We start from the raw sequence: 55672 nt of genomic DNA on the forward strand, positions 1-55672 counted from the left end.
CTTCGCCGCGGTCTCGTCGACGTACTCCATCATCGTTAGTTATCGGTATCGCATCTAACGGTATTAGTCTTGTCCCCTGTATTCCCTATAGAGTTATCTCTATACAGATATACTATTCTTAGCTCCGGTAGTCCGATCCGGCTCAGCATTCGAGCGGAGATGAATTAACCAACAGAGGATACGATGGATCGCTATTCGTTGGTTAAGTTTTTCAGCGCCCGCCGAAGGGCGGAGGCGCACTCCTGTCTCCACCGACCTATGACCGACCGATATCTAACGACCGTTCTCGACGAGGCAGAGCGAGTCGCAGAGCACCATGAGCAGGTCGCCCAATCTTCGGACCATCCGGAACACGAGTATCTCAGGTACGCCGTCCTTCGGCTGCTCGAAGGAGAGGCTGACGACACATCGGTGGAAGTACCGCAGGTTGACGGCGTGACTGTCGGCTACGGAGAGGACGACGCGATGTGCAACAGTTGGGACGACGACGTCGAGTGGTGGGAGACGGTTCCGCCGCAGGAGGAGTGTACTCGGTTCCGGGTGTTCTACCCCGACGAGTACGACGCTGTTCCGCGAGTCATCGTCGACGTGATGGCAGCACTCGGGGCGTGGCGTGTCTGGACTGGGAGCGCTGCCGCCTGTGGCTCCTACGACCATCGCGAGCGGCGGGAAGTCCACTATCTGTGGCCGGAGGGCCATCCAGTTGAGGCCCTGCTTGCGGATCGTCTCCAGGATCCCAAGGTTGCGGTTGCTCCAGACGGCGGCCGCACCGGCGACGTACGCGATCGGATGGTCGTCACGGAGCACTCAACCCAGCACGACGACCTCGAGCCGCGAACCAGACGTGCCGTCGACGAATCGATGGCCGTCTCGCTGCTCGAAAAGGGTGGCCGCTATGAGGTCCGATCGGCGTCCGGAAACTGGTATGAAGTCGACGTGATCAGCGAGTCGTGTACGTGTCCAGACTGGCGGAAGCGTACGCCCGAGGGCGGCTGTAAACACCTCCGGCGAGTCGATCAGGAGATCAAGCAGGGGCGGGTCCCACGACCTGATGGGCGTCTCCCCTCGAACTCGTAGGATCGCCCAGCGTTCGAGATCTCCCGAGGCTACTGTAACATCAGACGAAACTCCTTGATGGAGAGTTTCGAGTATTGATACAGCTGCTGGAGAACCGGTGAGAGCCGTTGGTAGCGGCTTAACCAACAAAACTATGCGGTTTGCGCCTTTGTTGGTTAACACAGATCGGCCCATGTCCTACGAGCCACCGACGCCCCCAGCGGACCTCCCCACCGACGTCATCGACACACTCAACGACTATTCACCCGAGCTGCTCCGAGACGTTGCCCACTATGCCGAGGACCTCGCCGAGCATCGCGAGCGCCAGGCCCGCCTTGCCGAAGCGGAGGAGGAAGACGAGATCGACGAGCGACCCGATGACCTCCCCGATGATGTCCCGACGAAGGCGACGATCACGATCAAGGAGATCAACGATAACCGCTACTACTACTGGCAGTGGCGGGAAGGAGATCGCGTCAAATCAAAGTACAAATCCCCAGTAAATCCGGACGAGTAGACGGACTAGTACCTCAGTCGGATGGCCAGTTGTTCGGGGAGACACCCCGTCTGCGAAGTGAAAGACGCAGGGTACGAGAGAAGTCCCGAGTTGATGAGTGAGGATCCGGTCACTGTCGACGAACTCGTCGAGAAAGCCGACGAGTATCTGCACGAAGCCTCACCCACACCGGAAGAATACGAAGCGCTGAAACAGAGTGTTGCGGAGCTCACGCCGATCTTCTCAGCTGAGAATTCGTACTTTGTCCTCGGCAGCTACGGGAAACCCGAAATCCGTCCTCTCCAGCTCGTAAAAGATCGCCTCAACCGACAGCCCGGTGCGTACGCGTTCCTGATGATCGACATTCGAAGCGAGTGGACGAATACCTACCTCAAGTTCCGGCTGCTCGCCGATCATACAGACGTCATCCTGGGCGTCACCGAACACGCCCAGGGCTGCTTCCTCGTCGAGCAGGGCTACTTCACAGCCCTTGAGGAGTACTTCGCGAAGACGCACGTGTTCAAACACGACGTACAATACGATAGATGTGGACGCGATCGACACAAACGTAGCCGTCGAGAGTCCCTACAGTGGAATGCAGACCGCGATCTTCGAGATGCTCAACGATGCTAGGCGTCTCTGCCGGTGGACGACTGAGGACGACCTCGTCGAGTGTACCGAGGCTCTCGTGAGTGATCAGGAATACCCGTAGACAGAGACGAATCGGTTACTCCCACCCCCGACGTTTCTGTCGTTTCTCCACGAAATCCTGTTCACCGATGGCCCAGACAACGAATGAACTCGAACAGGAAGACATCCCCCGTTTTCGAGTAGTAAGTGCGGGGTGAATCCGTGCAAGATTGGGTCTTCGAACCACGAACCCTTACGCGATAAGTAGCCCACTGAAGAGCGATTGCAAATGCTCGTAAATGAAATTTCGTTTAAATGCTGTCAGACACTCCACTATTGCCAGTAAAATCGGAGGACAAGACGCTATTTGATGAAATTGGCAACGGTGGTCCTGATAGTAACTAGTCGGATTGATTAGAACAAGGAAGTTACTGGCAACACCGGAGAGGGTACTGGAGAAACTGGCACTGACGGTTGCGCGGTTACTGGCAAAAGTGGAGAGGGTATTGGCAGTACTGGTGTTGGCGGTTGAGAAGTCACTCCAGAACCCGATGCCGCTTGGCAGTTTCACGAATGTCGTTGAGCTCACCTAGTTCGCTCTCGAGTGCGTCGAGGGCCGACGACAGAGAGACATCAAGCTCGTATTCGTTGTAGTTCCCGCGTCCACTCGACGAGTCGACCAACCGTAAGATCCCGTGGAGGCTCAAATCCGACAGGTGGTCGTGTACTCGCCTGCGTTTCAGTGGTTCACTGCCGTGATTACGAAGAACCTCTCGATAGCGCTCATAGATCAGTTTCGTCCGTTCGGGTGTTTCTCCCTCTGCCGCTAGCTGACAGACAGTCAGCAATACATATTGCCCCTGCCGGGTCAACGAATGCATCCCTTCGACAACCTGTTGTCGTTGGATCTGATGCTCGGCCTCCCGAACGTGGTCTTCGGTGATTTTCGCCTCTCCACCCGCCATCGCGTCGTTCTCGGCGATATCAGCTGCTTTCCGGAGTAACCGTAATGCCTGCCGAGCAGATCCCGAGTCCTGTGCAGAGAATGCTGCGCACAATGGGATTACATCTGATTCGAGGACATCGTCGTAGAGCGCGATATCGGCTCGGTGCTTGAGAATATTCTGCAGTTCAGTCGCGTCGTACGGAGGGAACAAGATTTCCTCTTCGCAGAGAGTGTCCTTGACTTTCGGAGAGAGGTTTTCTCGGAACTTGAAGTCGTTCGAGATGCCGACCACACCGATTTTCACATCGAGATCCAATTGCGAGCGTGCTCGTGGAAGCTCGTACAGAATATCGTCATCCGAGCCGATGTTATCGATCTCGTCCAGAACCACGAGAATAGTCCCACCGATCGACTCAAGGTCGTTGTAGAGTTCGTTGAAGATGCGTTTTTGTTGATACCCGGTTTCGCTCATCGGTTCGCGCGAAGACGAGACTGTGGTGAGAGGGTGAGAAGGAGAGCGAATCTCGTTCACGAGATTGACCGCTACCTGATAGGATGTGGTGCAGCCAGTACAGTTGAGTTCAATAACGTTGAGATCGACGTCGTCGTACTCTCCGGCGGATTCTTGCAGCTCCTCAAGAAGATCGTGCGTAGCAGCTGTCTTCCCGACGCCGGTAACGCCATAGAGAAAGACGTTGTTCGGTTGCCAGCCCTGAATGACGGGACGGAGAGCGGCCGCATATTCGTCGAGTTCTTCGTCCCGCTCCTCGAGTGTCTCTGGCTGGTAATCATCCCGGAGGACGTCTTTGTCTTGGATGATGAACGATTCTCGATTGAATCGGCCCATAGGCGGACTCAAGACGAAGAACCATCATAAAACCATGGGTTCCAGTATCACCACTAACCCACCACTCGAACCAATTATGCCAGTGTCGCATCCACTTATAAAACACACACACTCCACTATTGCCAGTAAACCTTTGCAACAACTGGAGGGGGTCAACGACCCCCTCTCTAATTAGCGATACTCTTAATACATTGTACGTTAAACCATACCCGCACTAACGAAAACTCCACTAGTTGTAGTAGGTTTAGATAACAGTAACTAGACTAGAGACGTGACAGTTTCTGCCCTCCCGTCCATTCTCCCCTCGTTACTGGCAATGGTGGAGTGAGAGAGGTACTTAAACGACGGTATTATTGGCAATACTGGCAACTCTGGTCGCCCTCTCCCTGCTACCATCGTTGCCTGGCCGATATTCCAGTCGAAATCTACCCTTCCCGACACCAGTCGATGATGACCGTGGACCTCTTTCGGTTAACCAACAAATCGTATGTATTAACCGTCTGTTGGTTAACTGCTCATGGCCTATGCTCGATTCGCAGTCGGCACTCAGTACTAGTATCCCGTGATTTCGGCGTTTCGCGATTCCGCAAGGGTTCGCTTGATTGCCGCTCGATCTCACCCAATCGGAGACAGGATATTACTGCATCGGCGACGCAGCTTCCGAACCGACGAGTGAGTACTCCCGGTCCCGGCTCGTGCCTTCCGCATCGACGAGGTTGTACTGGACCATCTTGGAGAGATACGTCCGCACTGTCCGTTTCGTCCGAGGATCGTCGACCTTCTCGGTATAGCGGTCGTGAATCTCGCTCGGCCCGAGTGGCTCGTGATCGCGAACAATGTTGTAAACGACGCGCTGGTGTGGCGTGAGTGAATCGATGCTCTTCTGCTTAATCTGGGCCCGGGCATCCTCGGCGGCGTCCAGGAGGATGTCGTTGGTGATCCGCTCCTGGTTCTCGCGGTCAGCCTTGCTAGCCGCTGTTCGAAGGATGCCGATAGCGAGGCGGGCATCGCCGGCGGCTGCATCGGCGATGCGGTAGAGTTGGTCGTCGGTGATGACATCCTCGTCGAGCCCCCATTTCGCGCGAGCGCTCAGGATGTCGTACAGCTGGTCGTCGTGGTACTTGTCCATCCGGACGTGCTCGCTGGACCGCAGGCGACTCACGAGGCGATCGTCGACGCGGCCGAACAGCTCTTCTTCCTTGTTCGCGATACAGATGATCGCGAACTGCGGGAGGCTGTGGAGGTCGTAGATGACGCTGGGGTCCTCGAGTTGGTCGACTTCGTCCAGGATGACGACGGTTCGCGGGCCGTCGTGTTGCTGGAGGCGGTCGACGAGTTCGTCGTGCGGTGTCGACTGTCGGTGGATGTCGATGGTGGCGCCGAGGTCGTCGAGGATCTGGTAGAGCGTGCGGAACCGCGTGTAGTTGCGCCAGCAGTTGACGTAGGTCGTCTCGACGTCGAGGACCTCTTCCCGGAGTCGTTCGGTGACGAACTTCGAGATGCAGGTCTTGCCGGTTCCGCTGGGTCCGGTGACGATAGCGGTGTCGGCGGGTTCTCCGTTCGTGATGGGCTCGAGAACGCTGGAAAGGTGGTTGACTTCGGCGTCGCGATGCTCAACTTCCCGAGGGACGAACCCGGCGCGGAGAACGCGAGCATCGCGGATCATCGTTGCTTGATAGACTGGTTTTCTGGCTAGTAATAAAAACGTGACCGGGTCGTTTCCGGAAACGATTCAATTTGTCCCATTCTGCCTGTAGCCATACATACGCTGTGACGCGATTCGCTTTGTGGAAAACCAAGTCTTCCGGGAATTTCCGGAATCGGTTCACGGGTGGGAGCGTGTGACGACTAGGTTCTGCCAGCCATCGCTGTCGTGCTCTTCCCATGGAATGAGGTACACGCCCTTGTCAGGACGACTTTGGCAGTCCAATTCGTCCATTAAGCTGTTCCAGCGCTTTTCAATTGTGTCCCCGGGCTGCTCACGGAGGGACTTATCGAGGTCATTGATTAGTCCCTTCTGGACTTGTTCGTGGCGCTCGGTCCCGTACTCACGGAACACATCTTCATATCCTTCTCGCACGAGGCTGACTACTCTCTTGCCCCTGTTGGCCCCACTTCTTTCTCGGCTGCTTCGATGATTGCTTCATAGTCCTCTTGGGAGATCTCATGTATGCTATGCTGGGGAACCCCGGTCAACCCGGGTTTGTCCTTGAGGAAGGAGATTTTGTCTTTCACCGCGCTCTCATTGACGCCCTTCAACCGAATTGGGGGCTCAAACGATCGGTAGTCTGTGATATGTGCGAAAAAGTCCTCTGTGACTCCAGAGTCGGAATCCAGATCTTGTTCTACTCGTTCAATGTGATCTATTTCACCAGCACCGAATAGAATGTAATCTCCGGGGCGGTAATAGACGAACCTATCTCCCTCGGAAAGCTGGTTTGTTCCTGGTGTATTCCCTCTATAGTGGTAGATCTCTCCGACCTCGTCGTGGTAGTTGCTTCCGTCCGCTCCTTTCTGGTTCAGCCAAAAATACGCCATAGTTATTGACCCTCAGATTTGGTAGACTGATAGTACTGGCAGGTGGCGCTAATAGGGCACGATTCACAATCCGGGCTGTTAGGAGTGCATACGAGGGCCCCGAGATCGAGGATAGCTAAATTGAAACTCCGTGCAACATCTGGATCTGTTGGTGTGAGTGCATCCAGTAAGGCATACACATCATCACTCTTGTGAGGCTGCTGTGGCATCTCGTAGCCGAGAACCCTGCCGATTACTCTGGCGAAGTTGGAATCGACCAAGGACATAGGTTTTCCTCTTGCGAACAGTTGGGTCGCCCTCGCAGAGTAGTCGCCGACACGCCATGGTTTCTTCAAATCTTCGATGAAGTCTGGGATTTCTCCATCGAACTCTTGGATAAAAATCCTCCCAACCTCTTCTAGCGTCCTCTGTCTATGGTTTACGAAGCCGAGAGAGTGAACCGCTTCCCTGATCTCCTCTTCTGAGGCCTGATTGAGCGCTTTTGGATCCGGAAACCGTTGAACCACGTCTGAGTATATTTTCTCAACCGCATCGCCTTGTGTCCGCTGGAGCAGGATCTCAGCAAGGTAGACTTTCCACGGATCGTTCGTTTCCCTCCAAGAATAACTTCGCCCGTGTTCTTCTAACCAGTTCAGAAGATTCGGAATATAGGTAATGAAATCTTCAATCTGGTTTTTCGCATCGTTCACTCCTCCCTTTTCCGCCTGTGTGGCGGCTTCTTCTGTATCGACTAGCTGTTCGAGTTCTTCGACTGTAATGTCAGTTCTTCCAAACGGGAGTGAGGTTTGCTGAGTCACTTTTTCAGATCCTCAATTATCTCCTCGCCCTTTTCAGTTGCCTGCCATAGACGGCCCTTCTTCCGGTCTGGCGTTATGCATTCTGCGAGCCCATGGTCATCCAAGTCGGAGAGAACATTGCTGACGTGACTCAAATAGTAGTCTGTCATCTCTGAGAGTTCTTTCGGTGTTCGAGGCTTGTCTTCAAGAGATAGCAGTAGGTTCTCACGGTACTCGCTGGCTTTCACCCACGAATATTCCTCGACGTCCATTCAGTATGGGGATTGACCGAGGCGAAGTATTTAAGTTGATTACAATATACACACGAGATAGATACATGGCCCGAATAGGAACTTTAAACGACCGCCGCTACATCCGTCTGAACAGATGACTGAGGAACGTCTCACAGCTATCGACCTTTTCTGCGGGGCAGGAGGCCTATCACAAGGCCTCCACGATGCCGGATTCAAAGTTCTATGGGGAATTGATCACGAGGAAAATACGAAGCCCACCTACGATGCGAACCACGAATGTGAAATGACGGTGGGGGACATCCGCGAGGAAGAGCCACCGGACCTAGGCCTTGATGAAGGAGAACTGGATCTTGTCGCAGGAGGTCCACCATGTCCCACATTCTCCCTAGTCGGCCGAAGCAAAATCAACTCAATTGAGGGGCGTGACAACCAGAGCGACGAACGCCACCTTCTATACGAAGAGTTTCTTCGCTTCGTCGACCACTATCAACCCAAGGCCTTCCTGATGGAAAACGTGGAGGGAATGCTCTCCGCAGAAAACGAGGACGGCAAACCTGTCGTCGATACTATCAAGGAGCAAATGCGCGGGGAGCGGCAGGTTGCAGATCTGGATCTTGATCTCGATTATAGTGTCAAGGTCCAGCTTCTGGACTCGGCGAACTACGGTGTTCCGCAGCACCGGAGTCGACTATTCTTCATCGGCAACCGTGTAGGCGCGGAAAACCCGGATATGGAACAGTGGGAGACACACAGGTCTCCGAAGAACGAGGAAGAGAAGAAGATCAAGTACAAGAAAGATCCATCCAAGCGTTCCGAAGAAGATCAGCACACGCTTGATGGGTTCGTTGACGAACGTGAAGACGAGGAGTTCCCTACTTTCCGAAAGGACAAGCGGAACAAAGAGCCGTGGAATACCGTGGCCGATGGTATCCTCGATCTTCCTCCTGTGTCCCCGAAAGGTGAGACCCCGCCCACCAAAGCAGAGGAATACGAGATAGGCCCTGTTTCAGAGTATCAGTATTGGGCAAGAGATCTCGGCGAGGATCAGGATTGGGAGGAACAAGATCTTCTGAATCATGAATGCCGTGGCCACAATATGCGTGACCTGACTCTCTACAAGCTTCTCGGAGAGGGGACCTCGTACATTATCGGAGATATCCCTGAGGAGCACCAGCCCTATCGGACGGATATCTTCCCGGACAAGTTGAAGAAGCAGAATCCGAAAGAGCCTGCTACCACGATTGTGGCTCATCTCTATAAGGACGGCCACATGTTCATCCACCCGAATGAGGCCCGTTCAATCACGGTTCGGGAGGCTGCACGGCTTCAATCATTCAAGGATACTTTTGAGTTCCCAGTCTCACGCACTCACGCATTCAAACAGGTTGGTAACGCTGTTCCTCCGCTACTGGCTCAGGCTCTTGCCACTGCTATTCGCACAGAAATCTTCAATCAGCCTGTTCAGGAAGAAGAAGCTCAGAAAGCGGATTGAATACCTTATTACTTAGAGATGACTACGATACAGAATAGCCCTAACGTACTAGTTGCCTGCGAATTTTCAGGTGTTGTAAGAAACGCTTTCAGAGACGAAGGTTTTGACGCTGTAAGCTGTGACCTTCGGGAAACAGAAAGGAACCCGGAATATCATATCAAGGGAGATATCTTGGAGGTATTGGAGGAAAGGGGCGAAGAATTTGATTTGATGATCGCACATCCGCCGTGTACATATCTCAGTAATTCAGGGGTGAGATGGCTGTACGAAAAAGAGAAAAGATGGCAGGACATGGTTGAAGGCGGAGTATTCTTCAGAAAGCTTCTGAACTGTGAGAAAATACCGCATATAGCTGTAGAAAACCCTGTAATGCATAAATGGGGAAAGAAGGTAGCTGGAATAGAAAACTATCCTGATGAGCTACAGCAGACTGTTCAGCCTTGGCAGTTTGGAGAGCCTGAGAAAAAAGGGATATGTCTATGGTTGAAGGATCTTCCAAAACTCGAGCCAACAGATGTAATCGAGGATGAAGACGAGAGGGAGGCAAGGGTGCACGAGATGCCTCCCAGCGAAGAAAGGAGTAAGGAAAGAAGCAGGTTCTTCCCTGGTGTCGCAGAAGCGATGGCAAAGCAGTGGGGCGCAGTTATCTAAAGCTGCTCCATTCATTTTCAATGTGGTCTATCAGTCGTTCCATTGGATATGCTACTCCAGAAACTCCTTCATCTACTGTAGGCGCATAGCCGAAGTCGAATAGTTCTACAATATCTTTGGATTCGACGTCGTCGTAGAAATCAACCGTGCCGAATCCCATGTAGATGTCGCGTTCGAACTCGCCCGAGAAGGAATAGTTGTGTGTAGGGCAGTCGGGATCAGAACAGGAGTGTGTAGCAACCTCAAACATCAGTTTCCACATGCCGCTTTGAGCCATTCTTTCCCGGAAGCTGGTTTTACAGGAGATGATGAAGATAGGTCCGCCCTTTGGATCGTAGTAGACTATGTCAGAGTCCGGTGATAGGATAGTCTCATCTTCTCCACCGATTACAGGAACTGCATCCGCTAGTTCTGTTGACTCAAGCTTCTTGCTATGGAGGAGTCTTAGACCGTTTTCAGCTGCAACGTCTGCCGTAGCGTAGGAGACCAGTGCTTGGAAGTAATTTCCTGCGACGTTGGATCGGACCTGTGAGACATCTTTTCCATTTTCTTCTGCCCGTGCTGTGACTTCGTCGACCACATTTGTCATCAAGCCCTCTATATCGGTGAGGATTTCACGGTCGGTTCTCCGGTTAACGTCTTCCTCAAAGATGTCCCAGTAGGTATATTGCTCAATTCGTGATTTCACATCCTGATTCATAGATCGGCGGAAACCCCTGTGAACTCGACCACGTCCTCGATAAACCGGTCTGCAGGACGAAGCGTGTAGGAAAGGTCGTCGTCGTTGTTGTATCGATTCCAGACGAAGGAATCCCGTGGGACGTAAATCCTGCTCCCGTCGTTGCTGATGTCATGCAGCTTCTCCTTGGAGACGTCGGCCATCAGTAGAGAGACAAACCAGACCTCGTCGACTCCAATTTCTGCTTCTCGAGAGAGGCTTTGGCGGAAGCGTTCTCGGAGAGTTCGCTTGCAGGAGAAGCCGATGCTACCCTCTGGTCCATCGACCATGTTGTCGATCTCGAGGTCACCGAAGTGAGCAGGATCTCCGGTAGCAGGAACTCCAAACTGATTGAAAATATGCTGAAGACCGGTTTCAAGAACATTCCCTGCTGTAGAAGCACGGCTCTGACCTGCTCTACGTTCATATTCCTGAACAATCCCGGAGATAATCCTCGCTACTTCTCTCTGCTCGATGTGTGGATCATCTCGAAGTTCCGCCATCTCCTCATAGATATAATCGATTAGTGGCTCTCGTTGAGCACCAAGCTGGTAAGCTTCGCCTTCGAAATCGACGTTATACAGGGCGTCGTAGGCTTTTGAAGGGTCAAGATTTCCTCTATCGGTTTCCAGGGTCTCGTTTACTATGCGGATGATTTCTTGTTTTCCGAAGCTTGGAGCTGTATCCAAGATTTCGCTGGTACGAACGACGGCGTCAATTGCTATACGGAACTCGCGTATATCGTCCTCTTCTTCGATTCTTCGCAGTATTCTTTCCGCTAGGTCCTCGGTCTGTCTGTAGCGCTTCGATATATCGCCGCCGTATGTCTTGTTGACGGAACCAGTGATGGTGTCTCTGATCTGCTGTTTCTGAGTTTCTAGGTCTGTCTCGTTCAGCAGGTCTTTTCCTTCGAGTTCGTTACCAAGTCGGGAGGAGAGCTGCTTCAGAGTCTGGGTTTCCTTGGTGGCGTAACTACCATAACTGGAAGCGACAAGATCGCGGGCAAACCAATACACCTTGAACTCGGAGGGGTCGCCGGAATAATCTGCCATCTATCTGGTAACGACTCAACAAAACGCAATGAGAATCAATTACATTTTGAACACATTTTAGATACAATCACTGCCTCTCCGTTCGTATATTGTGTGTAAAATGTAACTGGTCCTTTCGTCCCGAGAAATTCTCCTGCCAGTTATGACAATTCGGGAGGAGTATCTCGAATATCTCCATAGGTATTGGCCACAACAAAAAGCAGTAGGAATGATTGCCGAAGCTCGCTTTCTTGACCGGCTTGAGGCAACTGATATCGAGCCTATTTCAGAGGTGATGCTGTTCCAGCCGAAGCCAGAGAACGACGAGTTCCAGCCGTGGGAGAATATCTACACGTTCATTCTGGACGCATCTGAGGAAGATAGTCTATCAAGTGCACAAGTAGAAGCCGCTCAACTGATGGAGAGCGCTGGAACAACCGTTATCTTCCCGTCTGTAGAGGAAAGCGATCAATCAGGTTTAGAAAGTTTCAGAGGAGGATCAGGAGATACACCGCTCGAGCACGAACTGGAGTGGAAGTGGCGTTCATACGATTTCAATAGCTCGGAACTTGAGCAGGTGGATATCGAGGACGAGACCGAGGCATGGAGGACGAGAGGAAGAAGTTCTGAGGACGACGGCGAATACCTCGACGAGTTCACTGAGGCAGTCTCTGACTTCTCCGATGATGTGCTAAAGGAGATGTTCTACAAGGAGCACTTTTTCTCACACCATCTGAAAGAGATATACAGCTTTACAGGTACCTATTTCGACGTTGACGGCCTCTTGGTAAGCGACTCTGAAATCACGCCCTATGAGATAAAGGAGAAAACAGCATATCAGGACTCAATAGAACTGTTTGGGCTGGACGTAAGCCGATTAATCGTGATGCTACGTGTAGCGTTGACAAAAGGCCTCGATCCGATTTATATCGTCCGAGAAGTGGAAGAGGCAGGTGAACTCCACGTATTTGACCGGGAGTTTGTTGACTGGCACTCTATCCAGTTATCTGATGTAGTTAGAGCTTCAGCTTGGCAGATTCAGGGCGGTGGACCTGGAATGACCGGTGGACGAACTCAGACACTTATGATTCCGAAATCAGAGTTTAACAGTGTACACTTTGAAGATATAGATCTAACCGATTACTCTGATTTTGTTGGGAACTTCCAGAGCCAGATATAGATCTACCGTCTGATCAGCGAGGGTGTCTTTCAATTGAAGCGGGTGAAGCTTAGAACTCTAATATCGCGTTGACCTTCCGAGAACCACTCTATCAGCTCTGGAACCGTATTGGCTGGCGAAACGGTTCGATACACTATTCGCAAAATGAGGATGGTTCTATTGAGTGGGAGCCATATGAATCATAAACGGGTATGTTGAACCGCGCATCCGTACAAATTCAGTAGGAGAGAAAACGGCTCTATTCTGGTTGTTCTTCGTCAAAACCGAAGAGCTGTGATTTTGCGTGCGTTTCTCCTCTGATGGCTTTTTGCGCTGCTGCAACGGCATCCTGTAGATTACTGTCCCCCTTCAAATGCGAGACCGCCTCTTCCGGAGTCGCCACACCAATTCGATACTTCGCACTGTTTACGTACGAATTGAGTGTCCGAGCCTTCATAATAGAGAATAATAGCTTCTTGCTCAGGGCTTCAAAGTCGATATCCATAATTTGCACACCAAATCGGGTGTGAATCCCGTGGATCAGGTCATTTCTGTACTTCCACGCTTCACGAATCGCCTCTTCTTCTTTCGAGGTGAGCAGTGGCGCGATATTGTTGATTTTATTTGAGAATCCGCAGTGCATATACGACTTCTTGATTTCCTTGTCGTTACCTTGTTCCAGGTGGTATCGGTTTACTAGCTCGACAATTTCTTCGTCGACAATTGAGTACGCCACAAACAGCGGTGCGTACACTGATTCGTAGAACTCGCCCTGTTGAAACGCATCTGAATCCTCGCTCCAGGACTTATGCCACTCTTCGATTTCACCGCTCTTCGCGAGGAGATTCAATATCGCTGCAAACAACCTTGGTGCAATATCTGCTGGGCTGTCCCCGACTCCTCGAGCAGAGGGCTCAGAATCGAGGATGGGGAGACTCATTTCCTCCTGATAGGTGATATTCAGAGTGCGCTCCATCCCCGGTGACAACCGATACACAGGAAGATATTCATCTGATCCGTATAGCGAGCCCATTTGCTCCATTCCGAACTCCTCCTCTACCCGTCCGAAATTAAGCAATATCTGGACTTTCTGTCCGTCATCGAGGGTCGGCAGCTTGGTGAGGGTAGGAATTACTTCGTCGACATTCCGATACCCAGAGCCAAGATATCTGTATTCCCACCGATTCGTACCCTCATCGCTTGTCACATACCGTATGACGTACTCTGTCTCATCATTACAGATATCTGAATGGGGGACGCGACCTTGTCGGATACCTTCTACGTAGCGTATATCATATCCATCATTGTCCTGTTTGTACTCAATATCCATCGTACTCTGCGAATCTATAGTGTAAAAGGGATATATAAGCACCCACTGCGTCCTTCCTGTGATCTCTGCTCTAGATAGACGTCGGAAGGGTGTGCGGTAACCGGGTTACTGTTCCAGTGCTTCTCTGAGGTCACTTCCAGGAGAGCCGAAGATGTCGTCGAACTCATTGGGTTGGTCCTCTGCAAATGTTCGGAGTTCCTCCCGCGATGTAATCCCGTATTCGAGCGCTAGGTAATCCTTGGTCGCCGCCCCAATTCGGGGGAGTTCGGCGAGATCGTCCTCGTATTCCAGCTGATGCGCTTTCAACCACGCGTGAGACTGTTCAAGGGCTTCCTCGGGGGTTAACGACTCATCAGGTCTCGCTTCGATTGAACGGCCTTTTCGATACCAGGCGTTCCGCTCTGCTTCTGGCGCGTTGCACGCGATTGTAGTACTCCCGTCCGGCGCTGGACTGATGGTAAGGTTGAATCGACCCGTCGAACCCCATCGAATCCGGTTTGAGGACGCCTCCACGAGGTCCCATCCAGTGAACGAGTCCTTTGGATTCAGTTGCTGTAGCGGGCCTGTATCACCGAATGCACTCCCCGACGAGAAGCCATCGAGATGGTTCGTCGCGATACTGGAGACGATATCGCGGTCCACACCGGTATCTTTGGAGATATCGATCGGATCCGCTGTCCCCAAGAGGTCGTCGACCGTTGTGTATCCTTCGTCAGCAAACGCTACGACCCGATCACGATTCATTAGGTCCTCGTGATGTAGCTGGTCATCAATCCCTGTTTCCTTGAGGTGGTGAAGATACTCCTGGGCGATCGAGTCCTCGAAGCGGACGTTCCCTGCTTCTATTCTGTTCGCTTTGAGCGCTTCAATGAGTGCTGAAAGGGAGTATGAGGATTTGAACAGCGGATTCCACTCTTCCTCGTCATCGTCAAATACCTCTATGTCGGTTTCTGGTTTGAAGTAGATGGGTCGATTGGCGTTGGCAAATTCGAGAAGTGAGACTGACACCATTCTTACTGATGGCTGACTGACTCTCGGATTAAATAGATGTACCTCTCAAGCGAGGGGCACAACAGGGGTATTATTCTATAGGTGGACTGCTAAACTGCGACAACTAGTATGCCGTTCTTGGCCCTCCACGACGGTACCGAGGTTATCCCGAATCAGGTACAGAAAGGGGATCTCCTCGAGTGCCCGAAGTGCGGCGATCAATTAAAAATTCGCGACTCCCATCGCCGGAAGGGGTCGTTCGTCGCGCGGCATTTCTACCACGCTGCTGAAGAGGAGACGGACTGTGGCGGTGAATCTCCTCCTCATTTGCGGATGAAGTCGATCGCGTATTCGAAGCTCACGACCGAGTATCCCGACGCTACAATAGGACTAGAACAGCAGCTGGGTGACCGGCGTGCCGATATTCTCGTTGAGTTTCCACAGCCTCGGTTCCCTGAGGGCCGTGGCATCGGCGTCGAAGTACAGCACAAACACGAGGACAAGGATGTCGACGCAGTAACCGCTGAGTATCTTGCTGCAGAGTACAGCGTCCTCTGGTTGGGAGAAGAGGACTTCTCCGGATTCAACGTCGATCTCTCTGGCATTCTCTCGACTTGGCCTCACGCGGTCCAACACGACTTCAGCGGCGGGTATCACGGCGTCATCCACTGGCTCCGACAACCAAAGCCAGCCAATCCCTCGATAGACGTCGTCCTCCCGCGAGAATATCTAGCTGAACACAGCGAGGGGCTTCGTCGAGCATGGGAGTACGGGAAGTTCGATCAGGGAGGCCAATCGGACTGGAACGATCTCGGATTCTGGTGGTTGAGTGCCTCGTATGACCCGTACCAGAAGTGGTTCAAACTCACCGAGACGCCTGACGGGCGGACGATGCTTCAACTCGGGAAGCAGGTCCGCGGTACTGAACACGTGCTCGCTCCAGTTCAGACTGGACACTCTCGGAATCGGGGAAAGGTTCACAGCTTGGCTTACGAGGTGGATTCAGCAGATACCTCCACTGGCGAATGGGCAGATATCGAAAAGACGTGGCTGGAAACCGGCTTACAGAGTACTTCAGTTATCTTCAAGCTCGTCGCAACCCCGAGCGGGGAGCTCGCCCTTTCGCTGGGAAAGTACAAGGAACACAGCGACGACGGCGAGTTCATCACTGTATCAACCGAATTCAACCGCACCCTCAAAGAGAACCTCCACGAATTCGCCAACCTGCTGGGTTAAAGTTACTTGTCCCATGGTACTGACCACTAGAAGCTTAATGGTCGAGATCCCCAGCCCCCTTTGTTCCCTGTTTAGTGCTCTGATCGAAGAAGAGGATGGAAGATACGTAGTAGAAGTCCCCTCGAGTGAAGTCGATCATGAAGCGTTGTCAGCAAACGAAACGTATCGAGTGGCCATTCTAGAGTCCCAAGTCTCGACAGCGTCGTCGATACAACAGGAATCACAACAGTCCGGTTCTCGGGAGACTGAGGGCCGTTCACCCTCGGAACCTCCCGTTGATAAAGGCGAAGTACGTGACGTGACAATCGAAACCGTCGGCGATCAGGGCGACGGTATTGCAAAAGTCGAGCGGGGGTACGTCGTGATCGTTCCCGGCGCTCAGCCCGGCGACGAGCCAACAGTCGAAATCGAACAAGTTCAGGAGAACGTCGCGTTTGCGAGCATCGTCGATAGCGATCCGCGAGCACTCTAACCCATTGTCCCTTCTGTGGATCGGTCTTCTTCTCGGTAAACCATCGGTGTGAGAAGGCTCCGTTCGCGTTTGTCTGATGGAGGTGGTTCTGAAAGTCACGTCACGTTTCCTTCACGCGTTCGCGATGGCACAACCTTCCAAGGCCGATATCCAATCTATGACAAAGGAACCGATTGAGGTACTCGACGACCTGGCCGACCAGGTCGCCGATGAGTTCGAGGCGTATAGACAGCCGGACGAATTCAAGGATGTCTCGCTCGTGATCGAGAACAGCGACGAGGAGCGTCCGACGCTGATCGTCCACGTCGATAGGGAGGATGCGGAGTCCCTTGCCGACCGTATTGATGAGTTCCTCCGCGAGCACGGTGCTCGTACTGAACGGGAACGACACTCAGCTACGGATGTCCGCGTGTTAGCGACGGTCGACTGACACCGCCCCTCCAATTTTTCGACTGACTGCAAGCACCGCTGAAGGGCCCTATCTTCACTTCCGAGCAAGGGGGTCCCGACCGCTTCAGCTCAGGTAGTCAATCTGTGCAGACAGATACTTTTGGAGGGCGGAGACAGTCTCTTCTGAGACAGCTGAGGCCCCGAAGTCACTCCGATACCCGTGCTTGAGTTCGTCGCTCTCTATGATCTCCAGTCCACGCTCTAGCTGCTCCCGTAGTGCATCGTCGTCCCCTCGCCGCAGGTGGGGCGTGACAGCGTCAAGGTCGATCTCTTCCGCGACCGCCAGGACGTCCCGAAGATCTGTTTCGCGGCCGCTGTGGAGCTTTGCCGCCACGAGGACGGCCCCATCGATCACTCTGGCTGTCGTCGTCACTGTGCCTCCGCTCACCTCCTGTTGGTGGCTGTGGTCGTACAGGTAGTCGAACGACCACTGTGCCTCCGTCTGGCGACACGCGAGTCCGTTCACCAGGAGATCGAAGCCGATCGGCTGCTGCGGCGTGAGCCGCTTCTCGTACTCGATTACTTCGGTGTCGTAGAACCATTCTTTGGCGTGGCTGTCCGTTTTCTCGAATCCCCGCTGTTCGAGGAACTCGACGAAGTCAGCTTTGGAATCCGGCGCGACGACGATATCGAGGTCCGTGGAGAAGCGAGCATTGAATGCTGAGACAGCGTAGCCGCCAACAAGAACGTACTCGTGGCCCTCTTTGGTGAGCTCCTCGAGCAGTTCGATGAGCGCGTCACTTCGGTTGTTGAAGCTCATGGCTGCGCCCGTTCGGTCTCTCGATACGTGACGCCGAGGTCAAGGTCCTCGTACATCCGGTCGAGCATCGCCAGCGCCGACTGGAACTGGGCGTAGTTCTCGCGCATGTACTCGATCGTCTCTGCTCTCGGTATCACCGGGTACCCTTCGACGTGCTCGATATCGAGTGACGCGCGTGGCTCGAGGACCATTTGTAGCGGTCCGCTAAGCTCGTCTCGGGGCTGTCGTTCGAATGCGGTCGGGAGGTCGAAGGACTCGAAGAACCCCTCCCAGGCGTCGACGTCCTGCTCACGAACAGCCAGGAACAGTGGATAGTCGTTGGGCTCGCGACCGACTTGGTAGCCGCCCTGAGTCCACACGTAGACGGCGTCGATCCGCGTGAACGCGAACGGCCAGTCACCGAATTGTGGGATGACGTATGTTTCCTCGATGGAGGGTGGACTGACGCCAGCGCTGGCAGCGACGAGCTCGAGCGCTGCGTCGCGTACGCGCTCGTCGACTACAGTGAGGCCGTCATCATAGGAAACGTAGCCTGCCTCTTCCAGCCGATTGACGGCCTGTCTCACTGTCTCGTAGGGCGTGTGGAGGTGTTGGGCGACACGGCGGATGGAGTCACCACTCTCGATGGCGAGGATAGTCTGTGCCGCCGTGTCGTCGAGAACCTCATACATCTGGTAGTTACCAATAATCCGGTAACAGCTAAAGGTCTTACTAGAAGACGGGGTAGAACGGCTCTGTCTGAGTTCTATCACTCGGGACTCTCCCATTGAATGACTGAAGAATGTAGATCTCATAGCCAATCTGCATAATGTGGATAATGTAGATAATGTAAATTGGGCTTCTTCAATTGGTTCGTGTGGGTGGCAAAGATTGTGATGAATGCGTATGAAATGCTGATTATCTAAATTATGTAGATTGCGTAGGGTCGACGGTGATTATGCCAATTGAGATTGTGCCAACAATCTACGTAATGTACAAAATGTAGATTGTGTAGATGGCGTACGCAATCTGTCTGGCACAGAATTAAGATGGACGAGCATCATTGACCGCGTATGACCAGTGCAAAACGTACATTATCGACAAAACTCGCGCAACCTTCAACATCTACCCAATGTACATTACCTACAAAATGTACAAAATCCGCTTCTTACGGGGTGCTGAGCTATGAGTGCTGACGAGTTTGAAGGGCTCCCCGGAGCAGCTGTCTCGTTGCTCAAGGGAGGGGTAGGGAAATCCACGATCGCGCTCAACATCGCTGATCGACTCGCTGCTCGTGGCCATGAGACGGTACTATTGGATCTGGATAAGGACGGGCACATGACGACCCAGTTGGGATACGACGATGCGTACGACCGAGATGCGAACCTCGGTGACGCCCTTATCGATGGTGAGGACCCCGAAGACCTGCTTATCGAGACGGACTTCGGCGTTCACCTACTCCCGTCGAGTAACGAGCTCGAGAACGTCGAGACGAGGCTGAAGGACGAACGGTTCGCAGACGTGAAGCTTCGACGGAACGTCGTCGATCCGCTCATTCAAAACGGATACGACTACGTGATAATTGATGCCGCAGGCGGCCGTGGGAAACTCTCCGACAATGCCCTCATCGCCGTCCAGCGCGTCATAATCCCGCTAATCCCGCGTGCTGGCTCGATCAACGGCCTCAATAAGATGATTGAACGCCAGATCTCCCCAATCCGGCAGAATATCGGGTTGGATATCCTCGCAGTCACTCCGAATATGATTCGCGAAACAATGGGACAACGCAACGAGCATCGGACTCTCGTTGAAAATCTCAACCGGGAGTTCGGTTCATTCGTCCCCGAGTACGCTCGTGTGGACCCGGAGATCTTCGATGCCCTCGATGATTCGGAACGCACCATCGATAGTATTCCGAAGCCAGGGATTCGCGAACGGACCGCGATTTCTCGCGCGTTCAAGCAAGGAATGCCGGTCTCGGAGTTCGACGAAGATTGCGACCAGATCCCGAATTTCGATCACTTAGCGGACCTCGTGGAGGAACACAGCCATGCCTAATGAGGACGACCGTTTCGGGGACGTCGCTGAACAGCTCAAACAAACGGAGGAAGGAGCCGAATCGGATGACGACGAACGTACTGACGCCCAGGATGAACCGCAACCGGATGAAGAGATAACTACTGAGGACACAGAGTCGGAGACTGAGTCCATTCCTGAGCAGGATGAGGAGGATGTGGACGAATCCACCGGTGGACCGGCCTTCTCCTTTGATGAGACCGATATGCACGGCTTCTATGTCCGGGAGGACACGTGGGATGGCGTCACCCGGATGCGATCATCGGTAACTGCTGCGTGTTCTATGTTTGATGTTCCCGAGTTTGAGGGAAGAGAGTTTCAAGATGCGTGTCTCCGGGTAATTGCGGACCACGGTGATGAGGTTGCCCTCCAGATCCTCCGGGAGCGTGGTATCGAAGCCGATGAGGAACGTGTTCAGGAAGTTGTTGAGATGCTGAGCGAGCAAGCTACGAACGACTAACATTGGATTTGGCTGATTTTCCTCACCATTCAAATTTTGTGCGCATTGTACATTATGCAGATTGTGTAGCAAGCTATCTGCTTGCAGTCTTGCGATTATTCTCAGAACCGGGTCCGAACGGCGGTCGCGGTTTTAGTATATCGGTATATGGTTTATACCGTTGGTCAAATCCGAATTTCAGGGGATAGAACCCTTCTATCATCGGAAAAATGGTTATGAGATTTCTGTACTCGATGGTCCTGATTACGCCGGTAATCACGACCAGTTTGAAGTACCCCGCCGCCGTCGGTGAAGCACGGATGCTGCAACCGCCTCACGACGGCGCTTCCCCCAGGGTAGAGGCACCGAGACCGGGCTTGCAGGACGGTGGAGGACCGGTGAATGCCTGACCGAGCGCTTTCGACGCCGCTCGACGACAGCTTCGAGCGCTACCTTCAGGACAAGGGGAAAGGCCGTGGTGGGGACGGTGGGAACTATCGACGCAACGCAGCCCGCGAGCTCGAGCGGTTCGCCGAGTGGGCCGCCGGCGACCGCGGCGCCGACGACTGGACCGGGATCGTTCCCGACGACGTCGACCGCGAGCCGACCTTCGACGATCTCGACGAACGCGTGTTCCGGGAGTACGCCCGACATCTCGGTGGAGATCGGGGACTCAAGCAGAACACGGTACAAACCTATTACCGCTATATCTCTGCGTGGTGTGGCTGGTGCGTCAACGAGGGATATCTTGAGGCACACTACGCGCAGCGGGCGAGTGCGATGGCGCCGTTACCGGAGGACGACGGCCGTAAGCCCGGCGACCAGCAGGCCTGGACGTCCGAACAGCGCCACGCCCTCACCCGTCACGTCGACGAACGGGCCCGCGACGCCGTCGAGGCGTACACGACACTCCCGGAGGATACTGACCCCCTCGACAAGCAGCGAGCGCGCTACGAAGCGCTGAAGGCGGCTCGTGACCGGGCTCTGGTGTTCGTTCTCGCGTACACGGCCGTCCGTGTTGGGGAACTTCTCCGGGACCCGAACGACCCGCGGCGACGTGGCGTCCGCTGGGAGGACCTCTCGCTTGACGAGGGGAGTATGGACGTCTACCGGAAGAAACAGCAATGGGACGCCGCGAGTCTCCCCGACCCGGTGATCTCGCCGCTCCGGAGCTACCGCCAGCTGATGGACCCACCCACGGAGCGCTGGCCGGTGTTTCCGACGTTCGACCAACGGACGCTCGCAGAGCTCGTCCGGGAAGAGCTAGCCGAACGAGGGGAACGCCCGGAAGCAATCGCTGAACGCCGTGGGGAGTACGCTCGCGACCTCCTCCTGGCGCTCGATGAGGATATTCGGCCGCCCTCGATTACGACGGACGGCACACGATCGATTCTCCAACGGCTCTCAGAAGCTGCAGAGATAGACATTGACCATCCGAAACACGACTATCTCGCTCCGCACGGTGGTCGACGCGGGATGGGTGAGGTCCTCGTTCGAGCATTCGGATACACGGTTGCCGCCCGGTATCTCGACAATTCAGAGGAGATGGTGAGAGAGCGGTATTCACATATCGGGGCCGGAGAACTCGGTGATGTCGCTACTGAGGCGCTCGAGGAGATCGATAGTATACCGTAGTAACATATTTCGAGTGTGAGGGGTAGACCGTCGCGTTCACACCGCGTCGACGGTGAACAGCGAGTCGTCGCTGAGGACGACCTGTACCCGGCGGTGCCAGGCGTCAGCAAAGGCCTCCCGTTGCTGGTCGCTTGCCGATCCGTCGAGAATCCCTTGGAGGTTCCCGATCGCGGGTCCACCGCCAGGAACGTCGCTGACGTGGTAGGCCACTTCGACGGTCTCGTCCGTGTCGGTTCGCCGGAACCGGAACGTCGGGTCCGCCGTGTCCGGGTCGAACGCGTCGAAGACGAGGAGGTCGCGGCGGCCGCCATAGCCGCCGGCGAGCCCGCTGAATCCGTCATCGCCGGTCGCGCCAGTCACGTACGAGATGATGCGGCTCATCACGCCGTACGCGGCATCGTCCTGCGGGCCGGCCGTCTGGACCTCGATTTTGCTCCGGACTGGATAGTCGTCGGGATACAGGGCGTTGAGCCCGAGCTGGACGATCCGGTAGGCGCCCGAGGCTGTCGGACAGGAGTGGCCCGCTTCTTTCACCGCGTCCCGGTAGGTGACGACGAACGGCTCGCCCGGTTCGAGGACGCCGAGGGCCTCCGCGACGGGGTCGCGGATTTCGATCGGGTCGACGTCGTAGTCGACCTGCCAATTGGTTCTCGTCTGGGTCGTGTCAGTCGCAGTCGAGTTCGATGTCATGAGTGGTGGTGATGATCGTATCTAGTGGTCAGTGGCGAAGCAGTCGCATCCCGTTGAGGATGACCGCGAGGACGCTGGCCTCGTGGACCAACATTCCCGCGGCGAGGGTGACGTAGCTGGTGAGCACGCCCGCGAGCAGGACGGTCACGGTCAACACTGCGAGCCCGACGTTCTCGAGGACGTTCCAGCGCGTCGCCTTGCTGAGTTTGACCGCGTAGGGGATGCGTTCGAGGTCGTCGGCCATCAGCGCCATGTCCGCCGTTTCGATGGCGGTGTCCGTCCCGGCGGCACCCATCGCGATGCCGACGTCAGCGGTCGCCAGCGACGGCGCGTCGTTGATGCCGTCGCCGACCATCGCGACGACGTGTCCGTCGGCTTGGTAGGCCTCGATGACGGTCTGCTTGTCCTCGGGGAGGAGTTCGGCGCGGTACTCGTCGATGCCGACCTCCTCGGCAACGGCGGCGGCCGTCCGCTCGTTGTCGCCGGTGAGCATCACCGTCTCGATGCCGACGTCCTGAAGCGCCGCGACGACGTTAGGAGCTGCCTCCCGGAGCTCGTCCCGCAGCGCGATTGCGCCGATGATGTCCCCATCGCGGATGACGTGGACGACCGTCTCGCCGCGCCCCTCACGCTCGCGGACGTATTCGGCGACCGGACTGGGGACGTCGATGTCGCGGTCGTCCAGCAGTGCGCGGTTGCCGACGACAACTTCATGGCCATCGGCATTGGCGATGACGCCCTTGCCGGCAATCACGTCGAAGTCGTCCGGATCGGAAATCGACTGGCGGCTGGCGTCCGTATCGTCCGCCTGGGCGACCGCCGCCCCACCGTCCGTCGCAGCAGTCGGGCGCTCGCGGGCTGCGTCAACGATGGCGTCGGCAAGGTGGTGTTCGCTCTTCTTCTCGGCTGTCGCCGCGAGCGAGAGGACCTCGTCGTCGGCGACGCCGAATCCCTCGACGTCGGCGACGGTGGTCTCGCCCTTCGTGAGCGTCCCCGTCTTGTCGAAAGCGACGAGGTCGATCTTGCCGGCGCGTTCGAGGTGTTCGCCGCCCTTCATCAGCACGCCAGACCGAGCGGCGTTACCGATGGCCGAGACGATGCTGACCGGTGGCCCGATGACCAGCGCGCCGGGACAGCCGATGACCAACAGCGTCAGCGACAGGATCGCGTTCTGCGTGACTGCATATGCGCCGATGGCCAGCACGATGACGGCCGGCGTGTAGTACTTCGCGAACCGGTCGATGAGACTCTCCGTGGGCGACTGGGCCTCTTGGGCCTCCTCGACGCGACGGATGATACGTTCGAGGGTCGTGTCCGAGCCCGCACCCGTCGTCCGGATTTCTAGCGCGCCCTCCTGGTTGACCGTCCCGGCGTAGACTTCGTCGCCGTCGGCCTTGTGGACGGGCGCGCTCTCGCCGGTGACCGGCGCCTGGTTGACTGCGCTCTCGCCGTCGACGACGGTTCCGTCGACCGGGATCTTCCCGCCCGGCTTTACGACGACGACTTCGCCCTCTTCGACATCGCGGGCGGAGACCTCTTGGAGTGTCCCGTCGCGACGGACGGTCGCCGTGTCGGGCGTCATCTCCAGTAGCTCCTGAAGTGCCGTCCGGGTCTTCCGCATCGTCCGGCCTTCGAGGTAGCTGCCAAGGCTGAACAGGAAGACGACGGCGGCGGCTTCCCAGTACTCCCCGATGACGATAGCACCGATGGCGGCCAGCGTCACCAGCGTCTTGATGCCGAGCGTCCGGTTGGTGACCTCGTGGTAAGCGGTCTTGGCGATGTCGTAGCCACCCACGACCGTCGCGAGGACGAGGATGGCGGCGCTTGCCATCTCGAAACTCGTGAGGTAGCCGAGACTCCAGCCACCGCCGTACAGCAGGCCGCTCGTCGCCGTGACGATGGCCTTCCGGTGGTTCCGGTAGTACTGCGTGATCGATTGTTTGTTCATAGTGTTAGGCGGGCTGGGGAGTGTACCCCTGGTTTTCGATGGTCTCTGCGAAGGCGTCGGGGTCAGTGACGCTGTCGTCGTACTCGATCTCGACGCGGCCGGTCGCGTAGTGGACTTCGACGTGCTGGACGCCGTCGACGTTCGACAGGGCGCGTTCGACGGTACTCGCGCAGGTCGGGCAGTCGAAGTCGAGGACGCGGAATTGGGTTGTGTCGCTCATTACAGTTTGAGATAGTGCCCGTACCTCAATAAGTATTTTTTAGATGATATGTTTGAATTCGGATACGGGTCGTTGGAACAGTCAAACGGGTCGTCTAGGGCTTTCGCTATCGCGGGTCCATCCTGTACTGGATACCTCGACAGACACCTACCCGACTCCTGCCCCGCTACCTTTTCCCGCGTGCTCGCGCTCAGTTCTCGTATGAGTGATTCCGATACCGACCACCGTCTCGACGACATCGCGGTGCGAGACACTCGGATTTCGGACGCCATCGACGAGCCGATGCGGGCGATGGTCCTCGACATTCTGTCCGAGGAAGCCCTAACTGCGACCGAGGTCCACGAACGCCTCGACGATCGCGGCATCGACCGGACGGAGAACACGGTCCGCCATCACATCAACGAGCTCCGGGATGCGGGCCTCGTCGACGTCGTTCGCTTCGAGGAGGGGCGTGGTGGGACGACGAAGTACTACCACGCGAACACGATCGTCCTCTCGTACTCACTACCAGATTCGGCCGACGCCGCCGTCGAGGAGATGATCGACGCTGCCCAGCCCCAGATCACGGACGCGCTCACTACGCTCACCGACGAGTACGACGACGCTATTGAGGAGATCGTCGAGGATATGCAGCCCTGCGAGCACTGCCAGACCCAGAAGTACGAGACGTACGTTCTTCTGACCGTCCTGCGACGTGCGTTCGTTCGCGCCCACAGAAATTCCTGAGGGGGAACCACCCCTACGCTGGCAGGGTCTTAGAAGGAGAACCGATCACGCGCGGATTGCATCGCGAGGCGAGTCAGGAGTCGCGCAGGGCCACGCTTTGGGAGGTCCCGTACAGTCTCGATGCTGGTCGGCGGTTCACTACCACCAATGTCTAACTCCCAGCCTGTCTCGTCCATGAAGCGTTCGACAGCCTGATTTACTCGCTGTCGCACGTCGTCCGAGTCCATTGTCTCGGGCACACCATTCCGGAGGACGACGTCGCCGTCAACGATCACTGTCTCGACGTCGGCCGGCACCGCGTTGTTCACGACCTGTGCAGGAATATTGGTCCGTGGCGTGAACTTCGGTTTGTCGACGTCGAGGAGGATAATATCCGCGCGCTTTCCCGCTTCAATACTGCCGATCTCGTCGCCCATCCCCAGCGCGCGTGCGCCTTCAATAGTGAGCATTCGTATCAGTTCCATCGAGTCGAACTGCCCGGCTGAACGCTTGAGATTTGCCGCCAGCCGAGCTTGCCGCGCTTCACCGAACATGCTGTACGAGTCGTGCCAGTAGTGGTCGTCAATCCCTACTCCGACGTCGACGCCGGCGGCTCGAAGCTCGGGAACGGGCGTCCACTGCGTCTCCCCGTCCGGATTCCAGTAACAGAAGACGGACGGGCAGTGCGCAACAGCCGCGTCCGCCTCGGCGGTTCGCTGGATGTCCTCTTCGTCGGCGAGGCGGAAGTGAGCAGCGACCAGTCGGTCGTCCAGGAGTCCAACGTCGTCGAGCAATCCCACCGAGTCCTCGCCACCGTTCGCTCGTGCCATCGTGTTACTCTCCTCGAGTTCGAGCAAGTGCGTGTGGACGAGCAGGTCCGGGTACTCTGCGGCGAGGGACGCGGTCCGTTCCCACAGCTGCCTGGTACACGACCAGTCGTCGTGCGGGCAGATCGTCGCCCTGATTCGGCCCTCGTACGTGTCGTGGTACGTTTCGACGAACTCGCGAGCACGGGAGAACTGCTGATCGACTGGTTGGTCCCAGAAGAGGTCCGAGATCGCCGGGCCGAAAAATCCGCGGAGCCCTGCTTCCCCGAACGCCTCTGCACCTGCGGCAGGCCGTGCGTCCATCGAGTTCACGGTCGTGACACCGCCCAAGAGGAAATTGAGCGCTGCGAGCTCGACGCCTGCCTCGACGAGGTACTCGAATTCGCCGTTCCCTAATCTGTTAAACAAGGCCGTCCCACTCCCAAGCATCTCCGTCAGCTCGAGTTCGCTAAACGCACCGATGAGCGGTGTCATCTCCAAGTGCGTGTGGGCGTTCACCAACCCCGGCATCACCAGTTTCCCGTTCCCGTCGATAACGGTGGACGCTTCTAATTCTCCGTCTCCTGCACGTGATGGTCGGACTTCTTCGATACAGCCATCGGTGATGCATACTGTGCCGCGCTCGTACAGGCGGTTCCGTTCGTCGGCTGTGAGAACGAGTGCATCATGGATTGCCAGATCGACAGCCATCGTAAATTAGGAAGTGGATGTGACAGTTACCGTACTGGACAACCGAGCAGGCCGGCGAAGGCTGTTCTTCCAGGTGGTGTTCCCCTCATTTGGGATATCATCGGTCTCTACTGGTCCCATTAGCCTCTAATACGTCGGCGTGATTTAATCAGATTCCCCTTTTGAATCTGAAGTCGGATTCCGTGGAGCTTGTGGAGGTTTGCAATGTTTTCCCCTCTTCACGATAGATCATCTATGGCCGACGGTTACGATGCCATAGTACTGATACCCTCATAGGCAGTATATTCTAATCAAAACCGCAATAGATGATCCCTACAATGATACACCTATGCAGGCGACGATAATCGACGGAGTTCTTGAATCCCTTCGTATCGGTGTCGGATTTCTCTGGACGGCGGCGTGGGCGATCATCATGGGCCTCACGATTACGAGTCTGGTCCAGGTCTACGTCTCGAAGGAGCGGATGGCACAGGTGCTGGGTGAGGGCGATCTAACTGGACTTACCAAGGCGACTGTGTTCGGAGCAGCAAGCAGTGGCTGTAGTTTCGGCGCCGTCGCCATCGGGAAGGGCCTGTTCAAGAAGGGGGCGCACGCGGTGAACTTCCTCGCGTTCATGTTCGCGTCGACGAACCTCATCGTCGAACTAGGGCTGATGATTCTCATCCTGCTTGGCTGGGAGTTCCTCGTCGCGGAACTGCTCGGCGGCCTGATTCTCATCGCCGTCATGGCCGCCATCGTCCACCTTACGCTTCCCGAAAACCTGTTTAACGAAGTCCGCGAGAAGCTCAACGAGCGCGACCGCCAGGCGGGCGTCACGGAAGATCCCACCTGCGGGATGGAGGGGAAAGACGAGTACACGCTCACGACCGACGGCGGTGAGACGCTCAAATTCTGCTCGGAGGGCTGTATGGAGACCTATCGCCAGGAGACGTCGAGTAGCGGCGGGTGGCGTGACGAGTTGCTGTCGTGGGGTGGCTGGTACAAGGTCGGGAATCAGTACCGCAAGGAGTGGTCGATGATCTGGAAAGACATCGTCGCCGGCTTCCTTATTTCTGGGTTCGTCATCGTCTTCGTCCCGCAGTGGGTGTGGAACACGCTGTTCATTCAGGGCGACGGCCTGCTCGTGACTGCCGAGAACGCCGTCATGGGCGTCATCATCGCCGTCCTCAGTTTCGTCGGCAGTATGGGCAACGTCCCGTTCGCCGTCGCGCTCTGGGGTGGTGGCGTCAGCTTCGCCGGGATCATCGCGTTCGTCTACGCCGACCTCATCACCGTGCCCGTCCTGAACGTCTACCGGAAGTACTACGGCTGGAAGGTGATGCTGTACATCCTCGGCGTCTTCTTCGTCACGATGGCGTTCACCGGCTTCCTCATGGAGCTGCTGTTCGACGCGCTGGGTATCGTTCCAGATCTGGCGGGCGGCGAGACGGCGACTGAACAGACGTACTTCGAGCTCAACTACACGTTCTACCTCAATATTATCGCCTTTGCGCTCTCCGGGTTCCTTCTGTATGTCTACCGGCGGGGACTCGGCGCACCAGGTCAGTATCGAGATCCGGTGTGCGGGATGCGAACCGACGATGAGGGCCCGAGTGCGTCCCACGATGGGACGACGTACTATTTTTGCTCAAAGAAATGCAAGCGTACGTTCGAAGAAGAACCAACGGAATTTACTAATCAAAGCCCGCAAATATCGAGCCACGATCACGATCATGACCACTGATGATCGCACTGTGGTTCATCCGCTGTGATGGGGTTCATCATCACAGTTTCAATCCGCAATTGTCACACCTACTGCGCTCAAATAGACGGTATGAATAGTCAAATCCCGCAACTCGGGGCTGTCATATGAATCGCCGTCGAGCAGATACTGTCGTCGGTGTGCTTCTCGGGTTCGTTCTCCTGGCCGGCGGGGTACTCAGTTGGCGGGCCTATCAACAGCGTCGGGCTATCGAGCAATCGATGGGGTCAATGATGGGTTCATCTATGGGAACGATGCACGGCCCAGACCCCCTCTGGTACGTGGTTGGAACCCTGCTGGTTGCTGGCGTTATCGGTGGCGTCTATTACGTGGTCCGGGGAGAACTCACCGATCCAGAAGTGGCCGACACAACGGCGCCTGTCGATCCTGCACAGACATCGGCGGCAACAGCTACGTCGATGGATGATGACGCTGCACCGGCGACGTCTATCAATCCTGAATCGGACCCCCAAGCACGCGTTCTCGATCTCTTACCGGATGATGAACGACGCGTCCTCGAACCCGTCCTGAACTCCCCCGGAATCACGCAGATTGAACTTCGGGATCGATCTGAGTTCTCGAAGAGTAAAGTAAGCCAGACCGTGAGTTCACTCGAGGAGCGAGGTCTGCTGTATCGGGAACGACAGGGTCGGACCTATCGTGTGTATCCGAGTGATGACCTTCGGCAGCAACAACCGGGAAAATAGTCGCTATCTATCGGGCGCTCTCCCTCTCGAATTCCGTAGGTATGAACGGTCTCCCTCGAGCAAAACGGTTAGAAGATGTTATAGACGTTCTCGAACGTTCTCCTGTATGGATTCACACCCATGTCGATAACTCCCGAGCAGGCCTACGAGTAACCGAGGAGAGAGACAATGACCAACTTCAAACTCGGCCGGTGGCTGCTCGTGGCGCTCGCGATTGTCGGACTCGCGTTCGCCGCACCGGCAGTCAGCGCACACGACAACGCAACGACCGCTGACGACGCGCCTACGGACAATGCCACCGCAGATGAATGGGCCACTTGGATGGAGGCACAGATGACCGAACACATGGGCCCGGGTAGCGTCGAGTGGATGGAGTCGCACATGGGTGTGACCGTCGACGAGATGGCCCAGGACATGGCTGACGGGGAATACCACGACGGGGCTGACGACGGCTACAACGGCGGGATGTACGGGCAGGGCCACTGCTGACGGCTCTGGCCGTTTCGATCGCTCCAATCGAACACCACAACTCACCAACGCAAGATAATGACGCAACTCACCACTCACATCGGACGCACTGCTCGGCGACTCGCGATCCTCGCCGTCCCGCTGCTAGTTGCGGCGACTGGACCGGCTGTTGCCCACGGTAGTGGGAGCTACGGCGGCGGCATGATGGGGGGCGGCTGGGGCCTCTTCGGTGGAGCGATGGGGCTCTGGGGGTTCCTCTGGATGGGGCTCCTCATCGCCGTTCCGCTCTACATTGTCTATGCGCTCCTCAATCGAGGCTCCGGTGGGAACGAAGAGCAGTCGCTGTCGGTTCTCCGTGAGCGCTACGCCCGCGGAGAGCTCTCGGATGACGAATTCGATCGGCGGCGAGAACAGCTCGAACGCACCGGATGACTGGAGCAGCTGCTGTTCCAGCCGATACATCATATTCCCAACGGCCGCCGTTGCGGCACCCAACCGTTAACCCCGTAGACGGGGTATGATACTTCATGGAATACACAATACAGACTTCAGTCACCGGTGAGTTCGACGACGTCGTCGACACGACGATTGCGGCGCTCAAAGACGAAGGATTCGGCGTCCTCTGTGACATCGACGTCCAAGCGACGCTCGAGGAGAAACTCGGCGAGGAGTTTCGACAGTACTGCATCCTCGGTGCGTGCAACCCGGGGCTGGCACACGAGGGCCTGAACGAAGAGATCGAACTCGGCGCACTCCTCCCGTGTAACGTCATTGTCTACGAAACCGACGGCGGCGAGGTCATGGTGAGTGCCGTCGACCCACAACAGCTCGTCGGCATCGCCGACAACGAGGCACTCGACTCGATCGCGAACGAGGTCCACGACCGGTTCGAACGCGTTCTCGCCAGCGTCGCGGACGAACTCGAATCATCGACCGAGATCTGAACCATGACATCATCAAACCAACTCGACACCACAACCATCGTCCTCCTCATCCTCGGGGCGATCATCGTCCTCCCCTTGCTCACGATGGGGATGGGATTCGGCGGGATGATGGGATACGGTGGAATGATGGGTGGATACGGGACGACCAGCGGCTGGTGGCCACTCGTCGGGATGCTCGTCCAGCTGGTCTTCCTCCTCCTCCTGCTCGGTGGCGGATATCTCGTCTTCCGTCGCGTGACGGCATCGCAGTCGTCGCGGAATCCCGCAATGGAGGAGCTGCGTATGGCATACGCCCGCGGAGATCTCACCGAGGAAGAGTTCGAGGCGCGTCGGAACAAGCTCGAACGCTCGGAGTGACGGTCCGACCACCAACCTCCGGCGTTACTCACGTCCGGCCCCTTGGAATCCGAAATCTGTGACCCTCACAGCTTTCGGATGTGAATAGAAGTGTGCTAAAAGCATAAGACCATACTAGCTACTATGACGGAAGTTATCCTGTTCACACAGGAGACTTGTGGAGCGTGCGCAACGCAGCGAGAGAAAAACGAGGGTATCGAAGATGCGTATCCGGATGTCGAGTTCCGGGAGGTCGACATCCAGACCGATCTGGAGACGGCCGAGGAGTACGGTGTCCGAAAGACGCCAACGACGCTCGTGTATGCAAACGGGGAACAGACGGCCGAGTTCATCGGCATCGTCGACCGGGACGAATTGGAGGCTGCCATCGAGAGCGCCGGCCAGCAATCGCCCGGACTCACGAACCGGCTCGCCAGCATCATCCGTGGATAACAGAAGCCAACCAGCTACAATGACAGACTACAGTAGACGCCAGTTCCTGGGAGCGCTCGGTGCTGGCACAGTCGCGAGTGCGGGATTCACCCAACCAGTCGCCGCACAGGAGACGCCCGTCGTGAAGATGGGCAACAACTACTTCGACCCGATCGGGCTCCACGTCGAACCTGGCACGACCGTCCGCTTCGAGATAGCAGCCGGAGCTCACTCGGCGACGGCCTATCCGGACCGCGTTCCCGCCGACGCCACCGCCTTCGACAGCGGGACCATCTCGCAGGGGAGCTTCGAGCACACGTTCGAGGTGCCCGGAACGTACGACTACTACTGCATCCCTCACAAGACGGTCGGCATGGTCGGTCGCATCGTCGTTGGTAGCCCTGGCGGTCCAGCTGAAGACAGCCCGATCCCGGACGGCGAGGTCCCAGACAGCGAAACGATCGTCCAGAACGGCGCCGTTGCCGTCGGCTCGGACGTCGACGGCAGTGGGAGTACCGATGGCGGAATGATGGGTCCAGGGATGATGCACGGCCGGAACGGTGGATGGTTCGGTGGGCTGCCGTTCGTCGGCGGGGCACTCGGGATGCTGGGGCTGGTCGGCGGCTTCCTCTACTGGGCAATGGGTCGAGGCGATGCACCTCCAGAGAGTGACGATTCCGCTATGGAAACCCTCCAACGTCGTTACGCACGAGGCGAGATCGACGAAGAAGAGTTCCAGAAGCGTCGTGAACGGTTGGAGACTGGGAGTGAAGACCCATCTCGGTAAGGCGCGGTGTCGTCGCCATTTCTACACGCCTGAGGTCCCTCGCTCAGGAGTCCTTCGAAGACCTGTTCCTACGCCGCGGCACTTCTCCGCGGAACGTAAGCCGCACTCATCGGTGCCCAGAGAACGAGGGACACAGCAGCAACCAGAGTCCACCGAACCGTTTGCCCGATCAGACGGTCGTAGTGAAATCCGAGTCAAACTATCCAATTGAGCGAAGCTGGATATAGTGCTGTTTGGGTCTTCTCCCCTACAGTTACCGGAGTAAGTAGTCTACTGGCCTGATCTTACTTCTCCTGTGTAATTCGGTAGTAGACGCCGATTGTGAGGACAGCTACGAGGAGGAGGTATCCAGTAGCCCACACCAATGAGAGAGTCGTATCTACGTCCGTTGTGAGTCCGGTATCGACCATCACACGGACGGGCCAATAGCCGGGGAGTAGTTTCATCCACCATTCGGGCTCGGACTGGATGAACAGCGGATCCTGGAAGAGTCCGATATCGAGCATCGGGAGAATCAGCATTAGCCACATCCCGGCTAGGCGGTCGAAAACGGCCCCGACGAGCATCCCGATGAGACCATACGTGACCGAGACGACGAGCATCGCTGCGACGAACCACCAGAGATGCTCAGGCTGGAAATCGACGAGCATCACGCCGACTGAGACGCCGGTAACGATGAGAGTGATTGCTGCGAGGACCCCAAACCGGGCAGTGATTACCTGTCGTGCACGATAGCCGGCGACTGCCAGACGACCGTCTGTGTCTTTGGCTTCTCGCATCAGGAACAACCCGGCGAGTCCCGCGATGAGGGCGCTCGTAATCGGCGTCATAATCACGCCGTGGACCTCAGGCATCCCTCGCATGACCGTCACCGTCTCACCGTCGACGAGCGTCCGAACCGGCATCTCGACGTCCTGGGTGACTGCGAACGCCAACGTGATGAACGAGACCGGTAGGACGACCAGTAGAGCGACGAGGACGTAGTTTCGCGCCTGTTCTTTGATGCCGATTGTGAACGCCGTTGTCGTACGACTCATGCGGACCACCCACCACTGGTGCGCATCGTCACTCCGAACACTGCGGTGACGAGTACAAGCAGGACTAGCAGGTATCCGGCGACGAAGCCGAGATCACCCGTCGTATATGTGCCTTGGAACATCGCCTCCTGAAGGAGTTCCTTTGGATGATAGAGCGGGAAGTATTCCACGAACTCGGGAACGTCGGCGGCCAGCGGACTGTCGCCACTGAGGAACGCATCCATCATTGCAAGGAACACCACGACGAGCGAGCCTTCGAACAGTCGTGGAAGGAGCGCCCCGACGAGTGCGCCAAGAAACGCATAGACGAGGCCGGCAAGTACGAGGAATACGAACGTCAGGACAGGGGCTCCCGGTGAAATCGTCAGCCAGAGAACGCCGTAGTTTACGGCAGCCACGACAACGGTCACTCCTCCGAGCGCCGCTAATCGAGTCGCAAGCAGTGTTCGGGGTGGATAGCCTGTCTGAACGAGTCGCCGATCGGCTGCACGCGCACTAATCATCTGCGCGAGTCCCATCAGGCCGGCAATGATGGCGACCCCGAATATCGCTCCGAGAAGGCGACCTAGCTCGATCGGAATCGCCTCGACCGTCGGCATACTTGGTAACCCAGCCATTGCTTGTCCCCAGCCTTCGATAACGACAATCGGAAGGAGAAGTGCTAGGACAACATTCAGGGGGGTTCTGAGGAAGGTGGAGACGTTCGCCCGAATCCCCGTCCAAACCCTATTCATCGGTCTCTTCCCCCCGTTCACTGGCCGTTGCATCAGTCTCGCCTTCCTGGTCAGTCACGTCGTAGACCTGTCCGTCACGAACCTCATAGATGCGGTCGAGACGACTTTGCTCTTCGATCAGGTGTGAAATCATCGTGACAGCTGTTCCGTCGGCAGCGAGTTCCTCGGCGAGATCCCAGAACGTGAGATACGTTTCCCAGTCGAATCCAGTGTAGGGCTCGTCCAGCATGAGGACGTCCGGATCGTGCATCAGGGCGATACTGAGATTGATTTTCTGCCGGTTTCCACCACTGAGTTGGTCGATTCGGTAGTCAAGGTACTGCTCGAAATCGAGTTTCGACGCCAAGCGGTGTTTGGCCTCATCGATTTCTTCGGCGGTCATTCCGTATCCGGAACCGAACAGTCGGAACGTCTCTCCGACCGTCAAGCGGTCGTAAAGCAGTGGTTCCTGTGGACACCAGCCAACGGTTCCCGTCCGTTCGACTGTTCCGGAATCCTGTTCGAGGACACCGACGAGGATGTTCATGAGCGTGGATTTGCCCGACCCGTTCGCGCCGACGATCCCGACGATTTCCCCCGTCCGAATTTCGAGATCGGCATCGGTGAGGACGGTCACTGACCGCGTAAATGGAAAACTCGATCCGTACGTTTTTTCAATCTCATTAGCACGGACGAGTACCTTGTTGCTTGTAGCTTCTCCTTTGGTGGTTGTGGACGCTTCCATAGGTGTATACACACGCTTCTAATTCACTGCGATTACTGTTTCAAATCAAAACTATTTGCAGCAAACTCGTAAGCAATCAGGAATTGAGTATACAGCTAATGCTAGACTCTAAGCATCAGATTTCTCTTGACTTTCTGTATACTGTTCCCTATACGTTGTTTCACAGTTCTCACTGCAAAACTGCTGGAGTGAACCACCGACACGGGTGGCTAGTCCGTCTTCACCGACAGTGGTTCCGCAATTTGCACATTTGAGTGCGGATTCAGTCCCCTCGGCATACGCTGATTGAGCAGCGTTCGACAGCAGTTGTACGTCGTATCGCCGCACGTCAGTCAGTGGTAGATATTGCTGCGCCCAGTTTCCGACTGTATTCCGCGGCGGCGTCGCAACAGCTACGATTTCGCCCTCCGCAGTTGTGAATACGTGTTCTACGGCTGGGGTCTCGAGGATCGATTCTCGAAGAGAATCCGTCTTTCCGAGCTCAGGCTGGAGGCGTACCATGACGTGTATCCGGTTTTCGTACTGTGTGAGGTCGAGATCAACGGTGAATCGACGAATGACATCTTCTTGCTCCAACTGACGGACGCGTGCTGAAACGGACGGGGGTGAAAGATTTACAGCCTCAGCAATAGTGCTGTAGGGTCGTCTCGCGTTCTCCGCTAAAAGACGGAGGATTTCGCGATCCGTGTCGTCAAGTTCTGGTTGGGTCATCGAAAGGCGGAATGGGGGTGGGTGTGGGGGAGCTACGACGCAGGTGTGGGGTGTGACGGTTAGACGTACTCCTCCGGTGTCGAGGTGAACGTCTCCTTGCAGCCCTCGGCACAGAAGTAGTACGTCTGACCGTCGTACTCAGCTGTGGCCGCCGGATCACTTTCATCGACGTCCATTCCACAGACTGGATCAGTTGCCATTCGGTTTCACCCCACATCAATGGTACGAGGGCCTGAATCAAGCAATTTGTTCTTAGCAATCCAAAGTCGGGATACATAGCGATTTGAGCCGTGCTGCACGGTTTGGCTTTTCTGACTCCACAATCAACGGTTAGTACCTCACAATCCCGAACTATCGTTCGAGTATACCAACGGATTCCTATCTGTGTCCTATATAAATACTGGAGTCTGAACCAATTCTAAACCTATGGGTCACGATCCACCACACGACAATCACGAGCAGTGAAGACCCCACAGGTCCATCCAAATTCGTGGATGCTCAAGCGTCGACGTGACGATCCGATTCTTTCTTGCGCCGTGCAAGTAGCAGTCAAGTAGTCTCTAGTTCCGCAACGAAGATAACGTGTCGCAGGAACGGCAGCGCGTGGTGAGCCTTCCGTACCTGCTCAGTAATCGCTGGGGGATCGAGATCATACGCTCCTAACAGTCGTTCAATGAGAGCCCGGAGCGGGCTCGTGAGTAGCTGGAGGTACAGCGTCGTCCACTTTCGGAAGCGTCCGACGCTGTGTTTCGTGATATCTTCGACCGCTTTGAGCTCAAAGCTCGTCTCGTCGAGAGCAGCTTTGTATCCTTCAACAGTACCCAAGGACGGCATATCCCACGCATCCGCAAATGAATCGACCAATCTCCGTTCCGTTTCAGTCACGTCTGACTGCATCACGAGATCGGAGACTACGAGAACCCCCTCGGGTTCGAGGGTATCTGCGACTGTAGCGAAAACGCGATTCCGCTCGGGGAGGTATACGAGTGCGTCGATGGCTGTACACGCGGTAAACGAGTCCCTGGTAAACGGGAGTTGTGTCGCGTCACCGATGATGAACTCGGAATCGAGGTGCTTACCCCGTGCGTTCTCGGTTGCCATCTGGATGTTGTACGGAACGAGGTCGACACCAGTGACGTTGAAGCCGAACTGATAGGCGAGGTGGAGGGCTGGACCCCCCCGACCGCAGCCGACATCGAGGAGGCGCACTCCGTCGGTTGTGGGTAGATGCGACGCGACCCTTGAGCCGACTTCCGTGACGAGGCGACGTTGACTCGAACCGGCTATATGTGGCTGGTACCACTCCGAGTAGCCGAGATTGAGGAACTCGTCAGTATCGAACAGGAGGTCGAACGCCCGCCAGATATCGGCTCGCTCGCCGCGGTAAGAAAACTGGTCGGTGATTCGGTGGCGGAGAGTACTCTGATCCATCGGCCACCTACTCGAGTTCGGAAACCTCCGAATAGCAGTACTCGGATTCGTCGCAGTACGCGAGGTCGGCACACCCGCGAGGACGCTGGTAGTCGATTCCCTTGTGCCGTCGGAGATACGTCACGTATCCGTCGTCGACGCGGTCCAGGATGTCGTGACAGATCCACTTCTCCCTAACCCACGTAGTGCCCAGATTTCGGTACGGACACAGGAAGATCGTCCGTTCGACCGAATCAACCTGTGGCGTCTCGACGATCCGGACACCGACAAGGCGATAGGCGATGCGAAGACGGGTAACGACCGATTCTGGCGTATTCGCGCCGAGGAAAAGGACGTATGCAAGCACGTATCCGAGATCGTGGAGGAGTCGTCGAATCATTGTTTAGGGTGTCGACTGTCGTCCCAAAGTATCTTGACCAGGTGTTTTCTGTTCAGATTTCGGTGTACACGTCACCTGTCTTTCCGCCGCCGAGTTTGTAGACGGTGAATGTGTCGGACTTCGTCCCGCCCATCCCCGGCGATCCAGCCGGCATCCCGGGCAACGCGATGCCGTCAATCGCCGGCTCTTCCTCGAGCATCGTCGCGATAACCTCGGCAGGAACATGTCCTTCGACGACGTACTCGTCGAGGACGAGTGTGTGACAGCTCTGTAGATCCGATGGAATACCGTGTTGGCGCTTGAGATCCGTCACGTCCTCGGTTTCGGTTTCCCCGAGCGTCGTGTCGAGCTGTTCCCGCAGGTACGACGCATATTTTCCACAACAGCTACAGCCTGGTGAACTGTATTGTTGGGCGTTCGTCACCGCTAGCGTTCCCTCGATATCCCACTCATCCCCACTCGATGACCCCAAACAACCGGCGGTTCCGAGTGCGACTGTCGTCGCACCGACCCGTAGTAGTTCGCGACGAGTTACGGCCCGTTCCATATGCTCGTCACTTGGCTCGGAAGTATTCAATTGTACGTCGACCTTTCCTGTGTATTGAGAACGGATTCAAGCACGACGGGGAAGGTGACTTTCAGTTCTGAGGAGGAAACCCCAAAGGTCAGAGTCCCGTATTCGTCTCTATGTGGCGACCCTCATCGGTCGAGGGTGCTGCCGTGACGGTTTTCCGTCAACGAGCATATCGGCCTTAAATTGCGCCCAACATGACCCAGAGCATGACTCGTCGCACCGACTCCGACACTTCACTCCTCGAAACTGTGGGAAATACGCTCTCGTCGAACTGATGCGACTCCAAACGACGTCTCCACTCTTTTCGAAATAGACGTGCTATAGCGAGTTACTTGCGATAAAAGCCTCAAGTCACCACCCCAGAGACTGTTCTCCCGGTTTCGATTCTTAACAGAAAGCACGGTAAATCGTCGTTACGTATAGATATGTATGAACTCCCCCAGCCATCTAGAAGTTCGAGAAGGTGCGGACATCAACCTGTACAACCAGATCCTCATTCCACTCTACGGAGCTGATATAAGGGACTCAGTGGTCCAATATGGCCTATCACTTGCAGAAACGTATGATGCGGCTCTCCACGTGTTATATATTCAAGATGAGGAACGCACGGAGGTGGAATCCGATCAAGTCACTAAACAAGAGGAATGGGACGCAGCAGCGGTAATTGAACCCGTGGTGGATCAGGCCCACTCGCTCGGACTCAATGTGATACCAGCAGTGGATAGTGGGCACTCTCCAGGTGTTATTCGGGAATACGCTGAGGAGAATGATATCGATTTGCTTGTCCACCAGAAACCTACACAGACTAGATTAGCACGAATTCTCCGGAGAGACGTCTCCAGCCACATCATTCAAAATATCTCTCTTCCTGTCTTGACGATACCTGATATGGATCCCTCTGATCCGGTAGGAGAGTTATCTACTAGTCAGTTCACAGATATTCTCGTGCCTACGGATGGATACGACGAGGCATCTGTGGCCTTCAAACATGGGCTACAAATTGCTAAACGGTATGATGCAACCCTACATGGACTTTTTATCATTTCCGAACAGTCCTATTCGAGTCGGCCTGGATTCACGTGGGAAGAGGTCACTGACTCTTGGGAACAGCGGGGAACTCGGCTCTTGGAGGACATTACGGAGAAGGCAGCGACCTTGGACGTTCCTGTCCGAACTACGTTGAGCTTTGGTCAACCTCAGCAGGAGATTCTCAAATACACTGAGGTGACTGACATCGACCTTGTTACAATGGGGACACGAGGATTGACTGGCATTCGTCGGCTATTACAGGGAAGCGTCGCAGCTCAAGTGATCGAGGAAGCAGATTACCCCGTTCTAACGATTAACCGAAGGACAGCTGAATTGAAAAAACACCCGTACACCTTTCTTCGAAAGACAAACCAGAATCGGAAGTCAAGGCTATATTGAAATATTATTTGTAATATACTAATTTCAGTCTTAAATTCGGAAATTCTAATTGCGTATTAATCCCCGTTTCTTCTACCAGTAGTTGCCAATACGGTTTCTTTATTCAGTGGTAGCGTTGAAACGCCCGTTCAGTATATCTGCGAACCTCCGGTGGAATAATGTGGCTGGGAAATGACTAGTTAAGTATGTCTGAACAGAACGTTGTAGGATTCATTGAAGAATGGCAGACAGGTGCCTTCCTCATTATTGGCTCCGCACTTGTCGGTGCTGTATCCGGTAGTTTCCTCGGGTCACTGGGGTCTGGCAATCTTGGCTTAGTCGGGTTTATTGCCGGTGCGTCTCTTGCGTTTCTATCCATCTCGTACCTACTATATGGCCGCTAAGTCGGTTTCGGTGACCGAGAAACTGTTCCTCTGTACGTACCGTTTCAGTGGTTTCAGTTTCAGGGACTCGTCTGAATAAAGAAATCGCGCTAGCAACTACTGCTACCAAACCAAAGAGTGTTAAGTTCGTTCTGCTGAATAAAGCGCGCGTACTGACCAGAAGGAAAACCAAGAAACGACAGGGCTACTCCTAAAAATCGTGTTTGTCTTCACGTTTAGGTGCATCAGATGGACGTTAGTGCGAGCAACGCGAAAAGTTAACTGGCAAATGGCTCCACGGACTGAGTTGTTGAACTAGTCGTCCATGCCGGATGGGGTTTGGCCCGTAGTCGATCCCGACGGTGCCGACCCTGCGGCAAACTTGTAAACGGCGACGAGTCCCCAAATCACCAAGCCGAGCAGGATGATGCCCGCCCTAATGTCGATGGGGACCACTGCAGCGTGTTCGATTGCTCCCTCGCTATCGACTGGGTGCCCGGCTCCCAGTAGCATGTCGAGCAGGCCGATCACGACGACGCCCAAGACAACCAGGCCACCGCCGACGTACATGGCGATTTGGTCTGCCGTTGATAAGTCACTCATTGGTAGTCACCCGAGGAGTTTCCGTAATCGCGTGTTCTCGAACAGTTCCATCTCACGCAGGCGGTTATCGACTGCCAGGACGCCGCCCGCTCCAAGTGCCACAATGGTTCCGAAGACCATGATCCCAAGGAGTTCACCCGTGACCATACCGTTGGCCCAGCCGCCACCGTAGCCGTTGATGAAGTAGAAGAACAGCATCATGAAGGCACCAAAGAAGGCGGCGGTCCTCGTGAGGACACCGAGTATCAGCCCGAGACCGATGGCGGTTTGCCCAAGCGGTACCGCCACGTTGACGAACGCCAACAGGATGCCGTCGCTGAACGGCGTGACGAAGGGGGCGAGAATCGTGCCCTGAGCGGCTCCGCCGACGAACCAGCTGGCGTCGAAGGGCCACGCCCAGATTTTGTCAAGGCCAGCGTGGAGCATCCACCACCCGGCGGTCAGCCGGAGCAGCAGGATCCAATACGACAACCAGGCTCCCGAGACCGAGAACGACGTCTCGGTTCCGAGAAAATTCGTACGGATGGATTGAGTTGACATGGCATACTTCACCTCACGGCTGATTTTGTCAGATGTAGTAAAAAAGATTGATGGTGTTCGTGATTTCTAAGAGTCGGGGCTCATTTCAGGAACGCGGATATCCGAGGTGAGTTGGATGATTCTCAAGAAGGAATTCGGTCACCCTCTACGGACTGATTGTGTGCTGGGGCGTGTAAGCGGGAACACTGATGAAGCCGAGCCCACCGAATTCTGGATCTCGGAAAATTCGCTTGAGGGACTCCATTTGCTGATTTAATCCTCTGTACTTACCGATCCTCCCAGTAGCTAACAGATTCTGAGAATTTAACTCGAGCGGATGTCAATTAATCAACTCCCATTGGTTAGTCATTCCTCCATAGACACGGTTTAAAACTCGTCGTCTCGAGAAAATACGGGCAAACAAAACAGGGTGGCGGAGGAGACGCAGTAGAACTGTACTCGGAGACCGGTCAACGTCTTCAATATCGATCCCGGCAGCGGCACGAATTGCTGCTCCCAGAACCTTGGGATTACGAGTTTCAAGAAAGTATCTCACAACTGTGGCGAAAATGTACTCCGTTTTCATCCTCTGATATAAACTGTCAGGAAAATTGTGTAATTGGCCGCTGTTAGCCAACTCTGCGGCCAAGAATCCCGATTCAACGGCCTGTGAGATCCCCTTTCCGGTGAGTCGGTTTGCGATACCTGCAGCATCACCCACCCGTACGACGGAATGCTCCGGTAGATAGGTTCTGTCGGGATCAAGGCTTGGTCCCTCGGGAATGATTGCGACGTTCGTCCGTTCCTGCGACGGGACTGGCCACCCATTCCGCTTACAGGCTTCCCTCAATGCCTTCATATAATCACTAGGCCGGTCACTGACCGTCCAGCCGATACCAACGTTGGCTCGTTGCGATGTCTTCGGGAATGCCCACGAGTACCCTGTATAGTTCTCCAGAATTATCCGGCTGTTCGGGTACAACTCGGTGAAGTCCCCTTCGACATCACTGTTAAGCGCTACCATATATCCTGAATACTCGTTGGTTGTTCCGAGCGCTTTACTAGAGAGTGATGGCTGACCGGTTGCATCAACGACGAGATCATACTCATCGGTGAACTCGTGGAAATCTGTCCGTGTGATAGACTGGTTTTCGTGGATGTCAACACCCTTCTCTGAGAGTTGTTCTGCCCAGGACTGCTCAACGACATTTCGGTCCGTTATATATGTATCCGCAGCAGGAAAGGTGCCGGCTCCAGTGCGGTGGCGATCGGCGTCGATTCCGTCATACACCTCCACTTCCATCGCTGGCAGCGGATTGAGAAAGCCGTTCTCTACAGTCGGCTCGAGTGGGATCTTCGATACCGCTGTCATCGCTTCTCCGCAATTAACGCGTTTGCTATCGTAGGACTGCCGCTCATATAGTTCGACGACGAATCCAGCGTCGTCGAATCCAGCAGCTGCTGCAAGCCCGGCCATCCCTCCACCTATTACCGCAATTTTGGACGTTCGTGTCATCGGTTTTTGCCAATCTTTGAGGCCATCGTTAAGCTCCCAACAGCATCCGAAGTGACCCACGAACGCCCATCGGGAGTCCGATCGCTCCGATGAAGAACGTCATAAGCCACCACCACGTGTGATTCATCTCCTCTTTCGCATCGGCGAGATACCACACGATGCCGACAGTCACGACGAGTTTCAGCACGAACGTCGATCCGGAGAATCCAGTCGCCTGGTACACGAGATTCGTCACGACCAGCTTTGGGGAGTAGCCGAGGAACGTCACACCGATGAGATTCTGCGCAGCGTCCCACAACTGGCCGAAAACGGCCAGCAGAATTAGCGGGTGTCGAAGGTGTGTGATATTGACGAAACTCGCGCCCCAGTAGTAGAGTGCGGTTACGCCGAGCGCTATCCCCGTCGTCGCGACAGGAACCCATAGGCGGAGTGGGGTCGATGTCGAGAGGCCGTGCCAAACAGCCCACCAGACGGCCCCGACAGCCCACACCGACCCGACGAGCCCGACTGTTAGCGGGATAGATCCGATATTTTGGTCACGCAAGAGTGCACCGACACCGAGCGCGAGGATGGTGACAGCGGTGACGACGATGTAAATCGATGGCGTGATGAACCACACCGCGTAGTCCCCGAGCAGCCCGAGATCCTCGAGGGCGCGCATCGCCCCACCTGCGATGATGATCGGAGCGAACCCGTAGGCCAGTCGTGCGTCGAACGTGACGTCGAGTTGGTCGAGATACGCACGTAGTCCGGGGAGGCTGTATACGACTGCCGCGAGGTAGATTACCGTGTTCACCGCGTTGTAGCCCTGGACAGCACGAACCCCCTCGTGCGTGACTGGCTGACCGGCCGCATCGGCGACGACTGGTCCCCAGAGATACTGCCAGATGAACCGGTCGTAGACCAACGTCGGAAACACGAGGATGCCCCCACCGAGGAGGACGAGCGGGGCCAGCAGGTACAGCGCCCACCACTCGCGTGAGCCGGTCTCCGGAAGGACAGTCTCGACGCGGCGGGTGACAGTACTCACGACCCGTTCACCTCCAATCGCCACGTCGTGCTTTTCGAGCGCCCCCACTGTTCGAGTGAAACGATTGTGAGTTCGTCCTGGAGCTGGCTGAGATACTGCGCGACTGCCTTGGGAGATCCGTCGAGGTCGCTGGCAATCTCGCGAGCCCGGAGGTATGTCGGTTCGCTACTGGCTGTCTCGACGAGGTACCTTCGAACCGTGTGCCGGGAAATATTCGACATTGATCTAGAGGTGACGGTTAGCGAAGAAATCCGAAGAGCTTGTAGTCGTGATCGGGGGTGTACCGCCGGAACAGGAGACTGTTCGTCAGCACCGACACCGACGAGAACGCCATTGCTGCTGCAGCGAGCACGGGCTGGAGGAGGCCGAGCGACGCTAACGGAATCATCGCCGTGTTGTAACCGAGCGCCCACACGAGGTTCTGTTTGATCTTCTGGAGTGTCGCGTCTGAGATTCGGATCGCCTTTACCACGTCGAGCGGGTCGTCTCGCATCAGCGTGACGTCTGCAGCTTCGATGGCGACGTCGGTGCCGGAGCCGATTGCTGTCCCGACGTGTGCGACCGCGAGTGCCGGAGCGTCGTTGACGCCGTCACCGACCATCATCGCCTGCCGGCCCTCGTCTTGAATACTGTCGACCGCGTTGGACTTGTCCTCAGGAAGGACTCCTGCGCGGACGTTCTTCGGGTCGATACCCACCTGTTTAGCGACCGCACGGGCAGTTCGCTCGTTGTCGCCCGTAATCATCATCACGTCAACTCCCCGCTCTTGGAGTGCTGTGACAGCCTGCTTGGAGCTTTCCTTCACTGTGTCGGCGTCGGCGACCACACCCACGAGCTCCCCCTCGTAGGCGACCAGCATCGCCGTCTTCCCCTCGTTCTCGAGGCGTTCCATCGTCTCCTCAGCGGGAGAGGGGTCGATCCCGTTGTCCCGCAGCAGCTTGCGGTTGCCGACCAGCACCTCGCTGTCACCAATGACTGCTTTGATCCCGTGGCCCGGAACGTTCTCGAAGTCGTCAGGCTCAGTCACGTCCAGGCCGCGTTCTTCGGCCCCTTCGACGATTGCACGGGCGAGCGGGTGTTCGCTGCCGCTTTCAGCTATCGCCGCCAGTCGAAGCACATCATCCTCTGAGAGGCGCTCACGGGTGCTGAGCTGTCCACCATCTGGGGTCGGCTCGCCACCGTCAGTCACCACATTTCCATCGCTATCAAAGACGACCACGTCGGTGAGTTCCATTTCACCCTCCGTGAGGGTGCCCGTCTTGTCGAAGACGACCGTGTCGACGTCTTTTGCGCGTTCGAGGATGTCACCGCCCTTGAACAGGACGCCGTTCTGGGCACCAATCGTCGTCCCGACCATCGTCGCTGCGGGCGTCGCCAGCCCCAGCGCACAGGGACAGGCGATGAGGATCGAGGACGCGAAGACAATTATCGCGAACTCGAAGACTGAAACGGTCCCACCGACCGGGGCCGGGCCGCCAGCAACCTGACCCCACAGCGGGAGCCAGTCGACGAAGCCAGCGAGAGCCTCGGGGAACAGGAACCAGACGACACCCCAGAGAAGGGCGTTCGCGATGACCGCAGGCACGAAGTACGCGGAGATGCGGTCGGCGAGATTCTGGATGTCGGGCTGGCGCGACTGGGCCTCCTTGACTGTCTGGACGATCTGTTGGAGGGCCGTGTCTTCTCCAACCTTCGTCGCCTCCACGACAAGGACGCCGTTCTCGTTAATCGTCGAGCCGACGACCTCATCGCCCTCCTCTTTCTCGACAGGCACAGATTCGCCAGTGACCATTGACTCGTCGACGGCAGACTGACCGTCGACAACGACACCGTCAGTGGGAATCTTCTCACCTGGACGAATTTTCATCCGGTCACCAGTTGTGACCTCTTCGAGTGGAACTTCTTCTTCACTGCCGTCCTCGCGGACAATGGTCGCCGTTTCGGCTTCCATTTCGAGGAGCTTTCGGAGGGCCTCACCCGCTTGGCCCTTCGACCGAGCTTCGAGATAGTTACCCAACGTGATGAACACGAGGATGAGGGCTGCCGTGTCGAAATAAAGTCCACCTGCAATGAGTTCAGCAAGGACTGCCACAGAGTATAGATAGGCCGTTGTTGAACCGATCGCAATCAGCACGTCCATATTGGCGCGGCCGTTCTTCACGATCGCCTTGTACGAGTTCTTATAGAACGGCCAGCCGAGGATCGCCTGTACCGGCGTGGCGAGGAGGAACTCAACCCAGCCAAGTTCCACACCGAAGACGGCTTCAGGGACGATCGCGCCACCGAGCAGATAATTGTCGATGAGGAAGAAGAGCAACGGTGCCGATAACACTGCCCCAAAGAGGGTCAACCTGAGTTGTTTCCGAGTTTCGGCTTGACGGGCGGCATCTCGTGCGTCCTGGCCCGACTCTTCGTCGGCACCATCTTCGCGGACGGGCGAGTAGCCAGCCTCCTCGATAGCATCGTACAGCGCACCAATAGATACTTCCGCAGGATTGTAGGTGACCTGTGCTTCGTCGGTTGCGTAATTGACCTCCGCATTAACGACGCCCGGAATATTTTCAAGAGCGGTTTGGTTGGTCTCGGCGCAGTTGGCACAGGTCATATCGGAGATGGCAATCGTTACCGTCTCAGAGACTGCGCCGTACCCGGCCTCGTCGATCGCGTCGTAGATTTCTTTGAGCGATACCTCTTCAGGGTCGTAGGTGACGGAACCCTCGTCGGTGGCGAAGTTCGCATCCGCCTCCGATACCCCGTCGAGCGATTCGAGAGTGTCCTGGATCGTCGCCGAACAGTTGGCGCAGGACATTCCCGTGATATCAAGATGGATTGTTTGGCTTGTCATGCTTGTTCTACTATACGGGGTCTAGGTTTAGGCGATTTACTGCTTCGAGAGGCGGGGTTTCGACTGCAGGAAAATTTGGATTCCAAAGACGGCGTTACGCTCCCTCTTCGAGTCGCTGATACCGATCGTCGAACCGTGTGAGACAGGACGGACAACAGAAGTGATAGATCTCTCCGTCGATTCTCGTCGTTTCACCTTGATTATCAACGGTATTGTTACATTCAGCACAGGTGAGTGCAAATTCGACGCCATCAACGGACGGCGTCCATTCAAGCTCGTCAATTAGTGTGACGGTGTAATCTGCTACATCGATCTCGTTAAAGAGTCCATCTACCCACTGACGTACGTTCTGGGCTTCAACACGGGCATAGAACCAAAGATCTCCTTCGGAGGTCGTGAAGACGTGTTCAACGCCATCTGACTCTCGAGCCCGCTCGCGGGCGGCCTCCAACGACGCTGAGCCGATTTCGGCCTGAATAAATACCGGTACACCAGCTCGGAGATGAGCCCGGTTGACGTCAATCGTGAAGTTGTTAATGATGCCAGCTTCCTGTAATCGCTTTACCCGGTCAGAAACGGCTGGCCCCGACAAGTCGACCTCCTCGCCAATATCGCTGAACGGGCGGCGGGCGTCATCAGCGAGTAACGAGAGGATTTCTAAGTCGGTTTCATCCAAATCGCGCATACGACCGCTTCGTCTCGCAGGATACATTATTGTTGCCCACAACACACCTTCGAAATCGGTGATCTAGGGCTGCGACAACATTGGATTCTAAGCAGAAAACCACATAGAATACTCGCCCCTATCTACGAATGGATATGACTCAGACAATCACCGTCGAAGGAATGACCTGTGAACATTGCGAGCAGACCGTCGAAGAGGCACTCGAAGAAGTTGAGGGGGTTACGTCCGCTACTGCGGATCGTGACTCAGAATCCGCGACGGTCGAGGGGTCCGCTGAACGGGATGAGCTTGTGACTGTGGTCGAAGACGCTGGATACGATGCCTCTGCGTAACAAATCCCGATTCTCGTCGAATCGGATTCGGAGAGGGATTGATACGACTGCCAATCCCAGGTGTAGATACTATGACTGATACACTTCCGTTCGATGCCGTCCGCGAGCTCGACGTCGACGGGACGACGTACAAGATGGCCGATCTTCGAGCACTCGAAGAGCAGGGGCTCTGTGACCTCGACACGCTCCCTGTGAGCATCCGTATTCTGCTTGAGTCGGTGCTCCGGAACGCCGACGGCGAAACTGTTACTGCAGCGGATGTCAAGAATGCTGCTGGCTGGAAGCCAGACGTACCGGACGCAGAGGTTCCGTTCTCTCCATCACGAGTCGTCCTGCAAGATCTCACCGGTGTACCCGCAGTCGTCGACCTGGCGGCCCTTCGATCCGAGGTCGACCGCAAAGACCGAGATCCCACCCTGGTCGAACCGGAGATTCCTATTGATCTCGTGATCGACCACAGCGTCCAGGTCGACTACTTCGACTCCGAGGACGCCTACGAGAAGAACGTCGAACTGGAGTACGAGCGAAACGCCGAACGGTATCGCGCGATCAAGTGGGCGCAGAACGCCTTCGAGAACTTCAACGTCGTCCCGCCGGGGACCGGTATCGTCCACCAGGTGAATCTCGAACATCTGGGTCGGGTCGTCCACGCCCGCGAGCAAGACGGCGAGAACTGGCTCCTGCCGGACACGCTCGTCGGCACGGACAGCCACACCCCGATGATCGGTGGCATCGGTGTGGTCGGTTGGGGCGTCGGCGGCATCGAAGCGGAAGCGGCGATGCTCGGTCAACCGGTCACGATGAAACTCCCCGAGGTCGTCGGCGTCCGTCTCGAAGGCGAATTACCCGAGGGCGCGACGGCTACGGATCTCGTGCTCCACATCACCGAACGACTCCGCGAGGTCGGCGTCGTCGACCGGTTCGTGGAGTTCTTCGGTCCCGGTGTGGAGAATCTCACAGTCCCCGACCGGGCCACGATCGCCAATATGGCGCCCGAACAGGGCTCGACGATCAGTATGTTCCCGGTCGACGAGCAGACGCTCGAGTATCTCGAACTCACCGGGCGTGATCCCGACCACGTCGACCTCGTTCGCGAGTACCTCGAAGCCCAAGGGCTGTTCGGGGAACAGGAACCAGAATATACTGAGGTCGTCGAGTTCGACCTCTCGACAGTCGAACCGAGTCTGGCCGGACACAAGCGGCCACAGGACCGGATTCCGATGGGGGACGTGAAACAGAGCTTCCGGGGACTTCTCCACGGGGAGTTCGAAGACGACCTCGATGATGTCGACGAGGACGCCTTGCAGCGGTGGCTCGGTGAGGGTGGTGCAGCTGATGCGGAGACCGACGGTGGCGTTCAGGTCGAACCCGAATCGGAACTGCACCCGTTAACCAAACGTGTCGAGGTCGACCTCGACGGTGAGACGGTCGAAATCGGACACGGAGACGTCCTCGTCAGCGCCATCACGAGCTGTACGAACACGTCGAACCCGTCGGTGATGATCGCTGCTGGACTGCTCGCCCAGAACGCCGTCGAGAAAGGCCTAGACGTCCCGCCGTACGTCAAGACGAGTCTCGCACCGGGTAGCCGTGTCGTCACGCAGTATCTCGAAGAATCGGGGCTGCTTCCGTATCTCGAAGAGCTCGGGTACGCCGTCGTCGGCTACGGCTGTACCACCTGTATCGGTAACGCTGGGCCGCTTCCCGATCCCATCGAGCAGGCAATCGACGACCACGACCTCTGGACGACGAGCGTCCTCTCGGGGAACCGTAACTTCGAGGCGCGTATCCACCCGAAGGTCCGTGCGAACTATCTCGCGAGCCCGCCGCTCGTGGTTGCCTATGGGCTCGCAGGACGGATGGACATCGATCTTGAAAATGAGCCGCTGGGTACCAACGAGGAGGGTGAGCCGGTGTATCTGGCTGATATCTGGCCCGATGCAGAGGACGTGCAGGCAGCAATTCACGAGAACGTCTCTCCCGAGATGTTCGAGGAGAAGTACGCTTCCGTGTTCGAAGGCGACGAGCGATGGGCTGCTCTCGACGCGCCCAGCGGTGACGTCTACGAATGGGACGACGACTCGACGTACATCCGCGAACCGCCGTTCTTCCAGAACTTCCCGGTAGAGAAACCCGGTGTCGCCGATATCGATGACGGACGTTGTCTGCTGACGCTCGGCGATACCGTTACTACCGACCACATCAGTCCTGCTGGCCCGTTCGGGTCTGATCTCCCTGCCGGCCAGTGGCTGCTCGACCATGGCGTCGAGCCATACGAGTTCAACACCTATGGCGCGCGTCGGGGCAACCACGAGGTGATGATGCGGGGGACGTTCGCCAACGTCCGTATCGAGAACGAAATGCTCGACGATGTTGAGGGCGGCTACACGGTTCATCACCCGACTGATGAGCAGACCACCGTCTTCGAGGCCAGCCAACGCTACCGCGAGGAGGGCACCCCACTCATCGTGATGGCGGGCGAGGAGCTCGGGACAGGGTCGAGTCGTGACTGGGCAGCGAAAGGAACGGATCTACTCGGTGTCCGCGCAACCATCGGCGAGAGTTACGAGCGTATCTACCGCGACAACCTCGTCGGTATGGGTGTTCTCCCCCTACAGTTCGATGAGGGCGACTCGTGGGAATCTCTCGGGCTGGATGGGTCGGAGGTCTTCACGATCCGCGGTCTCGATGACGGTCTCGAGGTGATGGATGAGCTGACCGTTATCGCCGAGCGTGAGGACGGTTCGACTGTCGAGTTCCCAGTCACGGCACAGGTCGGAACGCCGGCTGCCGTGACATATATTGAACACGGCGGCATCCTCCACTACGTCCTTAGACAACTCCTCACTCAGTAACGACAGCGCGGTCAGTAACGGCCGTCGTCGGGCGTGAGACGGGCGCGGCGGCGGTCGAATTCCTCATCGTCGATCTCCCCACGGGCGTACCGCTCCTGGAGGACCGCGAGCGCGTTGTCTTCAGTGCTCCCGTCCGATTGTGACCGGATTGCCAGCCAGTAGACGAAATAGATGGGCAAGGCGACGAGGAGAGCCATCCACAGCAGGCCGACCAGCATCATTCCCCAGCCCCAAATACCCCACCCGGTCATATGGCCGTCATTCCATATTCCGTCGTGCCACCCCCACATCACTGCATCCGGGACAGTCGCATGCGTCAGGGCCATCCCGCCGACGACGGCCAGCGACAGTGCACCGACGACGATGAGTCCCAGGGAACGAATACCGCGTGATTGAATTGGATTTTGCATAATTGTACTCCTGAAGAGAGTTCGGCGTGGTTAGCCGAGGATGTATTCAAGTCGGGGGTAGCGCTCGACGAGCGCTTCGCCGCCGATGTCGTACTGTTCGATGTACTGATCGAGGCCCAGGATGCGGCCCGCGGCGAACGCGGCGACCGCGAGGAACACGAGCATGTACGCGAAGTCTCCGTTGATGAACCCGTGACCCATGTCCCAGTTGCCGAAGTAGAACATGAGCATCATGAGCGCACCGAAGAACGCCGCAAGGCGAACGAACGCGCCGACGAGGAGGCCGAGGCCGATGAACAGCTCGCCCCACGGGACGGCGACGTTCGCGAACTCGACGAACCATGGCGTCGACCCCATCCACGCGAACAGGCCCGCGAGGGGGTTGCCGTTGGTCGCGGCGACGTTCGACAGGTAGCCGCCGGCCCCGAACTCACCGGTGATCTTCGTGAACCCGGAATATGCGAACGCGTAGCCCATCATGAGGCGGAGCGCGAGTACGAACCACGCACTGAGGCTGTGGACCTTCCCGCCAACGGTCAGTCCGCCGATTTTGCTCTCGAGCTGATTCATGCCGGAGTCGAGTGTGGACATAGTTATTGCACCTTCAACTATCAGTACGGAGGCAGAGACGATATAACGGCGAGCCGGCGTTCTGAGTCAGAAAATCGGCGGGCTATATTACGCTCCTGTCGCGAGTAGAGACGTGTGACCGAGGAGTCCGACCCGTCGGAAATCTTCGCTACACTCGACGACGAGTACGCTCGCGACATCCTCGTGGCGACGAAGACCGACCGACTGTCTGCGAAGGAACTCAGCGATGAATGTGACATGTCACGCCCGACCGTCTCGCGCCGTGTCACCCGCCTCGTCGAGCAGGGCCTCCTCGAAGAGTATACGCACGTCGACCCCGGAGGACGGCACTACAGCGAGTACGAGGCTCGTCTCGAACGTATTGAAGTCCTCCTCCAGGCAGAGGGCTTCGATGTCCAGATCGATGTCCGGGCGGACCCCGCCGACCGGATTACGACCATCTTCGAGGAGATGCGGGGAGACTGACTTATGGAACACACGCTATTCGTCATCGGCAAACTGTTCACGACCGCGTTAGCACTGGTCATCGCATATCAGGCCTATCGCGGGTACCAACGACATCACACGCAGTTACTCCTGTACGTCGCCGCCGGCTTCGCATTGGTCGGGCTTGGCGGCCTCCTTGAAGGCGTCCTCTTCGAACTCCTCCAGGTGTCGATCTTCGAAGCAGGATTCGTCGCAGCACTCGTCACCGCAGCCGGGATGCTGTCTATCCTCTACGCCCTGTATGCCCCGAATCCATAAGGATTCAGGACGCCCATTCGACAAGCGGCCTTTGCGCGTCGTGCCCGGTTCGAAGCCGCTACTGTTCGGACTCCCCTCGTTCTCGATAGTGTAGCGTCGCAGTGGGAGTTATATCCATATCGGTCGTACCATATCGTATGATTCGAACACTCGTCGGTGTCCTCGGCGCTATCTCAGCGCTGTTCCCGGACGAAATCGTCGAGCTCTTCGAGAAACTCGCGATTTCGAATCCAGACGAGGGAACAGTGAGAGGGTGGGTCCGCCCAGCTATCCGGTCTGAGGGCGTTCTGATAGCTGCGATTTCCCTCCTCAATGGGCGAGCATACGCGTGGCTGATGAATCTTACCGGTGTGTTCGGCGCTATCGTCTTCCTGTTTCCCGATCTGTATCGAAGATTTGCCACCGCGTTCCTGTACGAGCGTCCGGAGTCGGTCGAATGGAACGAGCGATTCCGCTCGGGTATTCGGGCTATCGGCGCACTATACGTCTTTTTAGCGGCGAAGACGTATCTGGAGCGCCACAACGGTACCTGAGTCTTCCCGCATCGTCAGTTGCTGAATCTGAAATTTGGTTCGTTTCGGCTGCACGTATCACTTGGAATCTAAAGTTTGACCCCCAAGAGACCAGTATAATCGAAGGGGAAATCCGCTAAAGAGAGGGAGCCGTATGTACCTCTGTATGACGACGACCATCACCGTGGAAGGAATGTCGTGCGGTCACTGTGAGCAGACGGTCGAAGAGGCCCTCGAAGAGGTATCCGGCGTGACTGACGTGACCGTCGACAGGGAGAGCGAACAGGCGAGCGTCGATGGTGAGGCAAATGTCACAGCTCTCGTGGAGGCCGTCGAAGACGCCGGGTACACCGCTTACGCCTGAGAATCGCGCGGACCACTCCGAGACAACGGCCAACCGTTGTCTTTGAAGCTTCGCTACGCTGGTCCTGCTGTACAGTTCAGTGGGGAAGATTCAGGGGGCCAGCGGATCCACCTCTACAGAGAATATGGGCTATGGACGACCACAAAGATACAAATGAGAATCTCCCTGGAGGGGAACACCAGCAGGACGACAGCAGTCACCAGCACGAACACGGCGAGCAGGATGAATCGGACGCCGAGTCGGACGAGCAGCGGGTAGAACAGGACCTACTGGAAGAAGAGGCACACCCTGCTGCGGAGAGTGAGACAGTGCTCGACGAGCAGCACGAGCACGCTGGACACGAGGGCGAAGGACACGACCACGGTTCCCATGAGGGCCACGGTGAGGGGCATGGCGGGATGCACAAGGGCCACGAGCAGATGTTCCGCCGGCGCTTCTTCGTCTCGACGCTCCTGTCGATCCCAGTCCTGCTATACAGCGAAATGCTGCAGGAGTGGCTCGGGTTCTCCGTCCCCGCGTTCCCGGGCAGCGAGTGGATCAACCCCGTCTTCGCGGTCATCGTCTTCGCGTACGGTGGGATGCCGTTCCTCCAGATGGCGGTACCGGAGCTGAAAGATCGGTCGCCGGGGATGATGACGCTCATCTCGATGGCGATCACCGTCGCGTTCGTCTACAGCCTCGCGAGCGTGGTCTTCCCGACGCAGTCGGCGTTCTTCTGGGAGCTCGTCACGCTGATCGACATCATGCTGCTGGGCCACTGGATCGAGATGCGGTCGGTCCGGCGGGCCTCCAGCGCGCTCGACGAACTGGCGAAACTGATGCCAGACACCGCCGAGCGTATCACCGACGACGGGGAGACCGAAGAAGTTCCCGTCAGTGAGCTCTCGGAAGGCGATCTCGTGCTCGTCCGGCCGGGCGCGAGTGTCCCTGCTGACGGCACCGTCGAGGAGGGTGACTCCGACGTCAACGAGTCGATGATCACCGGCGAGTCCAAGCCCGTCTCGAAAGAGCCTGGCGACGAGGTCATCGGCGGCACCATCAACGGCGACGGCAGTCTCCGTGTTCGCGTCGGTGCGACGGGCGAGGAGACAACACTCGCGGGCATCATGCGCCTCGTCGAGGAAGCTCAACAGAGCAAGTCCAAGACGCAAGTGTTGGCCGACCGGGCGGCCGGCTGGCTGTTCTACGTCGCGCTCGGGGCGGCAGTCGTGACCGCGATTGCGTGGACGGTCGCAGTCTCGTTCGACGCGACGGTCATCGAGCGAGTCGTGACGGTGCTCGTCATCGCCTGCCCACACGCCCTCGGGCTCGCCATCCCGCTGGTCGTCGCGATCAACACCTCACTTGCAGCGCGCAACGGGATGCTCGTCCGCGACCGAATTGCGATGGAGGACGCGCGGAACTTGGATGCCATCATCTTCGACAAGACAGGGACGCTTACTGAGGGTGAACACGGCGTCGTGGATATGGCGACCGTCGACGGCGTTGACGAGGACGACGCGCTCGGGCTGGCGGCAGCCGTCGAGAGTGACTCCGAACACATGATCGCCCGAGCGATCCGTGAGGCCGCCGACGAGCGAGATGTAACTACTCCTGACGCGACAGCCTTCGAGGCGATTAAAGGCAAGGGTGTCCGGGCGAATGTCGACGGAAACGAGGTGTACGTCGGTGGCCCGAACCTGTTGGCCCAACTCGATAGCGAAATTCCCGACCATCTCCAGCACTTCGCTGACGAGGCCGGTCAGAACGCCCAGACTGTGGTGTATCTCGTTCGTGACGGAGAGCTGATCGCCGCCTTCGCGATGGCCGACGTGATCCGCGAGGAGAGTTTCCGCGTCGTCGACGCCCTCCACGATCTGGGCATCGAGGTGGCGATGCTGACTGGGGACTCCCAGGACGTCGCCAACGCTGTCGCCGACGAACTGGGCATCGACACGGTGTTCGCGGAGGTCCTACCCCAAGACAAGGACGAGAAAGTCCAGGAACTCCAGGACCAGGGCAAACTCGTGGGGATGGTCGGCGACGGCGTCAACGACGCGCCGGCGCTGACGCGAGCCGACGTCGGCATTGCGATCGGGAGTGGCACCGACGTCGCGGTCCAGTCGGCCGACGTTATTCTCGTGCAGAACAACCCGATGGACGTCGTTCGGCTGGTGAAGCTCAGTAAGGCGAGCTACCGGAAGATGCAGGAGAACATCGTCTGGGCCGCCGGCTACAACGTCTTCGCGATTCCGCTCGCAGCAGGCGTGTTGGCACCGATTGGGATTCTGCTGTCCCCCGCTGTGGGTGCACTTCTGATGTCGTTGAGTACAGTAATCGTCGCGATCAACGCTCAGCTGCTCCGCCGCGTGGACCTGTCCATCCCCGAGCTTCCAAGCGGGACACCAGCGACTGACGCACAACCTGCAGACTGAAACGCTCCCGATCGCTTCGGAGCTTCTTTCAATTGAGTTCGGTTAATGGACAGCAAATGGCGACACTGCGTGATTTCGGTGGGTATCGCTATGCGGTCACCGATTCCACAGTTATCCCGAGGGGTGCGAAGTTTGGTATACACAGACGCTTCCTCTGATGGGCGACATTGTTGCGCCAGCACTAGGTTTATACCGTTAGACGGACTTCATTCCGATATGAGCCTCGAAGAGACGGTTGACTACCTCGCCGAGGAACTCGACCTCGAGCGAAGTGAACACGTCCGTGAGGTTGGTCAGTCGGTCGCCGAGCTTCGCGACTGATCAAAACATTTCTCTGAAGTCTCGTTCGACCAGTCCGTTCTCCAGATACGTGATGAACTCTTGTTTCGTTGGTCCTTGACGGTCAAGTAGATCGT

The 55672-nt window shown here is 56.6% G+C and carries 61 protein-coding genes and 1 pseudogene (1 of these 62 cut by a window edge); 29 read left to right on the top strand and 33 right to left on the bottom strand.

Annotated features, from left to right (window positions below):
- Window positions 1-258 precede the first annotated feature (258 nt).
- The 3 genes and pseudogenes from ACQUQR_RS15705 to ACQUQR_RS15715 all read left to right on the top strand — a co-directional run bounded on the left by ACQUQR_RS15705 (window position 259) and on the right by ACQUQR_RS15715 (window position 2264).
- A complete protein-coding gene (locus ACQUQR_RS15705; RefSeq protein WP_134671653.1) occupies window positions 259-1077 on the top strand; it encodes a hypothetical protein in 819 nt (272 codons plus the stop codon).
- Window positions 1078-1249: 172 nt separating this feature from the next.
- Window positions 1250-1573: a hypothetical protein gene (locus tag ACQUQR_RS15710; protein ID WP_004594473.1), complete on the top strand. Its 324-nt coding sequence runs from the start codon at window positions 1250-1252 to the stop codon at window positions 1571-1573.
- Between the two features lie 93 nt (window positions 1574-1666).
- A pseudogene (locus ACQUQR_RS15715) lies at window positions 1667-2264 on the top strand (hypothetical protein).
- A 454-nt stretch (window positions 2265-2718) separates the two neighbouring features.
- On the opposite strand, the gene ACQUQR_RS15720 reads toward ACQUQR_RS15715, so the two are convergent.
- The 5 genes from ACQUQR_RS15720 to ACQUQR_RS15740 form a co-directional block, all read right to left on the bottom strand.
- Window positions 2719-3975, bottom strand: a complete 1257-nt coding sequence (locus ACQUQR_RS15720; RefSeq protein WP_004594472.1) for an orc1/cdc6 family replication initiation protein — start codon at window positions 3973-3975, stop codon at window positions 2719-2721.
- Between the two features lie 637 nt (window positions 3976-4612).
- Window positions 4613-5641 carry a Cdc6/Cdc18 family protein gene (locus ACQUQR_RS15725; protein WP_435197467.1) on the bottom strand — a complete coding sequence of 343 codons (1029 nt, stop codon included), beginning with the start codon at window positions 5639-5641 and terminating at the stop codon, window positions 4613-4615.
- 422 nt (window positions 5642-6063) lie between these two features.
- Complete coding sequence (locus ACQUQR_RS15730) at window positions 6064-6513, bottom strand: hypothetical protein (RefSeq protein ID WP_435197468.1); 450 nt, start codon at window positions 6511-6513, stop codon at window positions 6064-6066.
- Between the two features lie 2 nt (window positions 6514-6515).
- Window positions 6516-7310: a hypothetical protein gene (locus ACQUQR_RS15735; protein WP_435197469.1), complete on the bottom strand. Its 795-nt coding sequence runs from the start codon at window positions 7308-7310 to the stop codon at window positions 6516-6518.
- Entirely contained in the window at window positions 7307-7561 is a 255-nt protein-coding gene (locus ACQUQR_RS15740; RefSeq protein WP_424334737.1) for a transcriptional regulator, read from the bottom strand. The genes ACQUQR_RS15735 and ACQUQR_RS15740 overlap by 4 nt, the downstream gene beginning before the upstream one ends.
- A gap of 115 nt (window positions 7562-7676) precedes the next feature.
- Between ACQUQR_RS15740 and ACQUQR_RS15745 the strand changes: the two genes are divergently transcribed.
- Window positions 7677-9035 carry a DNA cytosine methyltransferase gene (locus ACQUQR_RS15745; protein WP_435197470.1) on the top strand — a complete coding sequence of 453 codons (1359 nt, stop codon included), beginning with the start codon at window positions 7677-7679 and terminating at the stop codon, window positions 9033-9035.
- 18 nt (window positions 9036-9053) lie between these two features.
- The gene (locus ACQUQR_RS15750) at window positions 9054-9686 is read left to right on the top strand and encodes a class I SAM-dependent methyltransferase (protein ID WP_435197471.1); all 633 of its coding nucleotides are present in this window, start codon (window positions 9054-9056) and stop codon (window positions 9684-9686) included.
- Here ACQUQR_RS15750 and ACQUQR_RS15755 read toward each other — a convergent pair.
- A complete protein-coding gene (locus ACQUQR_RS15755) occupies window positions 9679-10386 on the bottom strand; it encodes a BsaWI family type II restriction enzyme (RefSeq protein WP_435197472.1) in 708 nt (235 codons plus the stop codon). The two genes, ACQUQR_RS15750 and ACQUQR_RS15755, sit on opposite strands and share 8 nt — an antisense overlap.
- On the bottom strand, window positions 10383-11456 hold the full coding sequence (locus ACQUQR_RS15760; protein ID WP_435197474.1) for a hypothetical protein: 1074 nt from the start codon (window positions 11454-11456) through the stop codon (window positions 10383-10385). The genes ACQUQR_RS15755 and ACQUQR_RS15760 overlap by 4 nt, the downstream gene beginning before the upstream one ends.
- Before the next feature lie 142 nt (window positions 11457-11598).
- On the opposite strand from ACQUQR_RS15760, the gene ACQUQR_RS15765 reads away from it, so the two are divergent.
- The gene (locus ACQUQR_RS15765) at window positions 11599-12615 is read left to right on the top strand and encodes a hypothetical protein (RefSeq protein WP_435197475.1); all 1017 of its coding nucleotides are present in this window, start codon (window positions 11599-11601) and stop codon (window positions 12613-12615) included.
- Between the two features lie 238 nt (window positions 12616-12853).
- Here ACQUQR_RS15765 and ACQUQR_RS15770 read toward each other — a convergent pair whose 3' ends face one another.
- Together ACQUQR_RS15770 and ACQUQR_RS15775 are read right to left on the bottom strand one after the other, a co-directional pair.
- A complete protein-coding gene (locus ACQUQR_RS15770) occupies window positions 12854-13924 on the bottom strand; it encodes a hypothetical protein (protein ID WP_435197476.1) in 1071 nt (356 codons plus the stop codon).
- Between the two features lie 105 nt (window positions 13925-14029).
- A complete protein-coding gene (locus tag ACQUQR_RS15775) occupies window positions 14030-14935 on the bottom strand; it encodes a hypothetical protein (protein ID WP_435197477.1) in 906 nt (301 codons plus the stop codon).
- 108 nt (window positions 14936-15043) lie between these two features.
- Between ACQUQR_RS15775 and ACQUQR_RS15780 the strand changes: the two genes are divergently transcribed.
- The 3 genes from ACQUQR_RS15780 to ACQUQR_RS15790 all read left to right on the top strand — a co-directional run bounded on the left by ACQUQR_RS15780 (window position 15044) and on the right by ACQUQR_RS15790 (window position 17052).
- Window positions 15044-16150: a hypothetical protein gene (locus tag ACQUQR_RS15780; protein WP_435197478.1), complete on the top strand. Its 1107-nt coding sequence runs from the start codon at window positions 15044-15046 to the stop codon at window positions 16148-16150.
- A gap of 37 nt (window positions 16151-16187) precedes the next feature.
- On the top strand, window positions 16188-16622 hold the full coding sequence (locus ACQUQR_RS15785; protein WP_435066318.1) for a TRAM domain-containing protein: 435 nt from the start codon (window positions 16188-16190) through the stop codon (window positions 16620-16622).
- A gap of 157 nt (window positions 16623-16779) precedes the next feature.
- Window positions 16780-17052 carry a hypothetical protein gene (locus ACQUQR_RS15790; protein ID WP_115803977.1) on the top strand — a complete coding sequence of 91 codons (273 nt, stop codon included), beginning with the start codon at window positions 16780-16782 and terminating at the stop codon, window positions 17050-17052.
- 84 nt (window positions 17053-17136) lie between these two features.
- Here ACQUQR_RS15790 and ACQUQR_RS15795 read toward each other — a convergent pair whose 3' ends face one another.
- Both ACQUQR_RS15795 and ACQUQR_RS15800 read right to left on the bottom strand, forming a co-directional pair.
- Window positions 17137-17832, bottom strand: a complete 696-nt coding sequence (locus ACQUQR_RS15795) for a hypothetical protein (RefSeq protein ID WP_435197479.1) — start codon at window positions 17830-17832, stop codon at window positions 17137-17139.
- Window positions 17829-18503 carry a helix-turn-helix domain-containing protein gene (locus ACQUQR_RS15800; protein WP_136689351.1) on the bottom strand — a complete coding sequence of 225 codons (675 nt, stop codon included), beginning with the start codon at window positions 18501-18503 and terminating at the stop codon, window positions 17829-17831. The genes ACQUQR_RS15795 and ACQUQR_RS15800 overlap by 4 nt, the downstream gene beginning before the upstream one ends.
- Window positions 18504-18996: 493 nt before the next feature.
- Between ACQUQR_RS15800 and ACQUQR_RS15805 the strand changes: the two genes are divergently transcribed.
- From ACQUQR_RS15805 to ACQUQR_RS15815, 3 genes are all read left to right on the top strand, one after another.
- Complete coding sequence (locus ACQUQR_RS15805) at window positions 18997-19869, top strand: ParA family protein (protein ID WP_128904668.1); 873 nt, start codon at window positions 18997-18999, stop codon at window positions 19867-19869.
- The gene (locus ACQUQR_RS15810; protein WP_121513335.1) at window positions 19862-20347 is read left to right on the top strand and encodes a hypothetical protein; all 486 of its coding nucleotides are present in this window, start codon (window positions 19862-19864) and stop codon (window positions 20345-20347) included. Before ACQUQR_RS15805 ends, ACQUQR_RS15810 begins: the two co-directional genes overlap by 8 nt.
- 381 nt (window positions 20348-20728) lie before the next feature.
- Window positions 20729-21961, top strand: a complete 1233-nt coding sequence (locus tag ACQUQR_RS15815; protein ID WP_435197480.1) for a phage integrase SAM-like domain-containing protein — start codon at window positions 20729-20731, stop codon at window positions 21959-21961.
- A 36-nt stretch (window positions 21962-21997) separates the two neighbouring features.
- Here ACQUQR_RS15815 and ACQUQR_RS15820 read toward each other — a convergent pair whose 3' ends face one another.
- The 3 genes from ACQUQR_RS15820 to ACQUQR_RS15830 are packed head-to-tail and all read right to left on the bottom strand — an operon-like array spanning window position 21998 to window position 24819.
- A complete protein-coding gene (locus ACQUQR_RS15820; protein ID WP_430506185.1) occupies window positions 21998-22651 on the bottom strand; it encodes a hypothetical protein in 654 nt (217 codons plus the stop codon).
- 28 nt (window positions 22652-22679) lie between these two features.
- A complete protein-coding gene (locus tag ACQUQR_RS15825; RefSeq protein ID WP_430506186.1) occupies window positions 22680-24599 on the bottom strand; it encodes a heavy metal translocating P-type ATPase in 1920 nt (639 codons plus the stop codon).
- A 4-nt stretch (window positions 24600-24603) separates the two neighbouring features.
- Window positions 24604-24819, bottom strand: a complete 216-nt coding sequence (locus tag ACQUQR_RS15830) for a heavy-metal-associated domain-containing protein (protein WP_004048661.1) — start codon at window positions 24817-24819, stop codon at window positions 24604-24606.
- 201 nt (window positions 24820-25020) lie between these two features.
- On the opposite strand from ACQUQR_RS15830, the gene ACQUQR_RS15835 reads away from it, so the two are divergent.
- On the top strand, window positions 25021-25545 hold the full coding sequence (locus ACQUQR_RS15835) for an ArsR/SmtB family transcription factor (protein WP_004048660.1): 525 nt from the start codon (window positions 25021-25023) through the stop codon (window positions 25543-25545).
- Window positions 25546-25574: 29 nt separating this feature from the next.
- Here ACQUQR_RS15835 and ACQUQR_RS15840 read toward each other — a convergent pair whose 3' ends face one another.
- Window positions 25575-27041 (bottom strand): amidohydrolase family protein, encoded by a 1467-nt coding sequence (locus ACQUQR_RS15840; protein WP_050051507.1) that lies wholly within the window; start codon window positions 27039-27041, stop codon window positions 25575-25577.
- A gap of 328 nt (window positions 27042-27369) precedes the next feature.
- On the opposite strand from ACQUQR_RS15840, the gene ACQUQR_RS15845 reads away from it, so the two are divergent.
- The 8 genes from ACQUQR_RS15845 (at window position 27370) to ACQUQR_RS15880 (ending at window position 32456) form a co-directional block, all read left to right on the top strand.
- Window positions 27370-28764 carry a permease gene (locus ACQUQR_RS15845; protein WP_004594620.1) on the top strand — a complete coding sequence of 465 codons (1395 nt, stop codon included), beginning with the start codon at window positions 27370-27372 and terminating at the stop codon, window positions 28762-28764.
- A 125-nt stretch (window positions 28765-28889) separates the two neighbouring features.
- A complete protein-coding gene (locus tag ACQUQR_RS15850; protein WP_011222408.1) occupies window positions 28890-29489 on the top strand; it encodes a helix-turn-helix transcriptional regulator in 600 nt (199 codons plus the stop codon).
- 168 nt (window positions 29490-29657) lie between these two features.
- Window positions 29658-29978 (top strand): hypothetical protein, encoded by a 321-nt coding sequence (locus ACQUQR_RS15855; RefSeq protein ID WP_004594618.1) that lies wholly within the window; start codon window positions 29658-29660, stop codon window positions 29976-29978.
- Between the two features lie 57 nt (window positions 29979-30035).
- On the top strand, window positions 30036-30389 hold the full coding sequence (locus tag ACQUQR_RS15860) for an SHOCT domain-containing protein (RefSeq protein ID WP_004594617.1): 354 nt from the start codon (window positions 30036-30038) through the stop codon (window positions 30387-30389).
- A 95-nt stretch (window positions 30390-30484) separates the two neighbouring features.
- Window positions 30485-30901, top strand: a complete 417-nt coding sequence (locus tag ACQUQR_RS15865; protein ID WP_004594616.1) for a DUF302 domain-containing protein — start codon at window positions 30485-30487, stop codon at window positions 30899-30901.
- Window positions 30902-30904: 3 nt separating this feature from the next.
- A complete protein-coding gene (locus ACQUQR_RS15870) occupies window positions 30905-31258 on the top strand; it encodes an SHOCT domain-containing protein (protein WP_004594615.1) in 354 nt (117 codons plus the stop codon).
- 123 nt (window positions 31259-31381) lie between these two features.
- A complete protein-coding gene (locus ACQUQR_RS15875) occupies window positions 31382-31690 on the top strand; it encodes a thioredoxin family protein (RefSeq protein ID WP_004594614.1) in 309 nt (102 codons plus the stop codon).
- A 19-nt stretch (window positions 31691-31709) separates the two neighbouring features.
- On the top strand, window positions 31710-32456 hold the full coding sequence (locus ACQUQR_RS15880) for a plastocyanin/azurin family copper-binding protein (protein ID WP_004594613.1): 747 nt from the start codon (window positions 31710-31712) through the stop codon (window positions 32454-32456).
- Window positions 32457-32740: 284 nt separating this feature from the next.
- Here ACQUQR_RS15880 and ACQUQR_RS15885 read toward each other — a convergent pair whose 3' ends face one another.
- The 8 genes from ACQUQR_RS15885 to ACQUQR_RS15920 all read right to left on the bottom strand — a co-directional run bounded on the left by ACQUQR_RS15885 (window position 32741) and on the right by ACQUQR_RS15920 (window position 38019).
- Window positions 32741-33493 (bottom strand): ABC transporter permease, encoded by a 753-nt coding sequence (locus tag ACQUQR_RS15885; protein ID WP_004594612.1) that lies wholly within the window; start codon window positions 33491-33493, stop codon window positions 32741-32743.
- Window positions 33490-34092 carry an ABC transporter permease gene (locus ACQUQR_RS15890; RefSeq protein ID WP_004594611.1) on the bottom strand — a complete coding sequence of 201 codons (603 nt, stop codon included), beginning with the start codon at window positions 34090-34092 and terminating at the stop codon, window positions 33490-33492. Before ACQUQR_RS15890 ends, ACQUQR_RS15885 begins: the two co-directional genes overlap by 4 nt.
- 127 nt (window positions 34093-34219) lie before the next feature.
- Window positions 34220-34843, bottom strand: a complete 624-nt coding sequence (locus ACQUQR_RS15895; RefSeq protein WP_004594610.1) for an ABC transporter ATP-binding protein — start codon at window positions 34841-34843, stop codon at window positions 34220-34222.
- A 216-nt stretch (window positions 34844-35059) separates the two neighbouring features.
- Complete coding sequence (locus ACQUQR_RS15900) at window positions 35060-35662, bottom strand: AsnC family transcriptional regulator (protein ID WP_004594609.1); 603 nt, start codon at window positions 35660-35662, stop codon at window positions 35060-35062.
- Window positions 35663-35721: 59 nt separating this feature from the next.
- The gene (locus ACQUQR_RS15905) at window positions 35722-35862 is read right to left on the bottom strand and encodes a YHS domain-containing protein (protein ID WP_011222411.1); all 141 of its coding nucleotides are present in this window, start codon (window positions 35860-35862) and stop codon (window positions 35722-35724) included.
- Between the two features lie 349 nt (window positions 35863-36211).
- Window positions 36212-37093 (bottom strand): class I SAM-dependent methyltransferase, encoded by an 882-nt coding sequence (locus tag ACQUQR_RS15910; RefSeq protein ID WP_004594607.1) that lies wholly within the window; start codon window positions 37091-37093, stop codon window positions 36212-36214.
- Between the two features lie 7 nt (window positions 37094-37100).
- Window positions 37101-37472 carry a hypothetical protein gene (locus tag ACQUQR_RS15915; RefSeq protein WP_004594606.1) on the bottom strand — a complete coding sequence of 124 codons (372 nt, stop codon included), beginning with the start codon at window positions 37470-37472 and terminating at the stop codon, window positions 37101-37103.
- A 52-nt stretch (window positions 37473-37524) separates the two neighbouring features.
- Window positions 37525-38019, bottom strand: a complete 495-nt coding sequence (locus ACQUQR_RS15920; RefSeq protein WP_004594605.1) for a DUF411 domain-containing protein — start codon at window positions 38017-38019, stop codon at window positions 37525-37527.
- A gap of 456 nt (window positions 38020-38475) precedes the next feature.
- Between ACQUQR_RS15920 and ACQUQR_RS15925 the strand changes: the two genes are divergently transcribed.
- Window positions 38476-39474, top strand: a complete 999-nt coding sequence (locus tag ACQUQR_RS15925) for a universal stress protein (protein ID WP_004594604.1) — start codon at window positions 38476-38478, stop codon at window positions 39472-39474.
- A gap of 677 nt (window positions 39475-40151) precedes the next feature.
- Here ACQUQR_RS15925 and ACQUQR_RS15930 read toward each other — a convergent pair.
- From ACQUQR_RS15930 to ACQUQR_RS15960, 7 genes are all read right to left on the bottom strand, one after another.
- Entirely contained in the window at window positions 40152-40439 is a 288-nt protein-coding gene (locus tag ACQUQR_RS15930) for a hypothetical protein (protein ID WP_004594603.1), read from the bottom strand.
- A 6-nt stretch (window positions 40440-40445) separates the two neighbouring features.
- Window positions 40446-40991, bottom strand: a complete 546-nt coding sequence (locus tag ACQUQR_RS15935; protein WP_229772977.1) for a DoxX family protein — start codon at window positions 40989-40991, stop codon at window positions 40446-40448.
- Window positions 40992-41298: 307 nt separating this feature from the next.
- On the bottom strand, window positions 41299-42474 hold the full coding sequence (locus tag ACQUQR_RS15940) for an NAD(P)/FAD-dependent oxidoreductase (protein ID WP_011222414.1): 1176 nt from the start codon (window positions 42472-42474) through the stop codon (window positions 41299-41301).
- Between the two features lie 28 nt (window positions 42475-42502).
- Window positions 42503-43504 (bottom strand): DUF63 family protein, encoded by a 1002-nt coding sequence (locus tag ACQUQR_RS15945; RefSeq protein WP_004594600.1) that lies wholly within the window; start codon window positions 43502-43504, stop codon window positions 42503-42505.
- The gene (locus ACQUQR_RS15950; RefSeq protein WP_004594599.1) at window positions 43501-43725 is read right to left on the bottom strand and encodes a DUF7123 family protein; all 225 of its coding nucleotides are present in this window, start codon (window positions 43723-43725) and stop codon (window positions 43501-43503) included. Before ACQUQR_RS15950 ends, ACQUQR_RS15945 begins: the two co-directional genes overlap by 4 nt.
- Window positions 43726-43742: 17 nt before the next feature.
- Window positions 43743-46349: a heavy metal translocating P-type ATPase gene (locus tag ACQUQR_RS15955; protein ID WP_004594598.1), complete on the bottom strand. Its 2607-nt coding sequence runs from the start codon at window positions 46347-46349 to the stop codon at window positions 43743-43745.
- A 94-nt stretch (window positions 46350-46443) separates the two neighbouring features.
- Window positions 46444-47034 (bottom strand): AsnC family transcriptional regulator, encoded by a 591-nt coding sequence (locus ACQUQR_RS15960; RefSeq protein ID WP_049938493.1) that lies wholly within the window; start codon window positions 47032-47034, stop codon window positions 46444-46446.
- A gap of 134 nt (window positions 47035-47168) precedes the next feature.
- Between ACQUQR_RS15960 and ACQUQR_RS15965 the strand changes: the two genes are divergently transcribed.
- A complete protein-coding gene (locus ACQUQR_RS15965; RefSeq protein WP_049938510.1) occupies window positions 47169-47366 on the top strand; it encodes a heavy-metal-associated domain-containing protein in 198 nt (65 codons plus the stop codon).
- A 71-nt stretch (window positions 47367-47437) separates the two neighbouring features.
- Window positions 47438-50221 (top strand): aconitate hydratase AcnA, encoded by a 2784-nt coding sequence (gene acnA, locus ACQUQR_RS15970; RefSeq protein WP_430506191.1) that lies wholly within the window; start codon window positions 47438-47440, stop codon window positions 50219-50221.
- Between the two features lie 11 nt (window positions 50222-50232).
- Here acnA and ACQUQR_RS15975 read toward each other — a convergent pair whose 3' ends face one another.
- Window positions 50233-50442, bottom strand: coding sequence for an SHOCT domain-containing protein (locus ACQUQR_RS15975; RefSeq protein ID WP_435197482.1), 210 nt, complete (start codon window positions 50440-50442; stop codon window positions 50233-50235).
- Window positions 50443-50661: 219 nt separating this feature from the next.
- The gene (locus tag ACQUQR_RS15980; protein WP_430506193.1) at window positions 50662-51222 is read right to left on the bottom strand and encodes a DoxX family protein; all 561 of its coding nucleotides are present in this window, start codon (window positions 51220-51222) and stop codon (window positions 50662-50664) included.
- Window positions 51223-51336: 114 nt separating this feature from the next.
- Here ACQUQR_RS15980 and ACQUQR_RS15985 point away from each other — a divergent pair, with 114 nt between their 5' ends.
- The 5 genes from ACQUQR_RS15985 to ACQUQR_RS16005 all read left to right on the top strand — a co-directional run bounded on the left by ACQUQR_RS15985 (window position 51337) and on the right by ACQUQR_RS16005 (window position 55256).
- Entirely contained in the window at window positions 51337-51687 is a 351-nt protein-coding gene (locus ACQUQR_RS15985) for an ArsR/SmtB family transcription factor (RefSeq protein ID WP_095638028.1), read from the top strand.
- A gap of 3 nt (window positions 51688-51690) precedes the next feature.
- Window positions 51691-51966: a DUF7521 family protein gene (locus tag ACQUQR_RS15990; protein WP_004515576.1), complete on the top strand. Its 276-nt coding sequence runs from the start codon at window positions 51691-51693 to the stop codon at window positions 51964-51966.
- Between the two features lie 137 nt (window positions 51967-52103).
- Window positions 52104-52499, top strand: a complete 396-nt coding sequence (locus tag ACQUQR_RS15995) for a hypothetical protein (protein WP_430506194.1) — start codon at window positions 52104-52106, stop codon at window positions 52497-52499.
- 145 nt (window positions 52500-52644) lie between these two features.
- Entirely contained in the window at window positions 52645-52842 is a 198-nt protein-coding gene (locus ACQUQR_RS16000) for a heavy-metal-associated domain-containing protein (RefSeq protein ID WP_049938511.1), read from the top strand.
- A gap of 131 nt (window positions 52843-52973) precedes the next feature.
- Entirely contained in the window at window positions 52974-55256 is a 2283-nt protein-coding gene (locus ACQUQR_RS16005; protein WP_099254158.1) for a copper-translocating P-type ATPase, read from the top strand.
- 321 nt (window positions 55257-55577) lie between these two features.
- Here the strand turns inward: ACQUQR_RS16005 and ACQUQR_RS16010 are convergent, their stop codons facing one another.
- Window positions 55578-55672: the final stretch of a hypothetical protein gene (locus tag ACQUQR_RS16010; protein ID WP_430506197.1), read on the bottom strand. 793 nt of this gene lie beyond the right edge of the window; 95 of the gene's 888 nt are visible here — the last part of the coding sequence; its start codon lies off the right edge, out of view; its stop codon occupies window positions 55578-55580.

The sequence above is a fragment of the Natronomonas sp. EA1 genome, assembly GCF_051195035.1.
GTDB lineage: Archaea > Halobacteriota > Halobacteria > Halobacteriales > Haloarculaceae > JBNTJV01.

Coding starts and splice junctions, on each gene's coding strand:
- ACQUQR_RS15705 (WP_134671653.1), top strand. CDS start 259: ATGACCGACCGATATCTAACGACCGTTCTCGACGAGGCAGAGCGAGTC.
- ACQUQR_RS15710 (WP_004594473.1), top strand. CDS start 1,250: ATGTCCTACGAGCCACCGACGCCCCCAGCGGACCTCCCCACCGACGTC.
- ACQUQR_RS15720 (WP_004594472.1), bottom strand. CDS start 3,975: ATGGGCCGATTCAATCGAGAATCGTTCATCATCCAAGACAAAGACGTC.
- ACQUQR_RS15725 (WP_435197467.1), bottom strand. CDS start 5,641: ATGATCCGCGATGCTCGCGTTCTCCGCGCCGGGTTCGTCCCTCGGGAA.
- ACQUQR_RS15730 (WP_435197468.1), bottom strand. CDS start 6,513: ATGGCGTATTTTTGGCTGAACCAGAAAGGAGCGGACGGAAGCAACTAC.
- ACQUQR_RS15740 (WP_424334737.1), bottom strand. CDS start 7,561: ATGGACGTCGAGGAATATTCGTGGGTGAAAGCCAGCGAGTACCGTGAG.
- ACQUQR_RS15745 (WP_435197470.1), top strand. CDS start 7,677: ATGACTGAGGAACGTCTCACAGCTATCGACCTTTTCTGCGGGGCAGGA.
- ACQUQR_RS15750 (WP_435197471.1), top strand. CDS start 9,054: ATGACTACGATACAGAATAGCCCTAACGTACTAGTTGCCTGCGAATTT.
- ACQUQR_RS15755 (WP_435197472.1), bottom strand. CDS start 10,386: ATGAATCAGGATGTGAAATCACGAATTGAGCAATATACCTACTGGGAC.
- ACQUQR_RS15760 (WP_435197474.1), bottom strand. CDS start 11,456: ATGGCAGATTATTCCGGCGACCCCTCCGAGTTCAAGGTGTATTGGTTT.
- ACQUQR_RS15765 (WP_435197475.1), top strand. CDS start 11,599: ATGACAATTCGGGAGGAGTATCTCGAATATCTCCATAGGTATTGGCCA.
- ACQUQR_RS15770 (WP_435197476.1), bottom strand. CDS start 13,924: ATGGATATTGAGTACAAACAGGACAATGATGGATATGATATACGCTAC.
- ACQUQR_RS15775 (WP_435197477.1), bottom strand. CDS start 14,935: ATGGTGTCAGTCTCACTTCTCGAATTTGCCAACGCCAATCGACCCATC.
- ACQUQR_RS15780 (WP_435197478.1), top strand. CDS start 15,044: ATGCCGTTCTTGGCCCTCCACGACGGTACCGAGGTTATCCCGAATCAG.
- ACQUQR_RS15785 (WP_435066318.1), top strand. CDS start 16,188: ATGGTCGAGATCCCCAGCCCCCTTTGTTCCCTGTTTAGTGCTCTGATC.
- ACQUQR_RS15790 (WP_115803977.1), top strand. CDS start 16,780: ATGACAAAGGAACCGATTGAGGTACTCGACGACCTGGCCGACCAGGTC.
- ACQUQR_RS15795 (WP_435197479.1), bottom strand. CDS start 17,832: ATGAGCTTCAACAACCGAAGTGACGCGCTCATCGAACTGCTCGAGGAG.
- ACQUQR_RS15800 (WP_136689351.1), bottom strand. CDS start 18,503: ATGTATGAGGTTCTCGACGACACGGCGGCACAGACTATCCTCGCCATC.
- ACQUQR_RS15805 (WP_128904668.1), top strand. CDS start 18,997: ATGAGTGCTGACGAGTTTGAAGGGCTCCCCGGAGCAGCTGTCTCGTTG.
- ACQUQR_RS15810 (WP_121513335.1), top strand. CDS start 19,862: ATGCCTAATGAGGACGACCGTTTCGGGGACGTCGCTGAACAGCTCAAA.
- ACQUQR_RS15815 (WP_435197480.1), top strand. CDS start 20,729: ATGCCTGACCGAGCGCTTTCGACGCCGCTCGACGACAGCTTCGAGCGC.
- ACQUQR_RS15820 (WP_430506185.1), bottom strand. CDS start 22,651: ATGACATCGAACTCGACTGCGACTGACACGACCCAGACGAGAACCAAT.
- ACQUQR_RS15825 (WP_430506186.1), bottom strand. CDS start 24,599: ATGAACAAACAATCGATCACGCAGTACTACCGGAACCACCGGAAGGCC.
- ACQUQR_RS15830 (WP_004048661.1), bottom strand. CDS start 24,819: ATGAGCGACACAACCCAATTCCGCGTCCTCGACTTCGACTGCCCGACC.
- ACQUQR_RS15835 (WP_004048660.1), top strand. CDS start 25,021: ATGAGTGATTCCGATACCGACCACCGTCTCGACGACATCGCGGTGCGA.
- ACQUQR_RS15840 (WP_050051507.1), bottom strand. CDS start 27,041: ATGGCTGTCGATCTGGCAATCCATGATGCACTCGTTCTCACAGCCGAC.
- ACQUQR_RS15845 (WP_004594620.1), top strand. CDS start 27,370: ATGCAGGCGACGATAATCGACGGAGTTCTTGAATCCCTTCGTATCGGT.
- ACQUQR_RS15850 (WP_011222408.1), top strand. CDS start 28,890: ATGAATCGCCGTCGAGCAGATACTGTCGTCGGTGTGCTTCTCGGGTTC.
- ACQUQR_RS15855 (WP_004594618.1), top strand. CDS start 29,658: ATGACCAACTTCAAACTCGGCCGGTGGCTGCTCGTGGCGCTCGCGATT.
- ACQUQR_RS15860 (WP_004594617.1), top strand. CDS start 30,036: ATGACGCAACTCACCACTCACATCGGACGCACTGCTCGGCGACTCGCG.
- ACQUQR_RS15865 (WP_004594616.1), top strand. CDS start 30,485: ATGGAATACACAATACAGACTTCAGTCACCGGTGAGTTCGACGACGTC.
- ACQUQR_RS15870 (WP_004594615.1), top strand. CDS start 30,905: ATGACATCATCAAACCAACTCGACACCACAACCATCGTCCTCCTCATC.
- ACQUQR_RS15875 (WP_004594614.1), top strand. CDS start 31,382: ATGACGGAAGTTATCCTGTTCACACAGGAGACTTGTGGAGCGTGCGCA.
- ACQUQR_RS15880 (WP_004594613.1), top strand. CDS start 31,710: ATGACAGACTACAGTAGACGCCAGTTCCTGGGAGCGCTCGGTGCTGGC.
- ACQUQR_RS15885 (WP_004594612.1), bottom strand. CDS start 33,493: ATGAGTCGTACGACAACGGCGTTCACAATCGGCATCAAAGAACAGGCG.
- ACQUQR_RS15890 (WP_004594611.1), bottom strand. CDS start 34,092: ATGCCGACGGTCGAGGCGATTCCGATCGAGCTAGGTCGCCTTCTCGGA.
- ACQUQR_RS15900 (WP_004594609.1), bottom strand. CDS start 35,662: ATGACCCAACCAGAACTTGACGACACGGATCGCGAAATCCTCCGTCTT.
- ACQUQR_RS15905 (WP_011222411.1), bottom strand. CDS start 35,862: ATGGCAACTGATCCAGTCTGTGGAATGGACGTCGATGAAAGTGATCCG.
- ACQUQR_RS15910 (WP_004594607.1), bottom strand. CDS start 37,093: ATGGATCAGAGTACTCTCCGCCACCGAATCACCGACCAGTTTTCTTAC.
- ACQUQR_RS15915 (WP_004594606.1), bottom strand. CDS start 37,472: ATGATTCGACGACTCCTCCACGATCTCGGATACGTGCTTGCATACGTC.
- ACQUQR_RS15920 (WP_004594605.1), bottom strand. CDS start 38,019: ATGGAACGGGCCGTAACTCGTCGCGAACTACTACGGGTCGGTGCGACG.
- ACQUQR_RS15925 (WP_004594604.1), top strand. CDS start 38,476: ATGAACTCCCCCAGCCATCTAGAAGTTCGAGAAGGTGCGGACATCAAC.
- ACQUQR_RS15930 (WP_004594603.1), bottom strand. CDS start 40,439: ATGAGTGACTTATCAACGGCAGACCAAATCGCCATGTACGTCGGCGGT.
- ACQUQR_RS15940 (WP_011222414.1), bottom strand. CDS start 42,474: ATGACACGAACGTCCAAAATTGCGGTAATAGGTGGAGGGATGGCCGGG.
- ACQUQR_RS15950 (WP_004594599.1), bottom strand. CDS start 43,725: ATGTCGAATATTTCCCGGCACACGGTTCGAAGGTACCTCGTCGAGACA.
- ACQUQR_RS15955 (WP_004594598.1), bottom strand. CDS start 46,349: ATGACAAGCCAAACAATCCATCTTGATATCACGGGAATGTCCTGCGCC.
- ACQUQR_RS15960 (WP_049938493.1), bottom strand. CDS start 47,034: ATGCGCGATTTGGATGAAACCGACTTAGAAATCCTCTCGTTACTCGCT.
- ACQUQR_RS15965 (WP_049938510.1), top strand. CDS start 47,169: ATGACTCAGACAATCACCGTCGAAGGAATGACCTGTGAACATTGCGAG.
- acnA (WP_430506191.1), top strand. CDS start 47,438: ATGACTGATACACTTCCGTTCGATGCCGTCCGCGAGCTCGACGTCGAC.
- ACQUQR_RS15975 (WP_435197482.1), bottom strand. CDS start 50,442: ATGATGCTGGTCGGCCTGCTGTGGATGGCTCTCCTCGTCGCCTTGCCC.
- ACQUQR_RS15980 (WP_430506193.1), bottom strand. CDS start 51,222: ATGTCCACACTCGACTCCGGCATGAATCAGCTCGAGAGCAAAATCGGC.
- ACQUQR_RS15990 (WP_004515576.1), top strand. CDS start 51,691: ATGGAACACACGCTATTCGTCATCGGCAAACTGTTCACGACCGCGTTA.
- ACQUQR_RS15995 (WP_430506194.1), top strand. CDS start 52,104: ATGATTCGAACACTCGTCGGTGTCCTCGGCGCTATCTCAGCGCTGTTC.
- ACQUQR_RS16000 (WP_049938511.1), top strand. CDS start 52,645: ATGACGACGACCATCACCGTGGAAGGAATGTCGTGCGGTCACTGTGAG.
- ACQUQR_RS16005 (WP_099254158.1), top strand. CDS start 52,974: ATGGACGACCACAAAGATACAAATGAGAATCTCCCTGGAGGGGAACAC.